The sequence below is a fragment of the Mucilaginibacter sp. A3364 genome, from assembly GCF_059690715.1.
Window position 1 is genome coordinate 1,152,027 of the sequence record NZ_JCAWED010000002.1, and the last position, 57,671, is coordinate 1,209,697.

Genomic DNA, 57,671 nt, shown 5'->3' on the forward strand with positions numbered 1-57,671 from the left:
TTTGGCTCCAGCATAAACTCGGCCATGGTTAGGCGCGATGTATCCAGCGGGATAGCCTTTAAAAATTTATTCCAATCGGGCGTGGCTTGCACACGTTTAATCACGTTTAACTGCTGTTTGCGTTGCGATGCCAGGTAGGCTTCATCTTCAGGCGTAGCCTTACCCACAAAGTCTATTAAACCGGCATTCAGTATGGTCGACGGCATTTTAATGCGATACATCAGCGACGAACTATCTATCCATGCCCTGCCGCCCGGCCAGCCGGCCACGTTTGGCGGGCGGAACAATACCTGCCCTAACGCCCTTTGAAACTGCATCAGCACATCCGGGTTTTGATAAGCGATATAAAACTGGCGATTCAATCCCACCAAAAACTCCACCGGCGATTTGATAAGGTTGCCAATGTTTTTTTCTTCGTAAAACCAATCGGCAGTAAACACATACTCCAACAGTGGTCCTATCTCGTAATTGGCTTTATAAAATACATCAGCCATGGCATTAACATGCGCTTCATCCGGCGTTTCGTTAACCAGGTAGCGATACAGCTTAGTGCTTATATATTTAGCGGTCTGTTTGTTGGCTATGATGATATCAATAATATCCTCCCCGCAAAAATTGGCTGTTTTACCCATAAAGGTTTTCGGGCCATTATCATGCACGCCGTTGTTAAATTTAAAGGTGCCGTCCTTTCCGTTATAGGCCCAGCCGGTAAACGCCCTGGCCGACTCTTTAATGTCCTGTTCGGTATAATTGCCCCTGCCCAGTGTAAACAATTCCATCAACTCCCGCGCAAAATTCTCGTTAGGGCGGGCTTTTTGGTTTTGTTGATTATTTAAAAACTGCAGCATAGCCGCTGTTTGCGACACCTGTATCAACATGGTTTTAAAATTGCCCAGCGCGTTTGTGCGCTGTACATTATTTAACTCTTGTTGATAGTAGGCGTTACCCACATTACAGGCAAAATGGTTATGCCAAAACAGGGTCATTTTTTCGCGCAGCTGAGCTTCGGTATTACTAAGCTGTTTAACCCATGCATCGTTTAAAGCACGTTCCTGCTGGTTTTTTTCCTGTTGCAGGGCACGCTTTTGCTCGTCGTTTAAGTCGGCGTAGCGTATTTTACGCAGATCAATATTTTCGGTAACGGCTGTAATGGGTTCGGGCTTTTCAGACGCCTTAAATAGCTTTTTCACACTCTTCCTGATCGACCAGTTTTCGCGGTCGCGCAAGTCCTCAAACCTGATACCAAATCCGGCCCGGGCATACAAGTGTTTTATTTGCTTTGAGTTGTTCATGATTTACGCTAATTGATATTCGGGCGATGATACCAGCTCAATAACCAGCGCTTTCGTATCGGTAGCGTGGCTAACAGTGCTTATCAGCGCCTTGCTTATATTAGGTTGTAACATAAACTGGGCCAGGCTTGTTTTACTCAGGCCCTTAGGTATGCTGGTTAAAAATTTATCCCAATCAGGCGTGGCCTGTACACGGGTTTTCACCAGGTCTTTTCGGGCCTGTTTACCCTTAGCTTTTTGATTTTGTGGCATCTGCGCCAAAAAGGCTTCATCTTCCGGGTCGGCTTTGCCTTCAAAATCTATCACACCACCGTTTAACAGGGTTGATGGTATTTTAATGCGATACATCATAGATGAGCTGTCAATCCAGTTGCGCCCACCCGGCCAGCCGGCCACGTTTGGCGGGTAGAACAGCACCTGCCCTAATATTTTTTGAAACTGCAGTAGTACCTCGGGCCGTTGGTAGTCGATATTGAACTGGCGGTTAAGGCCCACGATCAATTCTACCGGCGATTTAATGAGGCTGCCAATGTTCTTATCCTCATAAAACCAATCGGCTGTAAAAACATACTCCAACAAGGGTTTGATCTCGTAATTGGCTTTGTAAAATACATCGGCCATAGCGTTTACGTGCGTAGGGTCGGGCGTTTCGTTAACCAGGTATTTATATAATTTGGTACTTATAAAGCGTGCGGTTTCCTTTTTTTCGAAGATGATGTTAATCACATCATTACCGGTTAAATTGCCGGTTTTACCCAAAAACGTTTTGCGGCCATCATCGTGCACGGCGGGTCTTATCCTAAATTCACCATCGCGCTCATATCCCCAACCGGTAAATGCCCGTGCCGATTCTTTAACATCCTGCTCGGTATAGTTGCCACGGCCAAGGGTAAAAAGCTCCATCAACTCGCGCGCGAAATTCTCATTAGGATGCCCCTTTAAGTTTTGCTGATTATTTAAAAAGCCCAGCATAGCAGGCGATTGGGCAATAGCCAGCGTCATCTCCTTAAAATTACCTAAGGCATGGCTGCGTTGTATGTTGTTAATTTGCTGCACATAGGCGGCAGCCTTGGCACGGCAGGAAAAATGATTGTTCCAAAACAGTGTCATTTTTTCGCGTAACTGAGCATCGCTCATACTCATTTGGTTTATCCAGCCTATGTTTAGGCGTCGCTCCAGGTTGCGTTGTTCCTGGGCCAGCATTTTGCGCATATCTTTTTGGTCGGCATCCTTCTTTTTACCTTTACCGCGCATTGCGGCCATCGCCATGCGGTAATCACCATTACCTTTTACCAGGCTTATCGGCTCATCGTTAGCCGATTGTCTAAAGATATCTTTAACAATTTGCCTGATATCCTTGCCTTCGGTAGCCTTAATATCATTAAAGCTCATGCCAAAACCGGCGCGCGACATTAAATGTTTGATCTGTTTAAGCGTAGCCATAGGTAAAACGGTTTATCAAAGTATGACTATTTGCTTTGCAAATAGTTTAACGCTAACACGATTAATAATATTAAGGTAATAAATTTGCAGCAATGATATTCAGGCTAACAAAAAAATTACTGTTCCCCAACCCCGAACTGGCCGAAGAGGATGGACTGCTTGCCGTAGGCGGAGACCTCTCTGCAGAGCGATTAATGCTGGCCTACGAAAACGGGATTTTCCCCTGGTACAGTGATGATACGCCTATACTGTGGTACTCGCCGCACGAGCGTTTTGTGCTATACCCTGACGAATTGCGTATTACCAAGAGTATGCGCAGCGTATTAAATTCCAATCGCTTTAAAATAACCGTTGACCAAGCCTTTGCTGAAGTAATTAAAGCCTGCTCCGCTATGGAGCGTAAAGACCAGGACGGCACCTGGATAACCGATGATATGCAAAATGCCTATATCAACCTGCATAGAAAAGGCCATGCCCATTCGGTTGAAGTATGGCAGGATGATGAGCTGGTTGGTGGCCTTTATGGCGTACAGGTAGGCAATGTTTTTTGTGGCGAAAGTATGTTTAGTAAGGTAAGTAACGCCTCTAAAATGGCACTAATATACTTATGTCAAAGCGGTATGTATAGGCTGATAGATTGCCAGGTGCATACCGCTCACCTGGAATCTATGGGCGCTAAAATGATCAGCCGTAAAGAATATACCCACATGCTGCAAAATAGCGGGGCATGATGTTTACCTTTATACAATAAAAAACTAGTTGTCATCCAAGCATAGCGAAGGATCTTATACACTAAATAATCGCGCTTACAAGATCCTGCGCTATGCTCAGGATGACAATTGAAAAATATACATGCAGCAAGCACCTAACAATAAAGAACGCATCATATTAGGCATTGACCCCGGCACAGCCGTAATGGGTTACGGACTGGTGAAAGAAACCGGCTCTAAAATAGAACTGATAAGCTTGGGCGTGGTAAAAATGGATAAAATTGACGACCACATGCTGAAGCTGCAACGCATATTTGCCAAAACCGTTGCCCTTATAGATAACTACAAACCCGATTGCCTGGCTATTGAAGCACCCTTCTACGGTAAAAACATACAGGTGATGCTAAAGCTGGGCCGTGCACAAGGCGTAGCCATGGCCGCCGCGCTATCGCGGGATATTGAGGTTACCGAGTATTCACCACGAAAAATAAAGCAATCCATCACAGGTAATGGCAACGCCACCAAAGAACAGGTTGCCGCCATGATGCAGCGCCTGTTAAACTTTAAAGAAACGCCCGATTTTTTAGACGCCACCGACGGATTAGCCGTGGCGGTTTGCCATTCCTTCCAACGCATATCTACCGGTAAAGGCACTGCGGGAAGTAAGAAAAACTATTCCGGTTGGGATACTTTTGTGAAGGATAACGCAAAGCGGATAGTGTAGATGTGCAGATATGCAAATGTGCAGATGCCTGAAATTTATAAAATAATGATTTGATGATTAATAAAAAATCGATGAGGTCCTCATCGATTTTCATATTTGCATCTCCACATCTACAACTCCGCCTTGATCTTGTCAGCTGTAGCTTGAAACTGTTCAGGTGTAAACTTCAATTTAGGGCGGGTAAAGGTCATATCATGCACACCATTGATAGGGATCAAATGCACATGCGCGTGCGGCACTTCCAAACCAATAACCGTAACCCCAATGCGATTGCAGGGGATGGCCTTTTTCATAGCCGTAGCTACAATTTTTGCAAATATCATGAGGCCGGCATAGGTTTCATCATCCAGCTCAAACAACACATCAACTTCCTTTTTAGGGATAACCAACAGATGTCCCTCCGCCAATGGCGCAATATCCAAAAACGCCAGAAACTCGTTGCTTTCGGCCACTTTATAGGCGGGTATCTCGCCTGCTACTATTTTTGAAAAAATGCTTGACATGGGATGATGTTTTAGAGTTGTACGTTTGACGTAATACGTACTACGTCAAACGTACAACAAATGCTACCTGCTTACCTCCAGTATCTCAAATTCCATTTTGCCGGCGGGTACGGTAATTTCGGCTATTTCGCCTACTTTTTTACCTAACAGGCCCTTGGCAATTGGCGATGCTACTGATATTTTTCCGCTTTTCATATCGGCTTCAGTTTCGGCTACCAATTGGTAGGTCATGGTGGCGCCGTTTTTTACATTTTTTATTTTAACGATAGAAAGCGCCAATATTTTCGACGTATCTAATTTCGATTCGTCCAATAAACGGGCACTGGCCAGTGTTTCCTGCATTTGGGCAATTTTAGCTTCGTGCAGGCCTTGTGCTTCTTTGGCCGCGTCGTATTCGGCGTTCTCAGATAAGTCGCCTTTATCGCGGGCCTCGGCAATGGCGTTTGATATTTTAGCCCTGCCTGTGGTTTTTAATTCCTGTAATTCTTGTTTTAGTTTTTCTAAACCTTCTTTGGTAAAGTATGCTACATCTGCCATAACGCACGTATTAATTTCTCTCTTCTTTTTTGTCTTAACCTGAGCCAAAAAAAACCGCCCTCCCTTTTTAGAGAAAGGACGCAATGGCTATAAAAAACAAACAAGACTATACCGGCTTACCCGTATAGTCTTGTTTTGTATTAAACGAAGATAAACGATTTAAGTTTTAAAATGCAAATTTTTGTTGCGTGTATTTGAAGAATAGATGTTAAAGATTAAAGATTAGTTGAATTGATATGACTAATCTTTAATCTTCAATAACTAATCTTTTTTCAGCGAGCTTACCAGCCATCACTTCGCTAATTCTGCGGTACGAATCGAAGGTCCAGCCGGCAACGTGCGGGGTTAATAGTACTTTGCCCGAAGCTTTCAGATCGGCAAACCATTCCTGTTCGGCCAGTGATGGGAACTTTTCTACTTCAAGCACATCAAGGCCCGCCCCGCGGATCTTGCCATCACGAATGCCGTTAAGCACGGCGCGAACACTGGCTACCTTACCACGTGATGTATTGATAAAAAATATAGGCTTTTTAAAATGAAACAACAGTTCATCGCTTATCATGCCGTTGGTTTCTTTAGTGAGGGGTACGTGTACGCTCAGCACATCGCTATGCTTCACAATTTCTTCCATGCTTACCTCGCGGGCATAACGGTCGCTAAAGCCGGTTTTGTATTTATCGTAGGCTATTACCTCAACCTCAAAGCCCGATAGTTTCTTCGCGAAGCTTTTGCCCATAAAGCCATAGCCAATAATGCCCACGGTTTTGCCTTTTAGCTCAAAGCCACGATTCTCCTCGCGCTGCCATTCGCCATTACGTATCTGGGCGTTACCGAGGTTAAAATTGTTCATCAGGCTTAACAACATACCTACCGCGTGTTCGCCCACAGCATCCATATTACCCTCAGAAGCGTTGATCAGTACCAGGCCTTTTTCTTTGGCATAAGCTTCATCAATATTATCCATCCCCGCACCGGCACGACAAACAAAACGTAACTGCGTAGCCCGGTCGATCACCTCCTTATCCACATTAAATTTAGAGCGTATTACCAGGCCGGCATAATTGCCAATAATCTGTATGGCCTCGTCCTTCTTTATCAATGGCTGATAGTCGCCGGTATAGCCTAAAGCTTCAGCTTGTTCAATAAAAATAGGGTGAAGATCGTCTACGATGAGAATGGTGTTGTTGATGGTCATTGTAGTAATAAATTCGGTTTACTAGCGTAAAGTTATAATTCTACGGCCTTTAGTACAGCAGAATTGGCATAAAGTTCATATGGGTCCATTATTAAAACCAGGTACTTCTGATTTGATAACAAACCTGCCGTACAAACAATTGGTGCCAAATTCGTCTAATGAGGCAGTTTCAAGACCTGCCACATCTTTAATATCCATCATGGCAGATAGTTTCTTGAAATTGATGTCTGAAAAACCTGCGGTCGTTAAAAGAACAAGACTGATTATTTCTTTCTCTTTTATTCGGAGATATTGAGCAACAGGAGTTTTGAAAAGCTTTAACAAAGCTGCCATGATTATCTACTCGCCGCTACAACCTGCGTCAACTTCACAAAATCAGCAACAGTCAAACGCTCCGCACGTAATTCCAGCAAAGGCTCGTCGCCAATTTTTTCTTTGTTGATGAGGGACGATATGGCATTACGCAACGTTTTGCGGCGCTGGTTAAAACCGGCTTTAACTACCTGCCAAAACAGTTTCTCGTCGCAATCCAGTTGGGCCATCTCGTTACGGGTAAGGCGTATAACGGCCGATAGCACTTTGGGCGGTGGGTTAAACACGCCAGCCTTTACCGTAAACAAGTATTCAACTTTATAATAAGCCTGCAAAAACACGCTGAGGATGCCGTACTCTTTGCTACCCGCTTTGGCGGCACAACGTTCGGCCACCTCTTTTTGAAACATGCCTACCACCTCAACCACCTGCTGGCGGTTATCCAGCACTTTAAAAAGTATTTGGGATGATATGTTGTAAGGAAAGTTACCGATGATACCCAACGGACCCTCAAAATGCGCGGCGAAATCCATCTCCAAAAAATCGGCGTTGATGAGGCGGCTGCCCAGTTTGGGGTATTTTTTTTGGAGAAACTCGTAAGATTCGGTGTCGATATCAATTAAATGCGTTTGATACTGCTCGCGCTCCAGCAACACGTCAGACAGGATGCCCATGCCCGGGCCAACTTCCAGCACCTGGCTGTACTTACCTTCGGGGCGCAGGCTGTCAACAATCTTGGTGGCAATGTTTTTATCCGTCAAAAAGTGTTGCCCTAAATGTTTTTTTGCCCGTACCAGTGTCATTATTAATTAAATATTGAGCAAATTACGGCATATTTGTGCTTTAATCGACCATTTTTCCTTACAAATATCATTTATTTGTGCTTGTAAGCTAAAAGGTAAAAGCTGAAAGGTGAAAGGGTTTAATCATTAAATCCCTTGCCAATCGGTAAAATCAGATAATAATCCGTGTAATCTCAGTTACATTGGTGAAATCAAAAAATCATGAGTAAACTAAAAATAGGCATCAGCATAGGCGATATAAACGGTATAGGTTTAGAGATCATTATCAAAACCCTGGCCGATAGCATGATATTTAAATATTGTACTCCGATAGTTTATGGCCATACCAAGGTAGCATCGTTCTATCGCCGCATGACCGAAGTTGGTGAACTAAACTTTAACGTGATAGATCATCCTTCGAAAGCACAGGTGGGCCGCGCTAACATGGTAAACTGCTGGGAAGAGGACGTGAAAATTGAACCGGGCGTGCCGAGTAAAGAAGTAGGCAAGTATGCCTTTCTGTCCTTACAACGTGCTACTGCCGATTTGCAAGCCGGTGAACTGGATGCCCTGGTAACAGCCCCGATAAACAAAGACACTATACAAAGCGAAGACTTTAACTTCCCCGGCCATACCGAATATTTGCAGGACCGCGACGGCGCGGCCGAATCATTAATGTTTTTAGTGAGCGATACGCTGCGTGTTGGCGTGGTAACAGGCCATATCCCGGTTGCGACTGTATCTCAAAACCTGACCACAGAGAAAATCCTCAACAAAATAAAGCTGATGAACGCCAGCTTGCGTAAGGATTTTTGGATCCGTAAACCAAAAATTGCGGTACTGGGCCTTAACCCGCATGCCAGCGATAATGGTTTAATAGGTAACGAAGAACAGAATATCATCATTCCGGCTATCGACGAGGCTCGTGCTGCGGATATATTGGCTTTTGGCCCCTATGCCGCCGATGGCTTTTTTGCCAACAGCACTTATATGCAGTTTGATGCGGTGCTGGCCATGTATCACGACCAGGGTTTGATCCCGTTTAAACAGATCGCATTTGAATCGGGCGTTAATTTTACAGCGGGGCTGAACTTTGTACGCACCTCTCCGGATCATGGTACCGCGTTTGATATTGCGGGCAAAAACCAGGCATCTGAAATTTCTTTCCGCGAAGCGATATTTGCCGCCCTACGCATTGCTAAAAACCGTATCGAAGGCGAAGAGCTAGCCGAAAACCCATTGGCGTTTAGCAAGCTAAGTCGCGACAGGGACTAAGTGTTATAAACATCTATAATCCACAAATGTTAATATAAAGGCCTCGTAATGAGGCTTTTTTTATTTTGGGATGGTTATATTTGGGTAAATCACCCTAAAGCACCCACACCGTATGAGAAAAGTATCAGACATACTTGCCCGCAAAGGCAGCGAAGTTATTGCCATTGATGCCAGCACTACCGTATTAAACGCACTACGATTAATGGCCGACGAAAACATCGGCTCGGTAGTAATTACCGAAGGAGGCGAATATGCAGGCCTTATCACCGAACGTGATTACGCCCGTAAAGTTATTCTGCAGGGCCGCTCGTCTGATCATACCACCGTACTCGAGATCATGAGTGTTGATCTGCCGCAAATTTCGCCCGATGATACTATTGATACCTGCATGCACATTATGAGCGAAAGCAGCATACGTTATCTACCTGTTTTTAAAGGCGGACAGCTATCGGGCATCATCTCCATTACCGACGTGGTAACCGAAACCATCCTGGGCCATGAGGCTACTATTGAGCATTTGAAAAGTTATATACAGTCGTAGTTTTAGGAAGGCATCAACGGACGCTCTATCTAAGTTTATTAACACGCGGCTCCGCTGCAGCCGAATTGACTATCTTGCTTTTTCTATAAACACGTAGCTCCTACGGAGCTTTGGTCGTTACGATAACTGCTGGCTCCGTAGGAGCTACGTGTTTATAGCACAGCAAGTAAATAACGAAGGGCTCCGTAGGTGCCCCATATATTCCCCACGCTTGTACGCACTCTTTTCCTGATAGTAATTTCATCAAACACCACCCACTTCAAAATAAAAATACCGTCAATCAAAAATATCGTATTAGTTGTGCTTGTTTTAGCTAGCTAGCTTTGGTTTAGGCATATAGCTTAATAGTTATGGCCCAAGCCAAATGAAGATCACCAACGTTGAAACCGTTTTACTAACGGGGCCATGTACCAGCGACCCCTATCTTTCCGAAGCCCGCCAAGTGCGCAGCGCTGCCTTTATCGTAATTAAAACTGATGCCGGCATAACCGGTGTTGGCGAAACCTACGCCGGCTATTTCTTCCCCGAAGGGGTTCCCGAAATTGTAGAATTTTTTAAGCCGATACTGATTGGGCAAACTGTTGATGATATCCCGGCTTTGTGGGCACGTATGTACCACTGCGGTAACTTTTGGTGCCGTGTTGGTCTGGGTGCCATTGTGCTTTGCGGTATCGAGGCCGCACTGTGGGACTTGAAAGGCAAACAGGAAAACAAACCGGTTTGGCAGTTACTGCAAGACAAATGGGCCAATGAATTTGGCCAAACTATCAATCACGCCAAATTACCCGCCTACGCTACCGGCGGGCCGAGCAATTACCCTAAGGAACACCTGGCCGGCAAAGTTGAATTTTACATGTCGCTGGGCTTTAACGGCGTTAAAGTTGGCGCGGGCGAATTTTATAAAGACAAAGGTTTTATTATTCCTTCCGATCCGTCAGCCGCGGCTGATATGGAAGGCAGCAAAGCGGCGTTTATCCGCCAGCAGTTTGGTAACAATTTTTGGCTGATGTTTGACGCCCACATGGGTAACAGCGCCGTAACTACCTGGGGACTGGAAACCGCCACCGCCGTAGCTAAAGCTTTGGAGCCTTACGATCTTACTTTCTTCGAAGAACCTCTGCACTATACCCGCCCCGACCTGTACGCGCAACTGTGCCTTGAAACTAGCACGCCAATAGCCGGAGGCGAATGCCTAACTGCCGTTTGCGAGTGGCAGACCTTTATTGAAAAAAATAGCTTCCACATAGGCCAGCCCGATGCCTCGTTTACAGCCGGACTTGACCAATTTATGCAGGTAGCCGCAAGCCTGCACCAAAGCGGGCGGCAAATAGCGCCGCATGCCTGGGGGGCAGGCGCATCGCAAATGCAGAACATCCACGCGGGCTTTGCCTGCCCTAATACCAAAATACTGGAAGTTGCCCCGGCTTACGGTCCGCTGCATAGTGAATTGATAGGGGAAAGTTTGCAAATCAAAGACGGCTATATCCTTCCGCCCGAAAAGCCAGGTCTGGGCATTGAATTAACCGAGGCCACCATTAAGCGCTTTCCCTTTGAACGTGGTACCGGCGAGTTTAACAGTGTAACCGGCAAAGTTTTAACCCGATAGCTCATGGCCATGAATATATTGATAGATATGCCCGTTTACGCCCCGGCGCTTGAAAGATTGAAAGCCTTGCCCGGCGTAAATGTAAAACTGGTTGATCAGCCCGAAGAAAAAGTCCGGACTTTGGATGAAACCCTCATCAAAGATGCAGACGCGCTTTTCTGCACCTTTCCGCCAGAGAACTATCAGCAAATGGACGATTTGAAATTCATCCAGATCAGCTCGGCTGGGTTCACCCAATTAATTGGCAAGGGTTTTCCTAAACGTAAGGTGAGTTGCAGCAATTCCTTGGGCGTATTTGATGTGCCTATTGCCGAATGGAACGTGGCCATGATGGTAAACATTGCGCGGGATATGCGTGGTCTTTTTCATAACCAGGATAACGAAGTATGGGACAGGTCGGCTCGCTTTCAGCGCGAGATCCGTGGCAGCGTGGTGGGTATCTGGGGTTATGGCGGCATAGGCCGTGAAACCGCTCGTCTGGTAAAAAACATGGGCATGCAGGTGCATGTGTTAACGCGTAACGGAGTTAAAGCCCGTAAGGATATCTACAGCGTTGCCGGTACCGGCGATGCCGAGGGCTTATTGCCTGACAAGGTTTTCCTGATGGAGCAAAAGGAAGAATTTTTAAAGGGGCTTGATTTCCTGATCGTCGCCATGCCGCAAACGCCGGATAATGAAGGCATCATTGGCAAAGCCGAACTGGAAATGCTGAAACCATCGGCCTTTATTTTAAACCCGGCCCGCGGTCCGCTGATACAGGAGGATGCGTTGATTGACGCTTTAGAGAACAAACGCATTGCCGGTGCTGCTTTAGATACGCATTATTATTACCCCATGCCGCCTGGCCATCCGCTTTGGCAGTTGCCTAACGTCATCATGACACCGCACATATCCGGCTCAAGCCTGAGCCCGGCTTTTTTGGCGCGCTGCTGGGACATCTTCGTCCAAAACATAGAACGCTTGCTGAACCATCAGCCATTATTAAATCAACTATCACCCAAAGAACTAGCATAATCCCCCATATGAAAAAGAAACTTTTACTTATTGCCTTTATGGCCATCACCCTACAATCGCTGGCGCAGGAAACCCAGCGGGTGGAAGGTTACGATACCGTAGCATTTCACTATGGTGCCAATCGCTCTAACAACCTCAATAAAATACGCGATTATCGCGGTATGTCATACGGTTACATGACCGCGGGCTGGTGGGCAAAGGGCCAAATGGAAAAAAACGTATTGTCGTGGAAAACGGCTGCGGTGCCTGCTAAAAAAGCTACCACATTTGCCTTTGTTGCCGCTACGCCTGCTTTGCCGGCTGAAATTACGGTTGGTCCGCAGGTAAAGGTAAAGGTTAACGGGCAATATGCGCTTACGTTTACCATTGGTCGCATGCGCGATTATACCTGGAAGGAAGGCGAATACTCACTGAAATACATCGCCAAACGCGTGGAGTTTCCATACACCAGCGCACACCGCGAGTTTGATCTGAATGGTAATAATGGCATTTTTCAATTAAGCGTACCTGCTTCGGCGGTTGAAGCCGGTAAACCTGCTTTAATAGAGGTGGAGCTTATGCCTTTTGAACGCTGGCACAACGGCTGGTTTATGGTGAAAGATTATAAAGATGTTTGGCAGCCGTCAAGTGATGCCAGCATGCAGAACCAGATAGATGCCATGCGCCGGGACATTAATAACCTGAATGAGCAAACCAATATACTGGCCACCAAATTATACGGAAAAATGCTGGGCGGCGATAAGTTTGAGCATAACATTATTTACACCAACGGCTACCGCCACCTGCACCCCGCCGACCTGATCCGGCTGCAAAACGGCGAATTGCTGATCATGGCGCGCGAGGGCACCGAGCACTTTGCTAATGATGGCGATGTATTCGCGCTGCGCTCCAAAGACGGCGGCAAAACCTGGGGCGATAAAACCTGGATCACGGCCATTAAGGACCTGGACGAACGCGAAGGCTGCGGTATACAATTGAAAGACGGTACCATCATCGTAGGCGTTTTTTACAATGGCAATTATACGGTGGATGGCACCTATAACTGGACGGGTAAAGGTAAGCTGCCTGTTATTGAAGGTCATTCACGTTTAGGTGCACATATTGTACGCTCTACCGATAACGGTAAAACCTGGTCGAAGCCCGATTTTATTGACCTGGCGGGAATGCCTTTTAAAGGTTTAGAAGGCCCTACCGACGCGCCTATTGAAATGCCCGATGGTTCGGTAATTATGGGAGTGATAGGTTACGGTATTGACGGCGATGCTAAGAACCGTGGCTCGGTGCTGCTGCGTTCTACCGATAAGGGCCGCAGCTGGAAATACGTATCTACCATAGCTTCTGACCCGGGCGGCGTGCACGATGGCTTTATGGAGCCGGGGCTTGTTCGCACCAAAACCGGTAGATTAATTGCCGCCATGCGTAATCATGGTAACGAAAATTATATCTGGATGACGTATTCGGACGATAGCGGTAAAACCTGGGTTCCGGTATATCAGACAGATTTGGTTGGTCACCCGGTTGATTTGATGCAACTGGCGGATGGCCGCATACTGGCCACCTACAGCCTGCGCGAAGGCCCGGGCCGCCACACCGAGCCGGGTGGTATCCGCGCCTGTTTCAGCTATGATAACGGTAAAACCTTCGACGTGAAGAACGAGATCCAGCTACGCAGCGATTTTATAAACTGGGACGAAGGTTACCCCGAGTCTATCCAAATGAAAGATGGTAAGGTGCTTACAGTATATTATTTTAACCTGTTTGGTAAGTATTATCTGGCGAGTACGACATGGGATCCGGGACAGTTTAAGAAGGCGAAATAAGCAGGTAGCCATTATAAAAAGGATGTCATTTCGACCAACGGGAGAAATCTTATACAACTTGCTATGCGTGCATGGTGTATAGGATTTCTCAGTCGCGGCCGCGCACAGCCGATGCTTGCTCCTTCGAAATGATATCTTAATTATGTTGCTATAATCTCCCCCAACAAACTAATCCCCAAAAAACACTATCTTGCAACTCATATAAAAAAGATAAGTGACTTTTAAGGATTTTAATTTTAACGAACAACTTACCGAGGGGATAGATAGCATGGGCTATACTACGCCAACGCCGATACAAGGCATGGCTATTCCCCTGATTTTAGAAGGTAGGGATGTAATAGCCTGTGCCCAGACCGGTACAGGTAAAACCGCCGCCTTTTTATTGCCAACACTGGAAATATTGGGCCGCGAAGAGCAAAACCACACCAGCACCCTGATACTAACGCCAACCCGCGAACTTGCACAACAAATAGACCAGCAGGTGGAAGGCTTAGGCTACTTCACCGGCATCAGCTCCATAGCTGTATTTGGTGGTGGCGACGGGCACGTATACGAGCAGCAGCGCCGTGGTATTCAAAACAACGTGAACATCATTATAGCCACTCCGGGGCGCTTAATAGCGCACTTGCAGTCGGGGGTGTTAAAGCTGAATAAAGTAACGCATTTGATATTGGATGAGGCCGACCGTATGTTGGATATGGGTTTCTCTGACGATATTATGCGCATCATTAGCTACTTGCCTAAAGAGCGCCAAACTTTGCTGTTTTCGGCCACGATGCCGGGTAGAATACGTAACCTGGCTAAATCGGTGCTGAACAATCCAGAGCAGATCAATATCGCGATATCGCAGCCCGCTGTAGGTATCGATCAGCAGATCTATCGCGCACATGATGCGCAAAAAACGCCGTTGTTAATGCATTTACTTAAAGAGGGCAATTATTTAAGCACTATTGTTTTCGCGTCGCGGAAGGAAATTGTGAAATCGCTTTACAAAGAATTCAGAACCGCCAAGTTACATGCCGAGGCTTTCCACTCAGACCTGGAACAAAAAGAGCGCGAGGAAATTCTGCTGCGCTTTAAAAATAAACAGCTGCCCGTTATTATTGGTACTGATGCACTTTCGCGCGGTATCGATGTGGAAGGGATAGATTTGGTAGTGAACTATGACGTGCCCGGCGATGCCGAGGATTATATCCACAGGATCGGCCGTACTGCCCGCGCGGCCACTACCGGTACGGCAATTACCTTTGTTAACCATCGTGATGAACGCCGGCTAAAAAGCATCGAAGAGCTAATGGACCGCAAGATAACAGAGCACCCATTACCCGAGCACTTGCTGAGCATTGCCGAAGTAAGGTCGAGCCACGAAGGCAAACCAAACAGGAACCGAAATAATAACCGCGGTAAAAAACGCGTTTTCAATAAAAATAAACCTAATAAGCCTTCTGCCAGCTAGCAGGGCGTACAAAATTTAGATTATGAATATTAAATTAACCCTTAAACTAAGTGCTGCACTGGTTGTGGCATTTGCGGGCGTGTCTTTCGCGCAGGATGCCGCCAAAAAAACCTCAGGCAACCCGATAGCCCAGGGCTGGTACGCCGACCCGGAAGCACAGATCTTCGGTAAAGAATACTGGATATACCCAACCTATTCGGCCCCGTACAAGCAACAAATGCACATGGATGCCTTTTCATCAAAAGACCTGGTGAACTGGACCAAACACGAAAATGTGATTGACAGCACTGGTGTAAAATGGCTGAAAATGGCTTTATGGGCACCGGCTGTAGTTAAAAACGGTAAAAAATATTACCTGTTCTTTGGCGCTAATGATATCCAGAATAACGAGCAGTTAGGCGGCATAGGCGTAGCTGTTGCTGATAAACCCGAAGGCCCTTTCAAAGACCTGTTGGGTAAGCCATTGATCGATAAATTTGTTAACGGTGCGCAACCTATAGATCAGTTTGTTTACCAGGATACCGACGGCCAATGGTATATTATTTACGGCGGCTGGAGACATTGCAACATCGCGAAGTTGAAGAAAGATTTTACCGGTTTGGAAACTTTTGCCGATGGCGAAACCTTTAAATCAATTACTCCGGAAGGCTACGTAGAAGGCCCGGTAATGTTTAAACGCAAAGGCAAATACTACATGATGTGGAGCGAAGGTGGCTGGACCGGCCCCAACTATCGCGTAGCTTACGGCATTGCCGATAGCCCAATGGGGCCCTTTAAACGCCTTGACGTGGTATTAAAACAAGACCCAACCATCGCTACCGGTGCAGGTCACCACTCGATGATCAACATCCCGGGAACTGATGAGTGGTATATTGTTTACCACCGTCGCCCGCTTACCGAGAAAGATGGTAACCACCGTGTAACCTGTATTGATAAGATCTATTTTAACGAGGATGGCACTATACAGCCGGTGAAGATCACCAATGAAGGTGTTACTGCCAGGAAGATTAAATAAATGAGAAAGGGGCGATAAGCCCCTTTTTTGTTTTATGTCAAGTCCGTCATCACGAGGGAGGAACGACCGTAGTGATCCCCTTGCGACCGGTCTTGCGCTTACCTATCATTCGGGGATGGCCACGCTAACGCTCGCCATGACGTGCTGGGTGGATTACTTTCCCACCAACTTCGCTAATATCTCCGCCGCCGCCAATTTCTCCTGCGTGCCTGATGCCATATCTTTTACCGTCAGCAAACCACTTTGCATTTCGTCGCTGCCAATTAATACCGTGTATGGGATGTTTTTGTTATTGGCGTAATCCATTTGCTTTTTGATCTTGGCGCCTGCCGGATAAAGCTCGGTGTTGATGCCGCCTGCGCGGAGTTGTTGCAGCAGGGGGAGGGCGTAAAACTCGCCGTCTTTATCAAAGCAAATGATCAATACCTGTGTGGTTTGATTAGCGTTTTCGGGGAAAAGTTTAAGCTCTTCCATTACATCATAGATCCTATCGGCACCGAAAGAGATACCCGCGCCGGTCAAACCTTTCAAGCCAAACATGCCGGTCAGATCGTCATAACGACCGCCGCCGCCGATGCTGCCCATAGCTACCTCGTTGGTTTTTACTTCGAAGATGGCGCCGGTGTAGTAGTTCAGGCCGCGGGCCAGGGTAATATCCAGCTCAATAGTGGCGCGTTGCAGTTTAAAGTTGCTTACATAGCGCAGTACTTCTTCAATTTCTTCGCAACCTTTTAAACCGATGGCTGACGTGGCCAGGGCTTTGCGCAGGCTTTCCAGCTTGGCTGTGTTGCTGCCTTCCAGTAAGATAACGGGTTTCAGCTTTTCTATATCAACTCCGGTGAAGCCTTTTTCAAGCAGTTCTTTCTCTACGCCATCTAAACCGATCTTGTCCAGCTTATCAATGGCAACGGTTAGGTCGATAATATTATCGGCTTTGCCAATTACTTCGGCTATGCCGGATAGGATTTTGCGGTTGTTTATTTTAATAGTGAAATCAAGCAAACCAAGACTGCTTAGTGCTTCGTCGTAGATAGCGATAAACTCGGCCTCGTTCAATAACGAATCAGAACCTACCACATCTGCATCGCACTGAAAAAACTCGCGGTAACGGCCCTTTTGTGGCCTGTCGGCGCGCCATACCGGCTGCACCTGGAAGCGCTTAAATGGGAAAGTAATATCGTTTTGATGCTGCACTACATAACGCGCGAAAGGCACGGTTAGATCGTAGCGGAGGGCTTTTTCGGAGATCTCAGAAACTAATCTGTTAGAGTCTTTATTTGCTAATTTTTCAGCATCGGCTTTTAGCAGGTAGTCGCCGCTATTCAATATCTTAAACATCAGCTTATCGCCCTCATCGCCGTATTTGCCGGTTAGGGTTGATAAGTTTTCCATGGAAGGTGTTTCTATTTGCTGGTAGCCATATTTGCGGAAAACAGCTTTAATGGTATCGAAAATAAAGTTGCGTTTCACCATTTCGGCAGGCGAAAAATCGCGGGTTCCTTTGGGTACAGATGGTTTGATAGCGGCCATGCGGCAAATGTACAAAAATTAATGTCTCAGCAGGGTCTCCTGATAAGGGACCCTGCGTATGCTGTCATCGATCGCAGCGCCTCTATCGAGAGACCCTGCTCGGACGACTGGCTGCCTATTTGTATCAATATTGCCACAAATCCCTCCCAATTAGGATAATTAACAGAAAAACCTCAATTTCAATCTCACAAAACCAACACCGATGACCCTCTATAACTATATAAAACTAGCCGCCGCTTTATCGGCGCTTGCATTAGCATTATTATGCGGCACTGCCTCCGCCCAAAATAACCCTGTTATAAAAGGTGCCGACCCGGATGCCAATTACTTTAAAAAAGAATACTGGATATACCCCACCAATGGCGGCGATACCGGGATTTACCGTCGCGCCGACCGATTCCTGGCCTATTCGTCAAAAGACCTGAATACATGGACCATGCGCGGTACGCTGATCAATATGAACGATATAAAATGGATCCGCGATGACAGTGCCCGCAACCATAGTCTTTGGGCGCCCGATGTGCTGCCTTATAAAGGGAAATTTTATTTGTATTACTCGGTTGGGCCGCAAACGCCTACGCCAAGCAGGATAGGTGTTGCTGTAAGCGATTCGCCATATAGCGGGTTTGTGGATTCGGGCAAGCCATTGTTAACCGGCTACAAAGGTTTTGAGGCTATTGACCCGATGGTGTATGTAGACCCAAAATCGAAAAAAGCATATATGTATTGTGGTGGCAGCGCAGGCTCGGTGCTGCGTGTGTTTGAGCTGAAGCCTAATATGATAGAGATAGAGAAAGAAATACAGGTAGAACAACCGCCACAGTTTACCGAAGGGTCTTTCATGCACGAGCGCAATGGCATCTACTACTTTTCGTACAGCCATGGCCGTTATAATGATGCTACTTATTCTATTCATTATGCAACTTCCAAAACGCCTGTTGGTCCCTGGGATTACAAAGGTGCCTGGTTGGTGAGCGATGCTACCCACAAAGGCCCTGGCCACCATACGTTTGTTTATAATGAAAATACTAAACAATGGTACCTGTTTTATCACCGTTGGGATACTACGGCTGAAAAAGGTCCTTTCCGCGGATCACGAGTAACGGCTATTGAAAAGATAACCTACAATGCTGATGGCACTATCCAGCCGGTTGTAATGACCGATGGGCCACCTAAGAAGTAAGCGCCATGCCCTACAGCGAAGAACTGGCCAATCGCATCCGCGAACGCTTTGCCGACCTGGACAACGTGAAAGAAAAAGCCATGATGGGTGGTTGGGTGGTAATGTATAACGACAAGATGTGCGTTGGTATAGTGCGTAACGAGCTGATGTGCCGTATTGACCCTGCCCAAATGGATGAACTGGTTGAAAAGCCGGGATGTCGCCAGATGGATATGACCGGCAAACCTATGAAGGGCTACGTAATTATTGATGAAACAGGCATACAAAAACAAGCCGATTTTAATGAGTGGATAGATTTGGCGCTGGCGTATAACCCCAGCGCCAAATCATCTAGAAAGAAGAAATAAATCCTCTTATATTTTCCTGATCCTAAGCCAATCAAAATAGCCGGTGCCTTTACCCTGCGCTACCAGTGCTACGCGTACACCACGATCCCATGGCGGCAGAAAGGTGCCGTCCAAAGTTTCGCCAATGCTTTTCCAGTTACGGCCGTCGGTGCTGTAGGCATATTGCAGGTAGCGGCCCTGTTGTACGGTTACTTTAAACTGTAGCAGGCTTGCCGCAGGTGCCTTAATTTGGGTAAGGATGGTGCGCTTTTTACGCTGCACTTTCCATAACACTAAATTTCCTTTATCAATTGATAAGCCGATGGCATTATTAACATCGCCAAAAGTACTTAAGCCTGATGCTACGCCCGGGGTGGCTTTTACGCCTGCCACGGCTACGTAATTGTATGATAGCGTGCCTTGCGCCAATACAGCGCCGGTTGGGTTGGCTTCAGTTTGGGGCATAGCGGTTAGGGCAAGCATGCCGTTGGCAGCTTTATAACTCGGCTCAAACTCAACCGGCCAGCGCCAGCTGGTAGCCAGCGTAGTAAAATCGTCGGTAAAGTTTAGATTAGGTGTGCCGGGAGCGTGCAGGATGTCGGCATCCTCTTTAATTTCAGGCCAGCCGTCTTTGTTCCACTCTATCTGGCTTATCAAAGCCTGGCGACCAACATAAACACCGCTTTCGGTGCTGTAGGCATGGTACATAAAAAAGTCGTTGCCTTTGGTATCGCTTACCACGGTGCCGTGGCCCGGGCATTTCCATACATCGTTGCCTGCCAGTATGGGGTTTTTGCCAAATTTTTCCCACTTACCGGTTATTGATTTTGAACGAGCAACACCTACCGCGTAATCACAACCGGTGCCGCAGCATCCCGCGCCTGCATAGAAGCAATAAAAGTACTCGCCTTTTTTCATAATGAAGGGGCCTTCAACCAGATTGCGCTCCCATGGGGTGTCGTTACGGAAAAGTTCAAACTTATCGCCTATTGGTGTGATGCCGCTTTTTGATAGCTTTTGGCACCATATAGGTGTTGGTTTGCGTACGCTGTTACCGTCCTCTTTCCACACTAAATATTTGTCACCGTTATCATCCTGTATGCAGGTAGCATCAATAGATCCGGCGGTTTGGCACATTACGGGGCCGTGGTCTGTCCACGGGCCTTCGGCTTTATCGGCTGTGGCCACACTTAAACAAAGCGGACCGCCTTCAATACGGCCGGTGTAGTATATAAAGAACTTTTTACCGTCGTGATATAACTCGGGTGCCCAATAGTTTGATGTTGACCATTTGGGGCGGGTAGGCATAGCATATTTTACAATGCTCCAATCGGTAAGGTTGGTTGATTTTGCTAACGCGAATATCGGTCCCCACTCGGATGCCGAGGCGGTAGAGTAATAGGTATCGCCTACGCGTATGATTGACGGATCAGGAAAATCGCCGGCAATAACCAGGCGTTGTAGTTCGCTTGAAGGCGTTTTTTGTGCCGAAACCAAACCTGCAGCAAATACCGCAAGGCAAACGGTTAGTACTATACTTTTAATATTAAACATAGTGTTAAACAATTGGGAATGTTAATATGCTGTTATTGTTTGTGCAAAAATTTGTCACCTAATATCGGCATAAAATTGTTTGGCGCGTTCGGCATCGGGCATTAATTTTCCGTTAACCCATTTTACCGGTATTACGGCAGGCCTGGCGGTAACTTTATAGGCACGGCCCATCACGCCACGCGGATTAAAAAATGTTGTAGACCATAAACCGCCTTTAGCATCGGCAAATATATTATTATGGCCGCCTTCCATAATGGCGGGGTAGCGTTTGCCGAATGGGCCATAAGGGCTGTCCGCTTCAGATACCACTACATCATAGCTGTGCACCTTCTTATTGTCCACCGGTGGGTTGTGCATTACAAAGGTGTAGGTTCCGTCATCTTTTGGTAATGACCATACGGTTTGCAATAATTGATACTTGCCGTTGTGCTTGGTCATGTATACACCTTCTATATAAGGCTCCGGGTCGTAAGGCGTTTCCTGCAGACGTTTAAATGGTTCTTCCAATCCCGACAGGTCCTTTTTCATTTTGGCGATAAAGTGATTGTGGCCGACTATGTACACATCTTTATTGTCATCCTCGAACAAGCTGGCATCAATATTAGGGAAGATGGGGCCGGTGCTGTTGCCTTCAATGTTTTTGTACGGACCTTCGGGCTTGCCGCTGGTACTTTCTAACACAAACGAACCGCCACTACCGTTTAAGCAGGCAATGATCATCCATTTCTTTTGCGATTTAATGTAATGGATCTCGGGCGCCCACAAAGCGCGGTATAGCGAGTCTAAAGGGTCGCCGTTTACAGAGGTTGCGCCCGGTTTAACGGGTTTGCCCTTTTTTTGCCAGTCGGCAGCGTCCTTATCAAACGACCATATACGGCCCATCGGCTTCCAGTTTTTCATGTCTTTTGATCGCCACATATATATGCCGTCGTTATAATCCCAGCAATGCGGTTGTCCCTTCGGGAAATTGCGGCCCGGCGTAGCGGTAGTGCCGGTTAAGTAGTAATTGCCATCGGGGCCGTACATTACAAATGCATCACGGATCCACTCGTTAAGTATGGGTTTTACAGTTGAAGGCATCGTCAAATCCTTATTGCCCACTGGCGCTACAGGGTCGCTAAACCCGGTTGGGGTTTGCGCTTTTACGGTTAGGAGCAGGGCCGCGCAAAGCAATACGGCCGTTAATGTTTTCTTTAGCATTATCGCTTATTATTAGTTTAAATTCTTTTTGATGTTTTGGGCAGGTTCGTTCTCATAAGGCGTCCAGTAGTTAAGCGGATCGCGTTTTTTGCCATATTGGCGCTTGCCGTTGGCGCGTGGCATAGGCAAAGGGTCCTGCGTGCGCAGATCCCAGGTTAGCAGGTCGCGTAATAGCTCATCCTGTTTAGCCAGGTATTTAGCGTTGCCGAAAAGGTTGGTCAACTCCTCGGGATCGGTTGATAAATTATAAAGCTGGCCCGCGCCCTGCATATCATAGATCAATTTCCAGTTTGATTTGCGCAGCATGCGCATGCTGCCGCTTTGGGTCCAGGTGTTTAGCTCGTCGGCCTCGGTGCGCCCCTTGGTAAGGGTGCCGTCCTGGGTGTAAGGGTCGTATTCTTCCAAATTAGTAAAGTGCAGGCCGCCGTAGCCATGCTGTACTACCATACTTTCAAATTCCCTGGCGGGATAAGGTTTGCCGGTTAACAACGGCCACATGCTGCGGCCCTGTACCCCATCGGGTATGGGTGCACCAATCATGGTGCATATAGTTGGCATAATATCTACATTACTTACGTGGGCGCTGTGCGGCAGTTTGTTTTTAACAATGCCGGGGCCATGCCATATCATCGGGATGCGCGAAAGGCATTCCGGTGTTTCTACACCTTTTTTAATTAAACCATACTGGCCTACATAGTCGCCATGGTCGGCCACGAAAATGAATACCGTGTTATCATAAAGGTCATTACGTTTAAGGTACGATATGAATTCCTTCATCTGATCATCTATCAAACGCATCATGCCATAATAATTACTACGTATGCGGGCCACCTGTTTATCATAATCGCCATAGCCAAGCTTTAATATTTTACGCTCTACCAGCCATTTATTGCCTTTGCCGACTAACGATTCTTTGTTGGCTTTATAAGGGGGCAGGCTGTTGGCCGGGAACATAGAGTAATAAGGCTCTGATACCTGGTAAGGGTTATGCGGTTCGGGTATAGACATATATAAGAAGAACGGTTTGGTATTACCATCATTCTTCAATTTGGTTAACCACTGCTCCCCTGTTTTAACAATACGTACAGGCTGTTGCATACTGGCTGGGAAAGGGGCCGGCTTGGCATCCATGTAAAAGTTTGTGGTTTTCAGGTAGTCATTCATGGCCTTTTCTTCGGCAGTTTTAGCATCGGGTTCGCCCAGGTGATCAAAGCCATGCCAGTAGTCAAACATTTTTGGTGTTAGGTAAGTGTGGTTTTTGCCGATAAGAGCCGTGGTATAGTTTTTTGATTTTAATACATCAAGCAGGTCTTTATCATAATAAGTATCAGCTATATTAAAATTAGTACGTGCATGCGTAGCGCTCGGGAACCTGCCTGTCATCATAGATGTGCGGCTGGGTACGCAGGCAGGTGATGCACAATAAGCTTTGTTAAACCAGGTGCCGGTTTGGGCCAGGCTATCTAAAAACGGCGAGGTGTTTAGTTTAAACCCGTTAAGCTTAGTAGCGTCGGCACGATATTGATCAACAATAACCAATACAATATTCAATGGTTTTGACTGGGCGCTTTTTGCTTTGGATTTACCAGGGGTGTCTGTTTTTACAAATCCAAACATACCGGCCGAAATAATGAGCATGCATGCCAATGCAATGCGTACATGTGCTTTTAACATAGTTTATAATGGTTGGTTATAATGACAAATAGCTTGATTTTACCCGCCTACATTGCATCAAAACGCAATTATTTGCTACCAAAATCAAAGCAAACCAAATATACGTTACGCTAAATATTTTTTTTGCCATTTGGGCCTAAAATGGGCTTTTAAGCCTATAAAAGGGCAAAATTGATATAAATTGTTATGTTATTGATACATTTCGTCAACAACCAAAAGGGCATTACCCCCTTACTTTGTAATTAACCAACTTAATAAACCATATATGAAAAAAAGTTTACTTCCCGACAGGGAGAAGTACGCCTGCATGGATATGCGGCTATCTCCCCAAAAGCAAACAAAAAAAATCATTTCAATGCTTTTTGCTCTTTGCTTTTTATTTTCTTCTACTGTGTTTGCACAAAGCCGGGTAACCGGTGATGTTTACAGTTCCTCTGGCGAGGCGCTGATAGGCGTTAGTGTTTTGGTTAAAGGAACCAGCACAGGAACTCAAACAGATGTTAATGGTAAATTCACCATTAATGCTGCACCTAACAGTACTTTAGTATTTAGCTATGTAGGCTTCTTAACTAAAGAAGTAGCGGTTAAAAATCTAACCAACATTCGTGTCGACCTGGTATCATCAGGTGCTACCGATTTGAAAGAGGTTGTTGTAACCGGTTACGGTACTCAGAAGAAAGAATCAATTACCAGTGCGATTTCGTCAACCACCAGTAAAGAGCTTGACCGTGTACACGGTGCGGCTACTGCAAGTAGGGCTTTGGCGGGTAAATTACCTGGTATTACTTTTAAAGCTTCTGACGGTCGTCCGGGTTCAAGTGCTGCTATCCAGATTCGTGGTTTGGGCTCACCGCTATTCGTAATTGATGGTGTGCAAACAGATGAGGGTCAGTTTAACAACATCGCACCTAATGACATTGAGAGTATCTCTATCCTGAAAGACGGATCGGCAGCTATTTACGGTGTACGTGCATCAAACGGCGTTGTGGTGGTAACCACTAAAAAAGGTACAGGTGAAAGCCGTGTTACTGCCGATGCATACCTGGGCTGGCAAAACTTCTATCGTTTCCCTAAAGCAATTCAAACATCATTAGAGTATGTGAATTTCAGAAACGAAGCTGCTTTTAACGCAAACCCTACCGGCACATTGCCTTATTCTGCAGCAGAGGTAGAAAAGTTCAGAACTGTGGCTGACGCCGCTCACAGAAGCTTTGACTGGTATGACTTTATTGTTGAGCGTAACGCCAACCGCCCTCAAAACTTTGTTAACTTAAACATTCAGGGTGGTAATGACCGCGTTAACTACTACGTATCAGGAAGTAGTATTTACCAGGAATCAACCTTAGGTAAAGAGTACCAGTTCCAACGTCAAAACTTACAGTCAAATGTAACTACCAAACTGGCTACAGGCTTAAGCGTAGGTATCATCCTTAACGGTCGTATCGAAGCCAGAGATAACCCAGGTGTACCAAACGAGGATGACTATGACCAGGCCCGTTATGCATTGCTACGAAACTCGCCATTAGAAAGACCGTATGCTAATGATAACCCTGATTATCTGAACGACATTGGCCATAACAACTCTAACTATGCTTACCTGCAAAACAGATGGGCTGGTCACCGTAAAGATACCTGGCGTATAGTTACCCCTACTTTTAAAGTAGATTACAAAATACCGGGCATTAAAGGTTTAACCTTGAGTGGCTTGTATAACTATTACTTTGCCGATAACTTGATGGATAACTTTGAGTTTACGTTCAAAACGTATACTTACAACCCTACTACTGATACTTATACCTGGTTTGGTGGTAGCCAAAACCCATACAGACAACGTAAGCACAATAAAGTATTTAACACTACACAACAAATACAGTTAGCTTACGCCAACACTTTTGGTAAGCACTCAATTAACGCATTCTTAGTAAACGAGCGTTATACCATTAAAAACCTTAACGTTACCTTACACTCGGTTCCAATTTCAAACAACCTGCCATTGTTTTATTTCCCAACAATGGACCAGTATGATGATGCCGAGTCAAACCAGGCACGTATAGGTTATGCTTTACGTTTCCAATATAACTTCGCTAACAAATATTATGCAGAGTTTTTAGGCAGACGTGACCAGTCTTACTTATATGCTCCGGGTTACCGTACAGGTTACTTCCCAGGTGGATCAGTAGGTTGGAGAATTACCGAAGAGCCTTGGATGAAAAATCTGTTAGGCGACAAATCTGTCCTTAACGATTTGAAACTGAGAGCATCTTACGGTATAACCGGCCAGGATAACGGTGCTGCATTCCTTTACTTACCGGGTTACAACTACGGTACAGGTCAGGGTATAGCCGTTCTTGATGGTTCGGCCATTATCGTAGCCAGAGATAAAGGTTTGGCATCACCACTTATATCATGGTCAAAAAGCTTACAAAGCGATATCGGTATCGACTTCACTATGTTTGATAGCCACTTAAGCGGTGTTGTTGACTACTTCTACAGAAAACGTACCGGCCTATTGGCAAACCGTACAGACGTTGCTATTCCTAACGAGTTAGGTTACACCGCATCTCAGGAAAACTTAAACAGCGATGCACGTTTTGGTGGTGAGTTTTCATTAAACTACAACAACCGTATAGGCGAAGTAAGCTACAATGTTGGTGGTAACATCAGCTACACACGTGGTCAAACACTATATAACTTTAACCCACGTTTTGCTAACTCATTGGATGAGTACCGTAACTCAACTACCAACAGGTATCAAAATATCCAGTTTGGTTATTTAGTTGATGGTCAGTTTACATCACAGGATCAGATCAACAACTGGCCGGTTAATATCGACGGCAGAGGTAACACTACTATGTTGCCAGGTGATTTGATGTACAAAGACGTTAACAACGACGGTAGGATTGACGCCAATGACCAACGCCCTATTGGTTTTACCAATGGTACCCCAATGGTTAACTTTGGCTTCACCTTCGGCGCATCTTACAAAAACTTCACGTTCAATGCTGACTTCTCTGGCGGTTCAGGTTATGGTTACTACCAAACAAACGAAGCCCAGGTTCCGTTTACCAACAATGGTAACTTAAACGTAATTTTCAGAGACAGATGGCACCGTGAGAACCCAACTGATATAAACAGCCCATGGGTTCCGGGTAAATACCCTGCTTTAAGGTTTAACACAGCTGCAAACTTAAGTGGCGATAGCAACTTTAAGTTTAACAATAACTCATTCTACGGCCATGATGTATTTTATATCAGAGCACGTACTATCGAGTTATCTTATACCTTACCACAATCAGTTTTATCGTTTGCTAAGATCAGAAAAGCAAGATTTTATGTTAACGGTTATAACTTAGTATCGTTTGACAACCTTAAATCATTAAACATAGACCCTGAGGCAACAGATTCAAACGGCCAGCAAGTGCCGCAAACCAAAGTTGTTAACATAGGTGTGAATTTGGTTTTTTAATTAGTTAAGGCATAAATTATCAAAAAATGAAAAAGAAAATATTATTTACAACACTCGCTGCATGCTTATTAGGTGCCGGCTCTTGTAAAAAAGACAGCGAGTTTTTGGATGCAGTAGTACCAATTGGTATTATTGACTCACAGATAGAATTTAATGACCCGGCGCTAACATTAGCGGCTATAGGCAGACTTTATAACGCACAGGTTGATTTTTCTGGTCTTGACAATAACTGGGAAAGCTTTACCGATTTCGGCGAGTCGTTTGCATCTCAGAATGGCCACATTACACAAGGCCGTACCACCTGGCCTTATGACCAATGGAACAACTGGGATTATACCTACATCCGCGAGCTGAATTTATTCCTGGAGCGTATTGCCGGATCAACTGGTTTAACAGCAGCCGAGAAGGCTCGTTTTCAAGGCGAAGCTCGTTTTTTACGTGCAGCACAATACTTTGAGCTGGCCAAAAGAATGGGCGGTGTACCAATTATTACCAAATCAATTGTGTACGAAAGTGGCTCTGTTTCGGCAGTACAGTTTCCGCGTAATAAAGAGTCGGAAGTATATGATTTTGTGATCAGCGAGTGCGATGCGCTTAAAGACATACTGCCAAAACTTCCAACTACAAAAAGCCGCGCAACTGCAGGTGCCGCCCTTGCAATGGGTACAAGAGCAGCTTTATACGCAGGCTCTATAGCCAAATACGGTGTAAATACACCAACAGTAACATTGCCTGGCGATGTGGTTGGTATCCCTTCAGGTATGGCAAATGGTTATTTTACCAAAGCTTTAGCAAGTGCCCAGTTGTTAATTGGAGGTACCTATGGTACATATAAGCTGTATCAATTATCGCCAAACCTGTCTGATAACTATGCCGGTGTATTTACCGACAAAAGTTCAACCAATAACGAGGTGATCTACATGGAGGACTTTAAAGCGTTTGCTGGTAAAGTACACGGCTTTACAACCAACGATCAGCCTTACTCAAATGGTGAGGAGATTGATGACGCAGGCCGTTTAAACCCTACGTTAAACCTTGTACAGTCTTTTGAGAAACTGGACAATACTTTAGCTCCGTTTGTTACCAGGGATCTTACAGGCGCTCCAGCGTACTATGACACTCCGGCAGATATATTTGCGGGCAGAGACGCACGTTTACAAGGCACTGTATTAATACCGGGCGCGGTATGGAAAACTGCACCAAATGATATATGGGCAGGTTATTGGACACCTAATGCCAGCCCCGCAAACTTTACATTTGAGCAAGGTACCATCACTACCAGTGATATATCCGGAAATACTAAACCTTTGCCAGGTACTACTACGCCACTTGTACAGGTGGTAGGCAGAGATGGACCGATCAACGGCTTACAATACCGTACTCAAACAGGCTTTTATATCCGCAAGTGGTTAGATCCAAGCGTAGGTACAGGTCGTCGTGGTCAGGGTAGTGATATTCCATTTATTCGTTACCGCTACTCGGAAGTGTTGTTAAACGCTGCTGAAGCTGCTGCCGAACTTGGTCAATATCCATTAGCTTCTGGCTATATTAACCAGGTACGTGCCCGTGCAGGTCTGAATATTCCATTGGTTTTAAGTGCAGCCAACTATTTTGACCGCATTGTGCATGAGCGCCGTGTTGAGCTTTGCTTTGAAGGTTTGAACCTGTTTGATTACAAACGTTGGAGAATTGCTACCCAGGTTTGGGATGGTCAAAACGAAACGCTTGCTGATTTAACAACTAACTTGCTTAGCGCTACTCACCGTAATACTAAACAATGGGGTTTATGGCCTTATAAAGTATATAGCCCGGCTAATCCTGCAACAAACGGTAAATGGATATTTAAGGAAGTTGTACCTTCTCCGGCTGTCGGTGTACTACAGTTTCGTTTAGGAAATTATTATTCGCAAATTAGCGATGCCATACTTGGTAATAACCCTAAACTTTTAAGACAACCAAACCAATAAGGGAAATATTTAAAAAATTAACATCATGAATATAAAATTTAATTATCTGATATTATTGGCGATTGTAATTGCTGCAGTATCATGTAAAAAAGATAATTACAAGGCACCGGGCTCTACCCTAAAAGGCAGGCTTATTTACAACGGCGACTCGGTTGGCGTTGAATACAACCAGGTGCCTTTTCAATTATACCAGCCTGGCTATGCGTTCACAACTCCAATTGGGGGTACTTTTAACGACGATGGAAATTACTCTGTAGTAACCTTTGATGGTAATTATAAATTTACCATACAGGCTAACCAGGGACCATTCAGATGGAAAGAACTGGCCGTAGGAAGAGATACCGTAAGGATCAATTTAGCAGGCGACCAAACCGTAAATATTGAGGTTCAACCTTACTACATGGTTAGGCAGCTTAAAACATCTGTAAATGGTACCACTCGTGTAGTAACAGCCAATTTCGATATCGAAAAGGTTATTACAGATCCGGCTTTGGCTAAGAACATCCAAACCGTTGCTTTGTTTATCAACAAAACCAACCACGTATCTAACGGTGCGGGCGAAAGTGTTGCTAACCAACAGATAGCGGGCGGTGCGTTACCTGTTAGTTTAACAGGCATTACAATGACTGCTACTATGCCTGCTTTTGTACCTTCACAAAACTACGTGTTTGCACGTATTGGCGTAAGGATATCAGGTGTTGAAGACTGGTATTATTCACCAGTTAGAAAGCTAACTTTCTAACAGAAACACAAGCTAGTTTTTAAAGTAAAAGAAAGGCCACCGTAAAAAGTGGCCTTTCTTTTCTGTTATATGATCCATTTTTAAATCCCGTGTATATATGAAAACAACAACTAAACTAACCTTGGGTTGTTTGGCCTTATTAAGCACACTTACCGTGCAGGCGCAAAACAGCCAATGGAAATTATTAACCGACAAGATTACCACCCCCTGGGCCGAAAAGGTAAACCCTAACGGGCCGCTGCAGGAATACCCGCGACCGCAGTTAACACGCACCAACAACTGGCAAAACTTAAATGGCCTTTGGAACTACGCAATCACCCCGAAAGATCAGGCCGAGCCTAAAGCATGGCAGGGTAAGATCCTGGTGCCATTTGCTGTAGAGTCAGCCATATCAGGCGTAGGCAAAACTGTTGGTAAAGACAGTGTGCTTTGGTATAAAAATACCATTGCGGTAAACAAAGCCGTAAAAGGCAAGCGTACCCTGCTGCACTTTGGCGCTGTTGACTGGCGTACCGAAGTGTGGGTGAATGGCCAAAGCGTAGGTACACATGAGGGCGGGTTTGATCCGTTTTCGTTTGATATAACCTCGGCCTTAAAAGATGCTAACAAGGCTGATATTAAAATACGCGTTTGGGACCCAACCGATGATGGCCCGCAGCCACGCGGCAAACAGGTTAAAAGGCCTAACGGTATTTGGTATACCCCCGTTACCGGGATATGGCAAACCGTTTGGCTTGAGGGTGTAAACAGTACCTACATTGCATCAACCAAACAAACACCTGATATTGATACCAAAACCATCAGCGTATCGGCAAACGTTATTGGCGCGCAGGCCGGCGATCAGGTAAAAATTACCGCATGGGATGGCACAACCAAAGTTGCCGAAAAAACTATCGGTGCCGGCGAAACCGCTGCATTGACCATTGACAATCAAAAACTATGGTCGCCTGATAGCCCATTCCTGTATGATCTGCAGGTTGCCGTTTTACGTAATGGTAAACAGATTGATGCGGTGAAAAGCTATTTCGCTATGCGCAAAATATCATTAGGCCCTGATGCTAACGGCATACAACGCATGTTATTAAACAACAAGTTTGTGTTTCAATACGGCCCGCTTGATCAGGGCTGGTGGCCGGATGGTTTATACACCCCGCCAACCGAAGAAGCAATGCTATTTGATATCGACGAGCTTAAAAAAATGGGCTTTAACATGATACGTAAGCACATTAAGGTTGAACCAGCGCGCTACTACACTTATTGCGATAAAGTGGGTATGCTGCTATGGCAGGATATGCCTAGCGGCGACTTGGGTAACCGTTGGGAGAACCGTCCGGGCGTATTAGATAAAGCTACTGATAAAGATCGTACGCCCCAATCAGAAGGCTACTACCGCAAAGAGTGGAATGCCATTATGGATCACCTACATAACTACCCATGCATCGTAATCTGGACACCATTTAACGAAGCCTGGGGCCAGTTTAAAACGGTTGAGATAACCGAGTGGACCAAAAAGAAAGATCCGTCACGCCTGGTAAACAGCGCCAGCGGTGGCAACTTTTTTGACACCGGCGATATGGTCGATCTGCATAACTATCCGCAACCGGCAATGCCTCGCCCCGAAATTTTTGGCAAAACCAAAGCCGTTGTATTGGGCGAGTTTGGTGGCTTAGGCTGGCCAATTAAGGATCATACCTGGGAGAGTAAACGTGTTTGGGGTTATCAAACCTTCCAAAACGGCGATGAGATGTTTGCACGTTACAACACGTTTGTAAACAGATTAGAAGAGCTGATCAAGGTAGGTTTATCAGCCGCGGTTTATACTCAAACAACCGATGTTGAAGGTGAAGTAAACGGCTTTTTAACTTACGATCGTAAAGTATTTAAAATGCCGGTTGAAGGTTTAAAAAAGGCCCACATGAAACTTTATAATCCATCTTTGGTGAAGTAATAACTTCCCGTAAATAAAAAAGCCTGTCGTATTTAATTGCGACAGGCTTTTTTGTTTTATGCTGATGGTTGCTTTGAAACTTTATTCGCGTTAGCATACTCAGACGGTGGCATACCAAATTGTTTATGGAAGGCCCGTGTAAATACGGATGATTGACTAAAGCCAACGATCTCGGCCACCTCGTAAATTTTATGGTTACCCTCGGCAATAAGTTCTGCCGCTTTTTTAAGGCGCGTAACGTTGATCAGATCATTAGGGCTAAGGTTAGCAATGGCCTTAATTTTTCTGAACAGTGTCGGGCGGCTGATGTTCATGTAATTAGCCATGTCGTCCAAATCAAAATCGGTATTGGCCAGGTTTAAATTTATCAGGTCGTTTAGCTTTTGCAGGAAGCTTTCATCAGCCTTAGAGTGCGCCACACTTTTTAAGTGTATCAAAGGCGAGTTGGCATAATAGTTTTTAACCAGGTCGCGGTTACGCAATAGGTTAAATATTTCAAGGCCCAGGTGCTCTGGCGAGAAGGGTTTGGCGATGTAAGCGTCGGCGCCCAGTTCAAGGCCCTCAAGCTTTGCTTTAACCGAGTTTTTAGCCGTTAGCAAAATAACAGGTATATGGCTATAATTAATGTCGCCTTTTACAGTTTTGCATAGCTCAAAGCCATCCATCACGGGCATCATTACATCGCTTACAATAAGGTGCACTATGCTTTTGCCCAATATTTTTAAAGCTTCTTTGCCATTTGATGCTTTAAGTATGGTGTATTTGTCGGTTAGGTCAACGGCAATAAAATCCAATATGTCTTTATGGTCCTCAACCAATAACACCGTAAGCTTAGTATCCTCAACTGTATTAGCGGCCTGGTTTTCCTGTTCCTCCTCTTCTTTAGCGCGCTCGGCAAAATCAAGGTCAAATTCCATTTCCTGGTGTATTGGTATAACTAACCTAAAGGTATTAAGCATGCTATTGGCGGTATCCAATTCTAAAACACCGTTATGCAGCTCGGCCAGCGAACGGGCCAGCGGCAGGCCAATACCCGTGCCCGATTTGTTGTTGTTTTCTTCCAGGCGATAAAATGCTTCAAATATTTTATCCCGGCGATTTGGTGGTATAATGTGCCCGTCGTTAACAATCTCAAAAACAAAATCACGGCCGGACGCATCTATGAAAAACTTCATAGCTATTTTGCTATCGGCATATTTTAGTGCGTTGCTTAGCAGGTTGCTCAATATTTTGTTTAGTGCTTCGGCATCAACGTAAGCAAAAACATCATCATCGGGCACTTCAAGCCGGTAGCTTAGTTGTTTATGCTCAGCGGTGTCTTTAAACAATAAGTAAATATTGTTAACGGCAGCCGATACGTTTGTTTTGCTGAAATTTAAACTAAAGCCGTTAACCTCGGTACGCCTAAAGTCAAGCAACTGGTCAACCAGGTCAAGCAGTCGGGTGGTGTTTTTTGATACCAGGTTAAGGTTGTTGTGTACGTAGGTCAGATCGGCCGAACCTTTAGCTTTTTCAAGCGGGCCTTGTATAAGTGTTAACGGCGTGCGTATTTCATGCGTTATGTGGGTGAAAAATTCAATCTTAGCCTCATATATCTCCTTTTCTTTTTCTGATTGCAGGAGCGACATTTTCCTGCGCGTTTTCTTTTGCAGAAAATTATGGTAATACTGCACAAAGAAGAACACCGCTAAAGCGATAAGCAGAGTGTAAATAATATAGGCCCCCACGCTTGCATACAGCGGCGGCAAAACCGTTATCGTTAATTGAGCATCCTGCGCGCTTGCCTCGCCTGTGCCGTAGCCGGCCTTAACTTTAAAAGTATAAGTACCCGGGGGCAATTTAGTGAAATAAATACGACGCTTAACCGGTAGGTAATTCCACTCTTTATCCAGCTCTTCCAGTTTGTAGGCGTATGATAGCATTTTGGGCGCATCATAACTTAAAGCGGCATAATCAACACTAAACGATGATTGATTAGGCTGTAAAGTTATTTGCTTGGCATTAATGATAGAGTTATTTAGCGGGCCATCTTCTCCGCCAATTTCAACATCCTTATTATCAACCTGGAAACTGGTTATATATACCGGGGGCAATAAATTGTTATTATCAAGCTTAGATGGGTCAAAACGTATAAAACCTTTAACCGAACCAAAATACAGGTGGCCCGAGCTATCTTTAAATGATGACGAATAATTAAACTGATCACTCAGCAAACCATTTGCACGGGTATAAACCGAAGTTTCGTTAGTCATTCGGTTAAAGCATACCAGCCCTTTTGATGTTGTTATCCAAAAGTTTTTTTGCTGGTCCTCCAGTATGCGGTACAGGTACTTATCCTTCAATCCGCTTTGCGTAAACTTTTTAAATGTTGACGATGCACGCTGAAACTGCAGCATACCCCCGTTTTCGGTAGTGAACCAAAGGTTTCTGTCGCTATCCTCAAAGGTGCTGGTAATGGTATTGCTGCTTAGCCCGTTAACGTTGGCTTCCTTGTGCAGGTAATGGCCTTTTTCTTTTGTTTTGGTGTTGTAATAATACAGGCCATCGTTAAGGGTGCCTACCCACATTACACCGTACGAATCTTGCGTAATATCATTAATAAAAGTATACCATGCGGTGATGCCTGTGTCCTCAAAATTATCTGTAGCAGGCAGGTATTTGAACAGGCCACGCGCGGTACCCACAAATAAATTGCCATTGGGGTCTTGATATAACGCATTAACAAAATTATCTTTCAGATCGCCGGGTTTGTTACCCTTTCCGTAATGCCGTATTACCTTGCCTGTGTTAATGTCCATCACATCAATACCGTGCTGAAAGGTACCCATCCATAACTCATTGCCACGTGTTACCAGGCCATGTATATTACTGTAGGCCATGCTGCCTTTGGTGCCATCGGGCGTGTAGCTGTAAAATAAGCCCGTTTTAGGGTCAAACTTGTTTACGCCGGCATCTTCAGTACCTATCCAGATATTGCCGTTTTTATCCGGGCAAAAGTTGGAGATCACGTTCCCTTTTACCGAGTTAGGCGAACAGCCCGGGAAAAACTTTTCGAAAATTGAGTTTTGTGATGAATAAAAATTTACCCCGCCAAAGTAAGTGCCTGCCCATATGCCATCCTGTTTATCTTTATAAAGCGTATAAACAGCATTGTCGGATATCGAGTAAAAATTATTGTACTGTTTTTGAATATGGGTTATCTTTTTTGTAGCGGTATTATAAATAAATATGCCCGACTCGGTAGCTATCCAATACTCGTTGCCTATGGTTAAAAAGTCCCGCGCAAAGATCTCGGTTTTATCAGTATTGTAGGCAATAATATCGGTATAGGTACGGGTTTTAATATCAAAAAGCTTTACGCCCTGGTAGGTTGTGCCTATTAATAATTTATCATCACCGGCGTAGTATATACGCTCGATATGTTTTGAGGTAGCCCTCGGCGATTTTGCAAATACGTCAAAACTGCTGTAAGTATTGTTTTCGGAATGAAACTTGCGGATGGTGCCATCATCAGTAGATACCCAGATACCATCATCAGGGGTAGTGGTTAGGTTGGTAATCTCTAAATTGTTATCAATATTAAAAGTGGTGAACTTGTGTGTAATGGTGTTGTAGCGGTTTAACAGGCGGTTAATGCAAAACCAAAGGTTGCCTTTACTGTCTTTATTTAAAAAACGTACATCCTTACCAGCAGTAGCTTTAACCAGGGTAAACCGCTCGCTGTTCAGGTCGTAACTGTATAAACCCCTGTCTGCGCCAACCCAGATACGGCCCTTAGTATCCTCGCAAAGCGAAGAAATAAAATTACTGCCGATAGAATAGGGGTTATTTCGCTCGTTTTTAAATACCTTAAAATTGGAGCCATCAAAACGGTTAAGGCCATCGCGTGTGCCAAACCACATAAAGCCCTTGCTATCCTGCAAACTGCAAAATACTGTGTTGTATGACAAGCCATCCTCCACCTGGTAGTGCTTAAAATAGTACGGCTGCGCCAGGGCACAATTGCACATAAAAAGCACCAATATCGGTATCACGTATAGGTTTTTCAAGAAAAGTATTATTTGGTTTACAAAGCAATGTACTAAAAAAGAAATAGCTTCTACAAGCTATAACCCCAAAAAAGTGTTAAATCGCCGTTCTTTTCAATCTCAATCGATTTCGTAAATGTGGTACTATTTTACAGGCTCTGCGTTGTTTAAACGATTAAGTTAAACTTAAAAACGATTTATTAGATAATAAACCACCTTGCCGGGCAATAAAAAAGTATTGGTTGTAATTGCAGGTGAAAATGTGTTAAATAGCGTCGGTTTATATGATACAGGTTATAAAATTAGGGTAAAACGGAGGTTGATCAGATCTGATCAACCCGTATCCATGCCATGCCTGCTGCTTTGGCTGCTGCCACGCCGGGGGCGCCATCTTCAAACACTAAACAATCACCGGGGGCTATGCCTAATTTTTCTGCCGCAGCCAAAAATGGGTCGGGGTAAGGTTTGCCTTTTGGAGTGTCGCCGGCGCAAACCAGTACTTCAACCAAGTGGGCAATGCCTAATATTTCCAGCGTTTGCGATATTGCTTCGCGGCTTCCGCCGGATACCACACCTATTTTTACTTTACCGGCATGGTCTATCAAATGCTTAACCACAAACTCAACCGGTTTAATGTGTTTAATATATTCGGTATGATATAGTTTTGCTTTAAGGTCGTTAAACTCATCAGGGTCAAAATCACTGCCGAAGCGCTTGTTGATCTCCACCACCACATCCCGTATGGGCCAGCCTGCCAGTTCATCAATAATTTCGCCGGTTATTACAACGCCTTTGTCGGCTGCTACTTTTATATAGGTATCGGTATGCGCCTGCATATTATCGGCAAGCGTGCCGTCGCAATCATATAAAAAAGCCTCGTAAGGGCCTTCACTCAGTTTAACCAGTTGCTTGTATTTAAGGGTTTGATTTGCCGACATAAGGGTGGTAAAATTATAAATTGCTTGATATATAAAAGCAATTAGCCAATATTAGCACTTTGTACCAATTTAAATAACATGCGCGCGCCATATTTGAGCCTGTTAGCCCTATTCGCAATTTTTATTTGTGCCGATAAAGCAATGGCGCAAACCAATGCCATAGGAATATATGACCTGGACTATACGCTTAAAACCGATGCCAACACGTCGCAAGGTGTAAAAACAGCCTGGGATGACGTGCATCTTATATCATCCCTGCAAGGTATAGTTAACCGTAAAAAGCCATGCCTGTACACCTTTTTTGTACAGAACGGCAATGTGGATGTTGACCGTTACTGGTGGAACAAATACCGTGCGCCGGGTAAATGGTTAAGCAAGCGCGATACCATTGTTTACAAAAGCGTAGCCGAAGTGGTAAACGCCTACCGCAAGCAAATTAAAGGTGCTGTGGTTTACGATCCTAAAGTGGCGGCGACAAGCAATGTGGCCTCGTCTGTAGCCGGGGTTGATGATCTGATCGCCGTTAGGTATGACCCATCCCCGCAAAGTCTCTACTCGCAAATTATAAACGGCGGACCCAAAATACCCGTTAAAGTAAGTTTGATCAATGGTGATGGTTCTTCAATATTTACTGGTGTAGGCACCATCCCCGGCACCAACCGCGCATCCACCGGATCGCCAAAAAATGATGCTTATTTGTGGTTTTTAGAACGATACCTGAAGACCGGTAGATGCAATACCAAATACGGCGCTTACTACATCGACCAGGAATGGATGGCTAACCCTACGCGCACGGTTCGCAATCATCATACCTTAAGTAACCACGATTTTTTCATCAGTAAACGAGGATTTTTCTTTGACCTGAGCCCCTGGAGCGATGAGCCGGCAACGGATGATCCCGGTCAGCAGAAAGGTACCGATCTGAATACGTTGAAAGAGATCCTGCTAACCGCCTATAATCGAAATAAAGGGAAGGACTTTTGTTACCTAGGCGGCTTCCCGCCCTGGGCTTTTAAATACACCAAACATGCCAAAGGCAAACACGAGGACGTGGAAACCGAGTGGGAATACTCGCGCACCATAAGTGCCTATAACGCTTTTAAAGATGCTGATGCTATTGGATATGGTGCCTTGGCTAATGCATCCTTCTGGCAGCATTATCCACTTAAAAAAACCTATAAGCAGGATTGGATAACGCATGAGCAGCTACAACAGCAAGGCTACCTGAAGCCCGATGGGCAGATAGATTACAAAGGCCGCAATTTTATTGTTTTATATGTGGGCGATTATGATGCCTCATCATGGGTGGCGCAAACCACGCCTACCCTTTGGGATAGTCCCGACCGCGGGAAAGTGCCCATGATGTGGAGCATAAGCCCGGTGCTGGCGCAACGCGTGCCTATGGCTTTGGAGTATCAGCGTGCATCTGCAACCGCCAATGATTATTTTGCTGCCGCGGATAATGGCGCCGGCTATTTAATGCCCGGCATGTTGCAGGCCCCACGCCCTATATCAAACCTGCCCGACGCGGTGAATGCCTGGGCGGCGCATAACAAACCCTACTACAAACAATGGGGACTAAGCATTACCGGTTTTATTATTGACGGACAAGCCCCCGGGCTTAACGCCAAAGGCCTGGATGCTTACGCAAGCTTTAGCCCCAACGGCATCATCCCACAAAAAGCACCTTTGACAGCCCTGCACGGCAATATGCCCGTTTTACGTGCCGACGCGGATATAAACCAGGGCAACCCTGCCGAAGCCGCCCGTGCTATTTATGCCCGTGTACAGCAGCGCAAAATACCATTTCACTGGTTTCGTAATATTTTAAAAAGCCCGAGTTGGTATGTACAGGTAGTGGCCGAATTGAAAAAGATAGACCCGAACATAGAACTGCTTACCGCTCCACAATTTTTTGAGCTTTACCGTATTTATTTAAAAAACAATAATGCGCAAGCAGCGCGTTGATTAACTAATTTTGCCACCAAATTATAACTACACCCATATGAAACGTTTTTTACTGGCCGCATTTTTAATAACGGCTACACTGGCCTCAAACGCCCAAAACATTGCCACGCCGCAACCATCGCCAACACAAACTATTAAGCAAAACTTTAGTGTTGGCAGTATTGAGTTAAGTTACAGTCGCCCGGGCCTTAAAGGCCGTAAACTGGGTGCTGATCTTGCTCCTTATGGTAAAGTATGGCGCACCGGTGCCAACCAGGCTACCACACTGCAGTTTAGCGATGATGTAACTATCGGCGGCGCCTTAATTAAAGCCGGTAAATACGGTTTGCTAAGCATCCCCGGCGCTACCGAGTGGACGCTTATCATCACTAAAGATGTTAACGTAAACGACCCGAACCTATACAAACAGGCTAATGACGCGGTACGCGTACAAGCCCCTGTAACCAAACTGGCTAACAAGGTTGAAAGCTTTACCATCAACTTTGCCAACTTTACCAACAACAGCTGCGATGTGCAACTGGCTTGGGAAAACAGCATGGTGACCCTGCCTATCACCATTAACACCGATGCTATTGTGATGAAGCAGATAAACGATGTGTTTAATAAAGACACCCGCCCGTACTATCCTGCCGCGCAATACTATTTTGAAAATGGTAAGGACCTGGCCAAAGCCAAAGAATGGATAGACAAAGCCACTGCCGACCCTGCCAATGCCAAAGCGTTTTATATGTTTTTACTGAAAGCCCGCATCTATCAAAAAGCAGGTGATAAAGCCGGCGCCAAAGCTAACGCCGAAAAAACCATCGCGCTAGCAACCGAAGCGAAGAATGATGATTATGTGAAAATGGCAACAGGGTTGCTGAACGGGTTGAAGTAATTTCGTTAACGATACATATTACCGTATTACCAGGGTCTCTCGTAGAGGACCCTGCGTTGGGCAGATTACGTTCACCTGGCGCAGGGCCCTCTCCGAGAGACCCTGCTGTGACTGTATGGGTAAAAAATTCCAAGCTTCATTAAAGCTGAATAGCCCGCTCGATATTTATTTCCTCCAAAAACACCTCATCATGCGATACCACCACCAGTGCCCCGGCATAATCATTCACAGCTGCGGTTAGTATTTCGGTGTTTTGAACATCTAGGTTGTTAGTTGGTTCATCTAATATGATCATATCCGGCGCATGGGTGCCAATGGTAAGCGCGCAAAGTGTAAGGCGCATTTTTTCGCCGCCGCTCAGGGCGTGGCAGGGTTTGTCCCAATCGTTCTTATCAAATAAAAAGCGGTTAAGGCGTATTTTGATGTCATGCTCTTGCAAAGCGCCAGTATTAAAGGCCTGCGCCTGTTCATATACGCACAGTTTATCGTCAATCAGTGAGTAATCCTGATCAATATAAATTGTCCTGCCATCGGCGCGATAAATGCTGCCTGCGGTAGGGTCAAACCTGCCCAGCAGCAACCTGATCAGGGTGGTTTTGCCGGAGCCATTACTGCCTGTGATGGCTAAGCGCTCACCTACGCTTATGGATAAATTAAACGGTTCTTCCCATAGGGGCATGTTGCCATAGTTAAATGTTATATCATTTGCTTTTATTAATAGTTTCCCTCTACGTGTGTTTGAGTTGTCAAACCCCATCTTCATTTTATCAATATCGGGTTGCTGTTTGCGCAGTTGACTAAGCTCGCCTGCAATGCCGTTTATTTTATCGGTGTGCATGCCTTTAACCCGGGCAGTGCTTCGCTCGGCATTGTTGCGCAAGGTGTTTAGCATAATGGTTGGTATGCCGGCTTTCTCCTGTTTCTTTTTGCCGCGGGCATCCAGGCGCTGTTGGCGTTCCATGGTTTCGCGCTCAACTTCTTTGGCTTTGCGCAGTGCTTTTTCCTTATTGTTCGTATCGCGCAGTAAAGCATCTGCGGCTATTTGTTTTTGTTCGGTGTAAAAGTTGTAATTACCGCCATAAACGGTAATGCCGTGCGGGCTTAACTCGTAAACCATATTTAAACGGTTTAATAAAGCGCGGTCATGGCTCACCACCAACAGCGTGTGGTTGCTTTGGGCTATGTAGTTGTACAGCTTCTCCCGGCCTTCAGTATCGAGGTGATTACTGGGTTCGTCCATCAGCACCAATTGCGCGCGGTGAATGGCAGTTCCCGCCAGGAAAACTTTGGTTTTCTGCCCGCCGCTTAGCCGGTCCATTTGCTGATGCAGGCCAATGTTTTGCAGGCCCCACTGGGAAAAGGCTTCTGCGCAGCGTTCTTCAATGGTCCAGTCGTCATCCAGTGTAGCCATGTTGGTTTCGGTAACGTCGCCCGCTAAAATCTGCGTAAGGGCCAGCAGTTTATCGGCTACGCCCAAAGCTTTGGCTACCGTTTGTCGGTTAAACTGGCCGAAGTGCTGTGGCACATAGTATGGTTTTTCGGCCGTTTTGATCTGTCCCGCGGCAGGCTGTAAAATACCCGCGACTAGTTTAAGCAGGGTTGATTTGCCCGTGCCATTATTGCCAATTAAAGCTGTTTTATCGTTTTTGTTTATACTGAAGTTTAGATCAGCAAAAAGCATATCCCGGTTGGGATGTATGTAAGTAACATCGTGCAGTGTAAGCATAATTTCTTTTTTTGAAAATGAATAATTGCAATAGCCCTAAGGCCTGCGTTTATTGTTCCTGAAAGAAATTATTGATCACATACAACGGTGTTTTGATGACGGAGCAAAGATAACAAATGTTTTTAATGCCACCGTCACACGGTTTTTACCCGTTTGCGCATGGTTTTGAGGTGAATAAGCACTATATTCACACACCCATAAATACCTAAATACTACAGTATGAAATTTACCCTGCCAAAACTATCCGGCAAAGCCTTGCTGGCCCCCATAGCATTATTAAGCATTACCTGTTTGCAAGTGGCAAACGCGCAAACCCAAACGGTCATAACTACCATTCAACGCGCTAAGGTTGGTCCCGGTGGTACCATGGTGGTAGAGCGGAAGGCCAATGACCCCGGCACACCTGTAGGCGTAAGCACGCTAAGCGGACCAAGTACCCAACCTCCTAACGTGGAGCAAAGGGGAGCGGGGGGCTCACGCGCAACGGCCACAACCACAACCAAACCGGAACAAAAACGCGAGCCCGAGGTATGGCTGTTAACGTATTTCCGCCAGCGTTACCCAACACGTATCGAGATAAACGAAAAAGGCGAAACCGTAGAAGTGCAACTGCCCGACCCAATGCTGGTGGCCCAGCTACACATTGCCCTATCAACCGATGGCCGCCACTGGACGTCGTTAAATGATAATAAACCCATCTGGAGCCAGCGCATGCGCGATCCTTTCCTGCACCGTGGTGTTGATGGTACCTGGCGTTTGGTGGGTACCGGCGGCCGTGCTGTTAACCCTGACGACCGTAAAAATGGCCCGACCATGTTATACTGTACCTCAAACGACCTGCTTACCTGGCGCACCGAAGCATCGCCGCAACCTATGCGCGATGTAAAAGATGAGAACGGTAACCTGGTACGCAATATTTGGGCGCCCGAGTTTTTTTATGACGATGCTACCAAAGAGTATACCGTATTTTGGTCGTCGACATTTGAGGATGCGGGCTGGAAAAAAAGCCGCCTATGGTACAGCAAAACTACCGACTGGAAAACTTTTACGCCTGCTAAAGTCATGTTTGCGCCGCCATACTCGGTTATTGATGGTACCATGACCAAGCACAACGGCACCTATTACCTGGTACATAAAGAAGAAATGTTTGGCGCACAGTACGGCGAACGCCGTGGCATCCGCGTAGCGACAGCAAAAAATATTGAAGGACCTTATACCATTTACGAAGGCCCGCTAAACAAAGGCCAGATAGCCCCAACCATAACCGAAGGTCCCAGCGTAATGCCCGACCCAACTAAAAACGGCTGGTTGTTATTGTATGATTACCCGATGGTTGATAAATACGGCATCTCCTCATCGCCCGACTTGTTGAACTGGAAGATAGAGACCGACATCAGCATGCCGCCCGATGCGCGCCACGGCAGCGTATCAAAACTAACGCAGGCCGAGGCTAAAGCTTTGCTGGCCGCGTATCCGAATACCAAGTAACAGTAAACGTTCACAGTAAATCATCTACCAATGAAAAACTGTAAAAAATTAGTAGTTGCGCTTTGCCTGTTTAGTACAACGGCGTTTGCGCAAACCGATAACAGCCTTAAAGCTACCATAGCCGCCTTTAACCAAATGCGCGACAGGCTGCCCATTGAAAAGGTTTATGTGCATACCGATAAGCCCTACTATACCCTGGGCGATACGCTGCATTTTAAAGCCTACGTGTTGAATGCCGATTACTTTACCCCATCCACCCGCAGCGGTTTGTTGTATGTGGAACTGGATAATGAATATGGCCGGGCAATAAAACGCATTATGGTGCCCGTTTATGCGGGCCTTGCCGCAGGCGATATTTCCTTTGCCGAAGATGAGATATCTGAAGGGGGCTACACCCTGCGCGCTTACACCAACTGGATGCGCAATTTTGGCGAGGATTATGTTTTTAAGCAAAACCTGTATGTATCTGCCTTAGAGAATTCGACACTGGTACAGGCTGCCTTTAAGCTGGATAGTGTGAAGGGTAAAAACATAGTGCAGGGCAAGCTAAAGTTTACGGCGATGGATAATAATGATCTGCGCCTGAAAGATATGCAGCTGCGCATCATGAACGGCCGCCGAACCATCGACCGCCAGAAGGTGATGACTGCCATGGATGGCACGGTAAGTTTAAGCTTTGACCTGGCAGATAAAGTGGCCGTTAGTAACCTGGCTATACAGGTGGCACAAAAAGGCAAGGGCGCCGATACTACCAAACTCATCGTGCCCGTAAATATAAACCGGCCTGAGAACACCGACCTACAATTTATGCCCGAAGGCGGAAACCTGCTGGCCGGTATTAAAACCCGCGTAGGCTTTAAAGCTATTGGCGAAGATGGTAAAGCCGTTAACATAAGCGGTAAAATATACAACAAAGGGCAGGAGGTTGCTGCTTTTAAATCTATACATAAAGGCATGGGCAGCTTTGAGTTTACCCCGCAGGCCGGCGCCGTTTATACCGCGCAGGCTTTGTTGCCCGGTGGCCAGGTTAAAGGTTATGCCTTGCCTGCGGTTAGCGCGGCGGGTACGGCCTTGCGCATAAGCCCCAAAGGTGCCGATTCGGTTACCATTACGATAAGTATGGTTGGCGGGCAACTGCCTGCAGCGCTGTATTATTTGATCAGCCAGTCGCGCGAGGTGGTGTGTTATGCACAAAGCGTGAGTATGATAAGCGGGCGGTCATTTAGCAACACCATCGCAACATCATTATTTCCTACCGGGATAACGCGTTTCACTTTGTTTAATACAGCAGGGACCGCCTTAAACGAGCGCCAGGTTTTTGTCAACCATAATGATAACCTGCAGGTAAATGTTAACGCGGCTAAACCTGTTTACGCTATGCGCGATAGCGTGGCCCTGACGCTTGATGTAAAAGATAAAGATGGCAAACCCGTACAGGGCACGTTTTCTGTAGCGGTTACCGATGACGACCAGGTTAAAACCGATACCCTGGGCAGTAATATGGTGAGCAACTTACTGTTTACATCGGCCCTAAAGGGTGATGTTGACGAGCCTGGCTATTACTTTACATCGCCCGCTAAAACTACCGAACTGGATAACCTGATGCTTACCCAGGGCTGGGTTGGCTATGATGTTAAAAAGCTTTTTGACCCTAAGCCCGCCCCCATCAAATTTATTGCCGAACCCGAGTTTATGGTACAGGGAAAAGTAACAGGCCTGTTTGGTAAACCGGTTGAAAACTCAAACGTGGTACTGTTTTCAAAAAAACCGTCGATGATATTGGATACCCTGACGGGGAAGGACGGCATATTTACCTTTAAAGGTTTTATGCCGGTAGATACGGCCGCGTTTAAACTTACATCGCACAACAAAAAAAATAAAACCAGCTACACCATTGAGATGCTGAACGAGTTTAAATCGCCTGTATTTATGCTGCCTAAAGCGGTGCCTACGCCATGGTATGTTAACAGCGATACTTTATTGTTGAACAACAGTGCTACCAAACTAAGCCAGCAAAACGCCGAATCCAGTTTCCGCGGCGAAGGTAACCGTTTGAAGGAAGTGGTGATTAAAGAGAGAAAGGTTGTTAAAGACTCTAAACACCTGGTTGAGCCGGGCGCCGGTGACCAGGTTATTGACGAAGCCGAAATACTAAAAGCCGGTAAAATGACGCTGACCGAACTGTTGCAAAAAAAGGTGAAAAGCTTTCAGTTGCAGGGGCTGGGGGCGCTTAGTCCGTTTGCCAAGCCTTTCTTTTCGAGCTTTATTGTTGACAGAAGGTTGGTGTATTTTGTAATAGATGGCATGCCGCTTAACAGTTTGTTTGATGGCAACGGCATTGGCCCCACGCGTGATCCCGACAGGTATTCCTTCCTGAAAAGCAATACCGACTATTTTACTGCCGAAGACATTAAAGGTATCGAGGTGTTAACCAACCTTGGGGCAGCCTCGCGCTATGGGAGCTATTATGTAACTACCGATAGTACGGGCCAGCCTATTACGTTTCCGCCACAGTTTACGTTTATTGAAATTACCACCCGCTCGGGTGCCGGCCCCTACATGAGGCGATCGGCGGGTACTTATTTATATAAGCCGATACCCATTACCCTGCCTAAACAGTTTTACAGCCCAAAATACACGGTAAAAAACAGGAACCTGGCTATGGGCACCGATCTGCGATCGACCGTATACTGGCAGCCGCATGTGGTTACCGATACCATGGGTAAGGCAACTATTAGCTTTTACACGGCTGATAAACCGGCCAATTATACAGTGCTTGTGGAGGGCACCGACCTGAACGGAAACATAGGCCACCGCCGAAGTAAAATAGCGGTTAAGCCCTTGGCTAATTAATACATTATGAATTTAACAGCATTTAAAGCATCATTAAATAACGACCATCCCGATAGTACCCTGTCTGTACAGCTTAAAAGCCTTTGGTACGATGGTAAAGGCAACTGGAACCGCGCCCATGCCGAAGTTGACCAGCTAAATGATCAGCCCTCCGCCTGGATACATGCCTACCTGCACCGCAAAGAAGGCGACATCTGGAACGCCGACTACTGGTACAATCGCGCCCGCAAAAAACGCCCCGATGTGTCGTTGGATGAAGAGTGGGAAGCTTTGGTGATAGAGTTTTTACGGTAGTGTAGCTATAAGGTCATCAATGAAAAAGTTGCCCATTTATATATTGCTTACCGTGCTATGGGCATGTAATTTACACGACAAGGACGAGCGACTTATTAAAACGTTGCGTATGGGCGATAAGACTGTTAAATTTTATTATGTGGGGGTTGGGGCTACAGCTAACGAAGTTATACAGGTTAGAAAAGTGCATAGTGATAATAGCGAAACAACTATAAAAGCTTATGAGCATAATTATTTAAATGAGGTGAGATCTTTTACAAAAGATTCACTTATAATGATCTTATCAGATACAACTATGTACGGACCGGGCATTAAAGCTGATACTGTTAAACTACTGATTAAATAAATGGAAAGCTGTGTTTAGAAAGTTATTAAAAAAAAGGGTTGAAAGCCCGATTGAAACTACCTATCCGGGTGAGAACTTTAGTATCCTTAAATTGGAGGTTGAGGGCGGCCTGGCGTTTGCCAGTATAAATAAGGCGTATGACGATTATCTCCATAAAAAAAAGTTTCCCTGGTGCGCACAGATCTTACTTGAAGTAAGAGATAAAAACGAAAACGGGCATCCCACATCAGAAGAGGCTGAAGTATTAAATGACCTTGAAGATCAAATAACCCAATTCCTGAAAAAAGACCATGTTGTCCATTTTGTGGGCAGAGTAATAAGGCCAGGTTTCCGCGATATATTTTATTACCTCAATCATCCCAACTTTGATCAAAATTCAACTAAAGCTTTTTTTGATGAGATAAATGCTAAAAGGCCGCTTGACCTGTATGTGAACAGGGACGATAATTGGGAGTCGGTATCTGCATTTATCGAATAGATCGATTTAACACAGTTCGATATTTGTCTTACCCTTTGTTGGTCTTATCAATAGCAAAGGCGTGGCATTAATTTACAGCGGAACGGTTAATAACTAAGCCGGGGTGGAAAACTTTATTCAGCTAAGGCACAGCCTTTGTATAGTATTCATTATGAGTGAATAATACAAATGAGCCTATGAACTCCGATCAATTTAATACGCTAAGCCATACCCAGAAAACTGACCTGGTTTTAGCTGCCACCTTCCTGGCCGACCGAGTAGACGGTCACCACTACATCAGGCTATATAACGTGAATAATTTTTATGTTGAAGCCTTCTTCGATGAGCGTTATCATCAGCTTACCCATTTCCGCGCGTTTGAGCATACCATGTTTGTAGTGCCCTATCTGGATGATTTGAGTATTGCTGTGTGAAGAGCGCATTTGTAGAGAAGCAATATTTTGCGTCTCCCATATGGTCCGCTGCCTAATCTGTTGCCTGAATACGGCGACACAAAATTCTGACGAATAGGTCAGCGACATATTCGTTTAGCGTATTTATTATTGTGTATTAAAACAACCTGATCTTATTAAACTCATGAACCTAAACCGAGGTCTTTATTTAAAAGACTTATTCCCCTAACCCTATTGTGCCTTGTTGCAGTTTACAACGCCTGTAAAAAGCACGATATTAACGAACCGCTTGCTGTAAATGACCCTGTAATTAATGAGGCTAAGCAATGGTACGAAGCCACTTATCCAAAAAACGCCATTAACAAACCGTTACAGGTTAACAGCAACGGTGTGGCTGTCAATCCTGATTTGAGTCAAAGTGTGAAACCTGATTGGGCGCAAAACAGAACTTATGAACGCCTGGGGCAGGATGTTATGGAAATGCCTGTGCATGCGTCAGCCAATCTAAAATCTGCCTTTGTTAACGGTACAACTAAAAAAACTTATGGTAGTTATGATAACAGTAGAAGTTCCTACTTATTATCCGAAACAGATGAATGGAAAGATATGGTGAGAGATGACCCAGATAGAGCAAATGAAATTTTAAGAATCAATGAAAGATATAAAAAGCCAAATGGAAACAAAGGTGAACGTTGTAAATAGAACACTCTACTATTTACTATTTCTATTTTTTATCAGTTTGCCGATTAAAAAGGCGCTGGCACAAAGTGAATATTCGGCCTTTCAAAAGCATTTTTCGAGAACACTTTGGTATCCCAAAGCACTCAAAGAGGCATGTGTACCCACTTATGCCAATTTAGTTATTGAAGTGACTAAAACTGGTGGCTTAGGGAATATTATGGTTTCTGATAGTGCGCCCGCACTCTTCAAAGCGCAATTTACAGAGATTAAGGACAAACTCGACTTATCGCTATTAGCGCAAGTTGTAAACCAACACAACCTAAAGGACTGCGGAATAATTATTCCCCTATTTTATATTTATTTCAAAGATGAGTGTGCAAACTCTTTTGAAGAACCTTCTGAACTAGCAGAGAACTATATGAAATTTAATGGTCAAATGTTTTCAAAACTGACCTTTAACTTAAAGCCAATAATTATGCCTCTGTATAAAACCAGATATTAATTACGCTGTCCGAAGTCTGTGACTTCGGACGACTATGCCTGTAGTCTGCGACTACAGCGCTGGCACCATAAACAACAAAGCCCCTTTCGGGGCTTTTATAATTTTAGTTAAGCATTATAGGCGTTTTACCATCGGTAATAATTATCCGGTTTTGGCTGGTTTTTATGGCGTCTATCCATTTTTCGGCCAAAATCTCCTTGGTAAAACCGCGCGATTTGATCTCGTTGGTTTTGGCGTCTATCAGGGCTTTTTCCTGCAGCATTTTGGCGGTTGCCAGTTCGTTTTTAACGGTTTGGGTCTCTACCTTGGCGTTGTTCATCTTCTCAATGTTCTCGCTCATGCTGGCCGGTGGTTTAAGGCCCGAAGTAAGCGCCGTAATGTCAAAATATTTGGCGGCAAACTGGCGTTTAAGGCGTTCCTCTACGTTGTTTTCAAACAGGTTAATGCTGGTTAGCAGGCTGTCGGTAGCAAAGTTGCGGGCCTCTTCGCGGTAGGCGTTAAGCACCAGCGGGTTTAGTACGCTGCTTTCAATATTGTTCAGGTCGTCATCATCCAGCATACCTTTTAAGCCCAGGTATTTATAGTTGAAGATGATGTTGATACCGCTGTCGCGCTTGGCCTGGTAGGTGTATTGCGGGTCTACGGTGAATACACCGCCATCGCGGGCGGTTACGGTAATAGCGTCAGGGTTGCCGTTAAGGGCATACATAGGCACCTGGTACAATGACGTACCAAACCATAAAGTGTTTTGGCTGCCGGTAACGCGGGTAAAATCGCTTTTACCGTTGCGGCCGTAGTTGGTCATTAAAACGCCTTCGTAATTGGGTTCAACCCGGTTACAGCTGGCAATGGTAAGTGCGCCAACAGCCAATAGGGCCACGGCTACGCCAATCAGTTTTTTCATTTGTTTTTGGTGATCTTGTTATAAGGTAAATAAATAAGCAAAAGTACGTAAGCCGCTATAATGCCCCAGGCCAAAGCCGGCGCCACAAAGGTAAACGAGTACCAGGCACCATAGGCGAAAGCCAGCGTACCTAACAGTAATGCAATGATAAAGCCGGGTTGTTTCATAAGCTTGTGTATGGCTACAGCCAATATAACATAAATATGCGATGAGCTATGTAAGCCTTTACAGGATTTAGATACGATGACCAAGTGATTGTTACAATGCCCCAGGTAACGCAACCGGGAATAATCCCGATATTGACAAAACACTGCCACCAAAAAACACAAACGCCTGGTAAATAGAGCTGTAGCGCCGCTACACCTGGTGTAGCGGTGTAGCGTGCTACGCATACAGCGCTACACTGCGCCCTATCTTTGCGTTATGGGGCAACGCCGCCCGTTGGCGTTACGTATGGGTTTATGAGATCAAAATTTTATGCCCAAAACCGCTAGGCGCAAAGCCCTCATCATTTTAACCCCCGGTTTCCCCGCCAACGAAGCCGACTCCACCTGCGTACCTCCCCGCCAGATATTTGTGAAAGTGCTGAAGGAAACCTATCCGGATGTGCATGTGGTGGTTATCGCGTTTCAATATCCCTTCACCCCCGCCATTTACGAATGGAAAGGTGTTGAAGTGCGGGCCATAGGCGGCAAAGGCTGGGGCAAGGGTTTCAGGGCGCTTACCTGGTTCAGGGTTTGGTGGCAGCTGAAGCAGTTGCACAAACAGTATGAGGTGATGGGTCTGCTCAGTTTCTGGCTCGGCGAATGCGCGCTGGTAGGCAGCCGTTTTGCCCGCAAGCATGCTCTCAAACATTACTGCTGGCTGCTGGGCCAGGATGCCAAACCCGGTAACCGTTACGTACCCCGCGTAAAGCCGCAGGCAGAGGAGCTGATAGCCCTGTCGGATTTTATCCGGAAAGAGTTTGAGCGGAATTATGGCATAAGCCCGCAGCAGGTAGTGCCGGGGGCGATAGATGTTTCCCTGTTTAAAAATGCCGACGGCCCAAGGGATATTGATATCATGGGGGCCGGGTCGCTGATCCCGTTGAAGCAGTATCATATCTTTATAGAAGTAGTAGGCCAGCTGGTAAAAGACCACCCCCAACTCAAAACCGTAATCTGCGGCGAGGGCGTTGAAATGCAAAATCTGCAGCGGCAGATCAATAGCCTTAACCTGCAAAATAACATTACCCTGCTAGGCGAAGTACCGCACGATGAAGTATTAGGATTGATGCAGCGCAGTAAAATTTTCCTGCACACCTCAAACTATGAGGGCTTCGGCCTGGTGTGTTTGGAGGCGCTATATGCCGGTGCCAAACTTATCAGCTTTGTAAAACCTATGGAGGCTGATATTATGAACTGGCATATTGCATCCGATGGGGATAAGATGTACCAACAGGCCGCCAGGCTTTTGAATGAGCAGGAAAATTATCAAAGCGTACTGCCATACACGGTAAGCGATAACGCGCATAAAATAATGCAGTTATTCGGTCAGCAAGTAGAAACGATGGTCTGAATTTTTTGGGCGATGGCCTGGAAGGAGAGGGTGGTATGAAAGTAGTTTAAAACCTTTTCCCGCGTCTTCGGCTGATCAAGATGTAAAGATTTTACCAGGGTAGCTAACAAAGCGTCCTCATCCCCCGGTGGATAAAGCAGCCCGCATCGCCCATCATCCGTTATCATCCTGAACGACTGTATATCCGTAACCACAGGCACACACCCGCATGACATCGCCTGGCAAACCGCCGACCCGCTCCCCTCGTAATGCGAGCCCGATAGCATGAAATCAGCACTGTTAAACCAAGAGAGCAGTTCGGGGTTGGGAAGTTGGCCTATCAGTATCACAGCGTGGCCACCGGGGCTGTTGTGCAATAGTTCCTGTATCTGTGGTAATAGTTCGGTAGTTTGATAGATCATGTATAATCGTGCGCCCGGTTCAATAGCAGCAAAACGCAGAAATGCCCTGACCACATTCAGCGGGTCCTTGTTATCATTTAACCTGCCAACCCATAAGTAAATAACATCCCCTGTAACGCCGGTAGCCTGCCTTGCCGCAGTCTTATCCACCGGGTAAAATACCGATGAAACCTCCATCACCTCGTGAACTTTTGAAGGGGTGGATAAATTACCTTTCGCCACCCAATCAAGCCCCATGGGTTTGGAAGCAAACAGGTAGGCATTGGTCAGTTTATCCGCCTGGCAAAGGGCCAGCCGCTTTAAACCGCTGAATGGTTTTTCCGCATGATTTTGGATGATGATCTTTACGTTCCAACCCAGCAGCAACCGTAACTGAATAACCTGCAAAGGGAAATGCAGGCTCTGCACAAAAACCACATCGGGCTTCAGGCTTTTAATAAAACGGTGCTGCCTTAACGGGAATTTGTTGTTATGCCCAAAGCGTTTAAAGTAGTAGGTAACACCGTTGTATTCGTAATCGCCCTGGTAATTTATCTGCTCAATGCTGATCACCTCGTGGTTTGTGCTGAGCGCTTCCAGTATGCCTTTATAGGCCCGTATGCGGGTTAACCATGCCTCGGGATTGTTAAAGGCCGGCGTTACAACATAACTGGTAAAAACAAATCGCATAGCTTAAAAAATATCAATATCGGCAAAAGTGAATTTCAGGTTTTGGGTGTCTATGTCATTACCCAGGGTATTGATGATAACCGGGAAAGACGGCTCGGCCCGGTAAAGTTGTTCGAACATTTTATAGGCGGTAGTGTCGGGGCTGGTTTGAAAATGGATCTGCCGTACCCCAAGCCTGCGGGTCAGCTGAACGAGCTCATCCATTACATTCTTGAAAGCGTCCGCGGGACAATCCATATCACCAATAAATAGATCCTGATTAATTTTTAGCCAGATAACAGCCCGGCCAATATTGATCACCATCGTATCTGAATACCGTTTATAATTCAAATAATCCTTATCCCGAAACACGCCATCGGCACCGTGTTTCAACGCAGGGTTAACGATTCCCAAAGCCGGGTTCAGGTAATTTTTGAGGATATACTTTTGGTAGCTTTTGTACAACAAATCCAGCACGAAAGACCTTCGCGCCAGCTTAGCCAAAAGCAAATTTCCGCCAAAATCAATAGTAAATCTTTGCAAAGCATGCAAAGCTTTCGAGCTTAACTTACCCACCGAAGCCGGGTGCGCGTTTTGGTTTGGGAAGCTAAAAATAAGTTTTATCCCCGCCTCCATACAAAGCTGTTGCGTAAGCAGGCCCAGCGCGGTATATAAACCGTACCTGCGGTATTGGGCATGCGTCATCACATCGCCGCATTGGGCCGCCAGTATTTTATCGCCCTGGTATTGCAGCCAGGTAGGCATAACGCCATAGTAGGCCACAGGTTTTTTGTTATGATAGGCAAAGTAACCGATATACTGCGCCCCGGTATAAGCGGTATCATGTTTGTCTAAAAAGTAATCGACCGACCGTGACCGACCGTAAACCTGACGATACAAAACAGCCATATCGTCAATGTTATCACTGCTTAGGCGCTGTATGGAAATACCGTTATTCATAGTGGCGGTTTATGGTGGCGTATAACTGGTTTACGGGCGATATGTAGGGGTTTACCGTAAAGCGTTCGCGCAGGGTTTGATCGTTGGAATCTTCCAACTTATAAAAATCCATAATGGGCAATTGGGTATAACCAGCTTGCTTAGTCAGTTGAACAACCGTTTTGTTATAACTGCCGTAGGGAAATGCAAAGCTGTTAATTGTTTTGCCGGTAATGCCCTCTAAATAGCTTTTACTTTGTTGGAGTTCATTAAAAGCATCGGCTTCGCTGAGGTTTACCAGGTCGTTGTGGTATAGGCCGTGGGCGCCTACGGTTGAGTAAGGTGATTCAGATAGACTTTTTATTTGCTGTGGTGTCATTTGCAGCCAGTAATCGCATAGCTGTTCGTCGGTTTTGAAGGGGGCTTGTTTTTCAAGCTTCGCCATCACTTCGGCTTTCTCAGCGAAGCCGGTGCGACGCAGTACCTGCTTCAACGCCTCACCATCTGCCGAACGGTATTGCCTGTGTTTATCTAAGGTGTAAATAATGTTTTTATGGCTGATCTGCTCCGGTCCGAAACTGCCCGCAATACTCATAAAATGGTTCCATAAAATATCGCCGCCAACCGAGGTAATGCCGGTAACAAAGAACGTAGCCGGCATTTTATATTTTTCCAGCAAGGGTAAAACGTAAGTGTAGTTATTAGCCAGCCCATCATCAAACGTAAGGCAAATATTAAACCTGTCGCCACTAAGCCTGCCAGCATACACATCGCCCAACGTTACCACATTGCAGTATTTTTTATAAAGTTTTAGGTGCGCTTCAAAAGTTTCTTCCAATAAATAAATCGGACTAAAGCGCGTATGCTCCCGCTTACAAATACCATGATATACCAGTATCCGGCACCCGCGGGCGCTTTTGAAAAATGAGTCGCTCAAGCCCAAAACATGCCCGGTGCTGCGGCGCATATGGGTAAATTCGCGGCGCGCTTTTGCCTGTATTTTGCCTGCCAAACTCATGCGCTAATACTAACCGGGAACACCGCCTGCGGGTAATAACTTTTTATTTGCTGCATTAACTGGGGCAGGTTACCCAGCACATATTTATCCGCTCCGTTTATGCTGATCCTGCTGTATTTGCTGAGGTTTAAATGGGTTACCTGTTTAAGCAGTTCCTCATCAAACAAAATAATTTTATGGTTATGGGCTATTAGCAAAATATCCGAGGGCTCGGTAGCAAAAAACGATTCTCCGGTGCTTTGCCAGGCGCGTTTACGAGTTACCACTGCCGAACCATTGTTGGCATGCTGCTGCAGGGATTGATACAGCTCCTCATCGGTAAGCATATTGGTTTTGCGGGCCAGGCGTATATGGTCCCAAATGTTCCAGTTGCCGGTAAGGGTGGAGTCGGTGCCGAACAGGATATTGGTGTACTTTTTAAGGTGATGTGCCGGCGCGGTTTTGTTCAGCAAAAAATAGTTCGATTCGGGGCACCAAACCAGGGCCTCAAAACGGCGGGCCTGGCTGGGTGTCATGGCAACGCCGTGTACACCTATCAGTTTTTTATTTAAAAAGTTCCAGTTTAGCAGCTCGTCAATTTCGCGGTGCGATTGTTCGTCGCTGCCCTCGCCCACGTGGATCACTATCGCCCCCGGCTTTTTAAAAGGATTGTTAAGTTTCATTTTCCAGCGCTTTTCAAATTGCACGGAATGGATGCTGCGCTCCTGCTCCACGTTGATAGGCGCGTTGCTAACCGGTAGGTATTCGCCATGGTTTACCACCGTGGTAACGCCGCAAAGCAGGTTTTTAAAAATGCCCCAGTTTACGCGCAGGGCCAATGGTACTTTTAATACTGCGGCAATTTCGGTTTTGTAATGTTCGTGAATGTAGTCGCCCCATTCGGTGTAGTTGTTATAGATCTTATCGCCCAGTTGGGGGAAAAGGTTAAAATCCAAATGATCATGCCAGTTAACCAGGCCGGGGAAGGCCAGGGCGTTGTTAAAATCAAGCTGTAAAGTATCGGCAACGGCGCCGGTTAGCGGTACCAGCCCGCCTTTGCCCACCCTCACATTAACCGGGCCGCTGCCGTGTATTGTTTGCACATTATTCAGTATCATAAGCCCGGCGTAAATGGATACCGTAAATAATGCGCGATCCTTTAAATTTTTCAAAAACAGGTAAGGCTTTTTTGGCTTCGTAATAATGTTTTACCGAATCGTCCACCTCGCGCTCTATGCTGTTAACCACCTTAAAGCCATAGTGCAGTAGTATCTCCTCAATATCATACACATAATGCACAAAGTTTTTAATGGCGATGGAATGCTTGTTATGTGTAAACGTACGCTTGCCGCCAAAGGCCAGCGCGTTGGGATGAAAATCAGTAATAATGATATCGCCTTGTGGCTTTAATATCCGGCTCCAAACCTGCAGGCTTTCGGCAATATTTTCAATGTGCGCCACGGTGAGGGTTGATACAATGGCATCATAAGTCGCGTCAGGTATATCCGCGAAGCGATCGTCAGTTATCCAGTACGTATGCGCGTCGGGAAACTTTTGTTTCAGGCGAGTCAGCATCCCGGCAGATACATCAAACCCGGTTAAACTTCCCGGGTCTCTGCGCAGCATTTTGGCCCAGTGCCTGCCCGTGCCGCAGCCAATATCAGCTACGCTTTTGCCCGTAATATCAAGGCCCGTAAGCAGCTTGGTAAACACAACTTCGTCCATGTCCAGCATCAGGTTGCCGGGCTGGGCATCGTAGTTGTCGGCCCACAGGTCGTAAGCCTCTACCGATCCTTTTTCGGCTACTGCCGGATGGAAAATATTTTTGCCGATGATGTTTTTTAAGGCGCTGAGCATGGTACAGGTTTTAAGGGTACATCTACATCAAAATACGACCTGTGAAACCCAAAGGTTGCCCGCCATTTTTATTTAGCCGGGTGGGCAACCTTTGCAAAAACGGGGGCGTAATGTTTTATGTAGGCCGATGCTATCAACCACTTAACCAATGAATAAAATTCTGCTCTTCAACCCCAAAAGTGCCATTGCCAAGCACCGTGTGCCCAATTCTATTTTAAGCATTGCCGCGTCTGTTGAAGGCAAGTATGATTGGGTAATTGTTGATGGCAATTGCGAGGAAGATCCGTTAGCAAAAATTGAAGAATACCTGGCTCAGGGCACTATCAAATACCTGGGCATTACGGTAATGCCGGGGCCGCAGTTAAGGCAGGCCATCCCGGTATCAAAAGCGGTTAAAGCGAAGTTCCCTGATGTATATATTGTTTGGGGCGGATATTTTCCGTCAACACAATCCAAAGTGGTGCTGGATTCGGGCTATGTTGACTTTATAATCAATGGTGCTGGCGATCATGCTTTCCCGGCATTGGTAAACGCGCTGGAAAACGATACGCCTTATGAGCTGATCAAAAACCTCATCTACAAAGCCAATGGCGATATCCTGAAAAACCCTAAAGAGGATCTGATGGAGCAGGATACCCTGCCGCCGCTACCGTATGATAAGCTGACCAATTTTTACCCTATGCAGAAATACCTGGGTAAAACTTATTTAGGCGAAAAAACGCTGGCCTATCATTCCAGCATTGGTTGCCCGTTCACCTGTTCGTTTTGCGCGGTGGTGCCCATTTTTGAGGCACGGTGGAAAGCCAAATCGGCCCTGACGGTTTATAACGATGTAAAATATATTAAGGATAAATGGGGTGCCGACGCGATAGAGTTTCACGATAATAATTTCTTCGTTTCCGAAAAACGTACCGTTGAATTCGCGAAGCTGATAGCACCCGAAAAAATGTCGTGGTGGGGAATGGCGCGTATTGATACCATGGATAAATTCAGCGATGAATCGCTGGCTGCTATCCGCGCGGGTGGTTGTAAGATCATTTTCTTCGGTGCCGAGAGTGGCAACAATTCCATACTGGAGCAACTGGACAAAGGCGGTACCCAAACCGGCGAGCAGATCATCCGCTTTGCGGAAAGACTAAAGAAATTTGACATTATACCCGAGTACTCTTTTGTGCTGGGTACCCCGGCCCCTACGCCGCAGCAGGTGCAGGCGCAGATAGATTTTGAGATAGATTTTATTAAGCAGATAAAACACGTAAACCCACGCACCGAAATTGTGCTGTACACCTATAGCCCGGTACCTACCGAAGGCTCTGAATTGTTTAAACAGGTAATGGACGCGGGCTTTAAATACCCGCAAAAACTGGAGGACTGGATTAGCCCCGCCTGGGAAAATTTCGACCTGCGCAAAAACCCGCTCACCCCATGGCTTACCGGCGAGATGATTGATAAGATCAGGAATTTTGAAACGGTGCTTAATGGCGTGTACCCAACAGTTACCGACATCAGGATGAACCAGATCAAGCGCGCGGCCATAAAAATGGTGGCCAATTTACGCTATAAAGTAAACGTATATCAATACCCGTACGAGATCAAACTGTTGCAAAAAGTTTGGAAATACCGCCAGCCCGAGATACAAGGTTTTTAAACAATAAGCCCATGGTGATAGCTGTAAAAGATACCCCGAAAAAATCGCCCAAAACCCTGCGACAAGGGTTTGAGGACTTGTACACCGCCGTGCGGCGCTACGAGCAAAAATTGTATACCGACGAGCAGCTGCAACAACTGCCCGATTTTGATATACACTCGGCCGAGTGGGAAGTGAGGCGACAATCGAGCAACCGTTTAATACACCGCCTGGAGCGCAAACACCGTCACCTGGATATTTTGGAAGTAGGTTGCGGCAACGGCTGGCTGGCCGCTAAACTGGCGGATGTGCCTTACACGCAGGTACTGGGTTTGGATATTAACGCCCAGGAAAT

General features: G+C 45.8%; 49 protein-coding genes (2 of these 49 cut by a window edge). 28 read left to right on the forward strand and 21 right to left on the reverse strand.

Features of this window, described 5'->3' with window-relative positions:
- Positions 1–1,292, reverse strand: partial view of a DUF1800 domain-containing protein gene (locus tag AC59JT_RS17430; protein WP_497401352.1) — the 5' portion only. The gene continues 97 nt to the left of window position 1, outside the view; 1,292 of the gene's 1,389 nt are visible here — the first part of the coding sequence; the start codon lies at positions 1,290–1,292; its stop codon lies off the left edge, out of view.
- 3 nt (positions 1,293–1,295) lie between these two features.
- Positions 1,296–2,735 carry a DUF1800 domain-containing protein gene (locus AC59JT_RS17435; protein WP_497401354.1) on the reverse strand — a complete coding sequence of 480 codons (1,440 nt, stop codon included), beginning with the start codon at positions 2,733–2,735 and terminating at the stop codon, positions 1,296–1,298.
- A gap of 92 nt (positions 2,736–2,827) precedes the next feature.
- Between AC59JT_RS17435 and aat the strand changes: the two genes are divergently transcribed.
- Together aat and ruvC are read left to right on the forward strand one after the other, a co-directional pair.
- Positions 2,828–3,466, forward strand: coding sequence for a leucyl/phenylalanyl-tRNA--protein transferase (aat, locus tag AC59JT_RS17440; protein ID WP_497401356.1), 639 nt, complete (start codon positions 2,828–2,830; stop codon positions 3,464–3,466).
- Positions 3,467–3,587: 121 nt separating this feature from the next.
- On the forward strand, positions 3,588–4,169 hold the full coding sequence (ruvC, locus tag AC59JT_RS17445; RefSeq protein WP_497401358.1) for a crossover junction endodeoxyribonuclease RuvC: 582 nt from the start codon (positions 3,588–3,590) through the stop codon (positions 4,167–4,169).
- Positions 4,170–4,279: 110 nt separating this feature from the next.
- Here the strand turns inward: ruvC and AC59JT_RS17450 are convergent, their stop codons facing one another.
- From AC59JT_RS17450 to rsmA, 5 genes are all read right to left on the reverse strand, one after another.
- The gene (locus tag AC59JT_RS17450; RefSeq protein ID WP_497401360.1) at positions 4,280–4,672 is read right to left on the reverse strand and encodes an HIT family protein; all 393 of its coding nucleotides are present in this window, start codon (positions 4,670–4,672) and stop codon (positions 4,280–4,282) included.
- A 63-nt stretch (positions 4,673–4,735) separates the two neighbouring features.
- The gene (greA, locus tag AC59JT_RS17455; protein ID WP_497401362.1) at positions 4,736–5,209 is read right to left on the reverse strand and encodes a transcription elongation factor GreA; all 474 of its coding nucleotides are present in this window, start codon (positions 5,207–5,209) and stop codon (positions 4,736–4,738) included.
- Positions 5,210–5,456: 247 nt separating this feature from the next.
- Positions 5,457–6,404 carry an NAD(P)-dependent oxidoreductase gene (locus tag AC59JT_RS17460; protein ID WP_497401364.1) on the reverse strand — a complete coding sequence of 316 codons (948 nt, stop codon included), beginning with the start codon at positions 6,402–6,404 and terminating at the stop codon, positions 5,457–5,459.
- Between the two features lie 75 nt (positions 6,405–6,479).
- Positions 6,480–6,737 (reverse strand): hypothetical protein, encoded by a 258-nt coding sequence (locus AC59JT_RS17465; RefSeq protein WP_497401366.1) that lies wholly within the window; start codon positions 6,735–6,737, stop codon positions 6,480–6,482.
- 2 nt (positions 6,738–6,739) lie between these two features.
- Complete coding sequence (gene rsmA / locus AC59JT_RS17470; RefSeq protein ID WP_497401368.1) at positions 6,740–7,519, reverse strand: 16S rRNA (adenine(1518)-N(6)/adenine(1519)-N(6))-dimethyltransferase RsmA; 780 nt, start codon at positions 7,517–7,519, stop codon at positions 6,740–6,742.
- Positions 7,520–7,717: 198 nt separating this feature from the next.
- On the opposite strand from rsmA, the gene pdxA reads away from it, so the two are divergent.
- The 7 genes from pdxA to AC59JT_RS17505 all read left to right on the forward strand — a co-directional run bounded on the left by pdxA (position 7,718) and on the right by AC59JT_RS17505 (position 16,225).
- The gene (pdxA, locus tag AC59JT_RS17475; protein ID WP_497401678.1) at positions 7,718–8,773 is read left to right on the forward strand and encodes a 4-hydroxythreonine-4-phosphate dehydrogenase PdxA; all 1,056 of its coding nucleotides are present in this window, start codon (positions 7,718–7,720) and stop codon (positions 8,771–8,773) included.
- 112 nt (positions 8,774–8,885) lie between these two features.
- A complete protein-coding gene (locus AC59JT_RS17480) occupies positions 8,886–9,314 on the forward strand; it encodes a CBS domain-containing protein (RefSeq protein ID WP_497401370.1) in 429 nt (142 codons plus the stop codon).
- Positions 9,315–9,678: 364 nt separating this feature from the next.
- Positions 9,679–10,920 carry a mandelate racemase/muconate lactonizing enzyme family protein gene (locus tag AC59JT_RS17485; RefSeq protein WP_497401372.1) on the forward strand — a complete coding sequence of 414 codons (1,242 nt, stop codon included), beginning with the start codon at positions 9,679–9,681 and terminating at the stop codon, positions 10,918–10,920.
- Between the two features lie 3 nt (positions 10,921–10,923).
- On the forward strand, positions 10,924–11,934 hold the full coding sequence (locus AC59JT_RS17490) for a D-2-hydroxyacid dehydrogenase (RefSeq protein WP_497401374.1): 1,011 nt from the start codon (positions 10,924–10,926) through the stop codon (positions 11,932–11,934).
- 8 nt (positions 11,935–11,942) lie between these two features.
- Entirely contained in the window at positions 11,943–13,754 is a 1,812-nt protein-coding gene (locus AC59JT_RS17495) for a sialidase family protein (protein WP_497401376.1), read from the forward strand.
- A gap of 214 nt (positions 13,755–13,968) precedes the next feature.
- Entirely contained in the window at positions 13,969–15,210 is a 1,242-nt protein-coding gene (locus AC59JT_RS17500) for a DEAD/DEAH box helicase (RefSeq protein WP_497401380.1), read from the forward strand.
- Between the two features lie 22 nt (positions 15,211–15,232).
- The gene (locus AC59JT_RS17505) at positions 15,233–16,225 is read left to right on the forward strand and encodes a glycoside hydrolase family 43 protein (protein WP_497401384.1); all 993 of its coding nucleotides are present in this window, start codon (positions 15,233–15,235) and stop codon (positions 16,223–16,225) included.
- 153 nt (positions 16,226–16,378) lie between these two features.
- On the opposite strand, the gene hisS is transcribed toward AC59JT_RS17505, so the two are convergent.
- Positions 16,379–17,755, reverse strand: coding sequence for a histidine--tRNA ligase (hisS, locus tag AC59JT_RS17510; RefSeq protein WP_497401386.1), 1,377 nt, complete (start codon positions 17,753–17,755; stop codon positions 16,379–16,381).
- A gap of 202 nt (positions 17,756–17,957) precedes the next feature.
- On the opposite strand from hisS, the gene AC59JT_RS17515 reads away from it, so the two are divergent.
- Both AC59JT_RS17515 and AC59JT_RS17520 read left to right on the forward strand, forming a co-directional pair.
- The gene (locus AC59JT_RS17515; protein ID WP_497401388.1) at positions 17,958–18,938 is read left to right on the forward strand and encodes a family 43 glycosylhydrolase; all 981 of its coding nucleotides are present in this window, start codon (positions 17,958–17,960) and stop codon (positions 18,936–18,938) included.
- Positions 18,939–18,943: 5 nt separating this feature from the next.
- The gene (locus AC59JT_RS17520) at positions 18,944–19,285 is read left to right on the forward strand and encodes a TfoX/Sxy family protein (RefSeq protein WP_497401390.1); all 342 of its coding nucleotides are present in this window, start codon (positions 18,944–18,946) and stop codon (positions 19,283–19,285) included.
- Positions 19,286–19,291: 6 nt separating this feature from the next.
- Here AC59JT_RS17520 and AC59JT_RS17525 read toward each other — a convergent pair whose 3' ends face one another.
- From AC59JT_RS17525 to AC59JT_RS17535, 3 genes are read right to left on the reverse strand one after another with little or no spacing between them, the layout of a single operon-like run.
- Positions 19,292–20,818 (reverse strand): family 43 glycosylhydrolase, encoded by a 1,527-nt coding sequence (locus tag AC59JT_RS17525; protein WP_497401392.1) that lies wholly within the window; start codon positions 20,816–20,818, stop codon positions 19,292–19,294.
- 54 nt (positions 20,819–20,872) lie between these two features.
- Positions 20,873–22,018 carry a family 43 glycosylhydrolase gene (locus AC59JT_RS17530; RefSeq protein ID WP_497401394.1) on the reverse strand — a complete coding sequence of 382 codons (1,146 nt, stop codon included), beginning with the start codon at positions 22,016–22,018 and terminating at the stop codon, positions 20,873–20,875.
- Positions 22,019–22,030: 12 nt separating this feature from the next.
- On the reverse strand, positions 22,031–23,692 hold the full coding sequence (locus AC59JT_RS17535; RefSeq protein ID WP_497401396.1) for a sulfatase family protein: 1,662 nt from the start codon (positions 23,690–23,692) through the stop codon (positions 22,031–22,033).
- Between the two features lie 265 nt (positions 23,693–23,957).
- Here AC59JT_RS17535 and AC59JT_RS17540 point away from each other — a divergent pair, with 265 nt between their 5' ends.
- From AC59JT_RS17540 to AC59JT_RS17555, 4 genes are all read left to right on the forward strand, one after another.
- Entirely contained in the window at positions 23,958–27,158 is a 3,201-nt protein-coding gene (locus AC59JT_RS17540; protein ID WP_497401399.1) for a SusC/RagA family TonB-linked outer membrane protein, read from the forward strand.
- A gap of 26 nt (positions 27,159–27,184) precedes the next feature.
- Positions 27,185–29,125 carry a RagB/SusD family nutrient uptake outer membrane protein gene (locus tag AC59JT_RS17545; RefSeq protein ID WP_497401402.1) on the forward strand — a complete coding sequence of 647 codons (1,941 nt, stop codon included), beginning with the start codon at positions 27,185–27,187 and terminating at the stop codon, positions 29,123–29,125.
- A gap of 25 nt (positions 29,126–29,150) precedes the next feature.
- Entirely contained in the window at positions 29,151–29,867 is a 717-nt protein-coding gene (locus AC59JT_RS17550; RefSeq protein ID WP_497401404.1) for a DUF3823 domain-containing protein, read from the forward strand.
- A gap of 97 nt (positions 29,868–29,964) precedes the next feature.
- Positions 29,965–31,815 carry a glycoside hydrolase family 2 protein gene (locus AC59JT_RS17555; RefSeq protein ID WP_497401406.1) on the forward strand — a complete coding sequence of 617 codons (1,851 nt, stop codon included), beginning with the start codon at positions 29,965–29,967 and terminating at the stop codon, positions 31,813–31,815.
- 56 nt (positions 31,816–31,871) lie between these two features.
- Here the strand turns inward: AC59JT_RS17555 and AC59JT_RS17560 are convergent, their stop codons facing one another.
- The gene (locus AC59JT_RS17560) at positions 31,872–35,864 is read right to left on the reverse strand and encodes a hybrid sensor histidine kinase/response regulator transcription factor (RefSeq protein WP_497401408.1); all 3,993 of its coding nucleotides are present in this window, start codon (positions 35,862–35,864) and stop codon (positions 31,872–31,874) included.
- A gap of 302 nt (positions 35,865–36,166) precedes the next feature.
- Positions 36,167–36,781: an HAD family hydrolase gene (locus AC59JT_RS17565; RefSeq protein ID WP_497401411.1), complete on the reverse strand. Its 615-nt coding sequence runs from the start codon at positions 36,779–36,781 to the stop codon at positions 36,167–36,169.
- A 78-nt stretch (positions 36,782–36,859) separates the two neighbouring features.
- Here AC59JT_RS17565 and AC59JT_RS17570 point away from each other — a divergent pair, with 78 nt between their 5' ends.
- Complete coding sequence (locus tag AC59JT_RS17570) at positions 36,860–38,749, forward strand: hypothetical protein (RefSeq protein WP_497401413.1); 1,890 nt, start codon at positions 36,860–36,862, stop codon at positions 38,747–38,749.
- A 37-nt stretch (positions 38,750–38,786) separates the two neighbouring features.
- Positions 38,787–39,626, forward strand: coding sequence for a DUF2911 domain-containing protein (locus AC59JT_RS17575; protein WP_497401415.1), 840 nt, complete (start codon positions 38,787–38,789; stop codon positions 39,624–39,626).
- Between the two features lie 139 nt (positions 39,627–39,765).
- Here the strand turns inward: AC59JT_RS17575 and AC59JT_RS17580 are convergent, their stop codons facing one another.
- Entirely contained in the window at positions 39,766–41,352 is a 1,587-nt protein-coding gene (locus AC59JT_RS17580; RefSeq protein WP_497401417.1) for an ABC-F family ATP-binding cassette domain-containing protein, read from the reverse strand.
- A 219-nt stretch (positions 41,353–41,571) separates the two neighbouring features.
- Here AC59JT_RS17580 and AC59JT_RS17585 point away from each other — a divergent pair, with 219 nt between their 5' ends.
- From AC59JT_RS17585 to AC59JT_RS17620, 8 genes are all read left to right on the forward strand, one after another.
- Positions 41,572–42,840 (forward strand): glycoside hydrolase family 43 protein, encoded by a 1,269-nt coding sequence (locus AC59JT_RS17585; RefSeq protein ID WP_497401419.1) that lies wholly within the window; start codon positions 41,572–41,574, stop codon positions 42,838–42,840.
- Between the two features lie 30 nt (positions 42,841–42,870).
- Entirely contained in the window at positions 42,871–45,693 is a 2,823-nt protein-coding gene (locus tag AC59JT_RS17590) for a hypothetical protein (protein WP_497401421.1), read from the forward strand.
- Between the two features lie 6 nt (positions 45,694–45,699).
- Positions 45,700–45,987 (forward strand): hypothetical protein, encoded by a 288-nt coding sequence (locus AC59JT_RS17595; protein WP_497401423.1) that lies wholly within the window; start codon positions 45,700–45,702, stop codon positions 45,985–45,987.
- Between the two features lie 19 nt (positions 45,988–46,006).
- On the forward strand, positions 46,007–46,333 hold the full coding sequence (locus tag AC59JT_RS17600) for a hypothetical protein (RefSeq protein ID WP_497401425.1): 327 nt from the start codon (positions 46,007–46,009) through the stop codon (positions 46,331–46,333).
- A 10-nt stretch (positions 46,334–46,343) separates the two neighbouring features.
- A complete protein-coding gene (locus AC59JT_RS17605; protein WP_497401427.1) occupies positions 46,344–46,811 on the forward strand; it encodes a DUF695 domain-containing protein in 468 nt (155 codons plus the stop codon).
- Between the two features lie 176 nt (positions 46,812–46,987).
- The gene (locus AC59JT_RS17610; protein WP_497401429.1) at positions 46,988–47,224 is read left to right on the forward strand and encodes a hypothetical protein; all 237 of its coding nucleotides are present in this window, start codon (positions 46,988–46,990) and stop codon (positions 47,222–47,224) included.
- A gap of 213 nt (positions 47,225–47,437) precedes the next feature.
- Positions 47,438–47,905: a hypothetical protein gene (locus AC59JT_RS17615; protein ID WP_497401431.1), complete on the forward strand. Its 468-nt coding sequence runs from the start codon at positions 47,438–47,440 to the stop codon at positions 47,903–47,905.
- The gene (locus tag AC59JT_RS17620) at positions 47,856–48,386 is read left to right on the forward strand and encodes a hypothetical protein (protein ID WP_497401434.1); all 531 of its coding nucleotides are present in this window, start codon (positions 47,856–47,858) and stop codon (positions 48,384–48,386) included. The genes AC59JT_RS17615 and AC59JT_RS17620 overlap by 50 nt, the downstream gene beginning before the upstream one ends.
- A gap of 103 nt (positions 48,387–48,489) precedes the next feature.
- On the opposite strand, the gene AC59JT_RS17625 is transcribed toward AC59JT_RS17620, so the two are convergent.
- Together AC59JT_RS17625 and AC59JT_RS17630 are read right to left on the reverse strand one after the other, a co-directional pair.
- Positions 48,490–49,290: an SPFH domain-containing protein gene (locus AC59JT_RS17625; protein ID WP_497401436.1), complete on the reverse strand. Its 801-nt coding sequence runs from the start codon at positions 49,288–49,290 to the stop codon at positions 48,490–48,492.
- The gene (locus AC59JT_RS17630; RefSeq protein ID WP_497401438.1) at positions 49,287–49,457 is read right to left on the reverse strand and encodes a hypothetical protein; all 171 of its coding nucleotides are present in this window, start codon (positions 49,455–49,457) and stop codon (positions 49,287–49,289) included. Before AC59JT_RS17630 ends, AC59JT_RS17625 begins: the two co-directional genes overlap by 4 nt.
- A gap of 310 nt (positions 49,458–49,767) precedes the next feature.
- Here AC59JT_RS17630 and AC59JT_RS17635 point away from each other — a divergent pair, with 310 nt between their 5' ends.
- Complete coding sequence (locus AC59JT_RS17635) at positions 49,768–50,847, forward strand: glycosyltransferase (protein ID WP_497401440.1); 1,080 nt, start codon at positions 49,768–49,770, stop codon at positions 50,845–50,847.
- Here the strand turns inward: AC59JT_RS17635 and AC59JT_RS17640 are convergent.
- Genes AC59JT_RS17640 through AC59JT_RS17660 form a run of 5 tightly spaced genes read right to left on the reverse strand, consistent with a single transcriptional unit; the run spans position 50,823 to position 55,689 of the window.
- Entirely contained in the window at positions 50,823–51,917 is a 1,095-nt protein-coding gene (locus AC59JT_RS17640) for a glycosyltransferase (protein WP_497401442.1), read from the reverse strand. The genes AC59JT_RS17635 and AC59JT_RS17640 overlap by 25 nt on opposite strands.
- A gap of 3 nt (positions 51,918–51,920) precedes the next feature.
- Positions 51,921–52,856: a GNAT family N-acetyltransferase gene (locus AC59JT_RS17645; RefSeq protein WP_497401444.1), complete on the reverse strand. Its 936-nt coding sequence runs from the start codon at positions 52,854–52,856 to the stop codon at positions 51,921–51,923.
- Positions 52,849–53,853, reverse strand: coding sequence for a polysaccharide deacetylase family protein (locus AC59JT_RS17650; RefSeq protein WP_497401447.1), 1,005 nt, complete (start codon positions 53,851–53,853; stop codon positions 52,849–52,851). The genes AC59JT_RS17645 and AC59JT_RS17650 overlap by 8 nt, the downstream gene beginning before the upstream one ends.
- Positions 53,850–54,950, reverse strand: coding sequence for a hypothetical protein (locus AC59JT_RS17655; RefSeq protein ID WP_497401449.1), 1,101 nt, complete (start codon positions 54,948–54,950; stop codon positions 53,850–53,852). The genes AC59JT_RS17650 and AC59JT_RS17655 overlap by 4 nt, the downstream gene beginning before the upstream one ends.
- Positions 54,937–55,689, reverse strand: coding sequence for a class I SAM-dependent methyltransferase (locus tag AC59JT_RS17660; RefSeq protein ID WP_497401451.1), 753 nt, complete (start codon positions 55,687–55,689; stop codon positions 54,937–54,939). Before AC59JT_RS17660 ends, AC59JT_RS17655 begins: the two co-directional genes overlap by 14 nt.
- Positions 55,690–55,837: 148 nt before the next feature.
- Between AC59JT_RS17660 and AC59JT_RS17665 the strand changes: the two genes are divergently transcribed.
- Complete coding sequence (locus AC59JT_RS17665; RefSeq protein WP_497401453.1) at positions 55,838–57,337, forward strand: B12-binding domain-containing radical SAM protein; 1,500 nt, start codon at positions 55,838–55,840, stop codon at positions 57,335–57,337.
- An 11-nt stretch (positions 57,338–57,348) separates the two neighbouring features.
- Positions 57,349–57,671: the beginning of a class I SAM-dependent methyltransferase gene (locus AC59JT_RS17670; RefSeq protein WP_497401455.1), read on the forward strand. 412 nt of this gene lie beyond the right edge of the window; 323 of the gene's 735 nt are visible here — the first part of the coding sequence; its start codon is at positions 57,349–57,351; the stop codon falls past the right edge of the window.

Excerpts from the sequence above, each read along its gene's own strand:
- AC59JT_RS17525 (WP_497401392.1), bottom strand. The coding sequence starts at position 20,818 with ATGTTTAATATTAAAAGTATAGTACTAACCGTTTGCCTTGCGGTATTT.
- greA (WP_497401362.1), bottom strand. The coding sequence starts at position 5,209 with ATGGCAGATGTAGCATACTTTACCAAAGAAGGTTTAGAAAAACTAAAA.
- AC59JT_RS17595 (WP_497401423.1), top strand. The coding sequence starts at position 45,700 with ATGAATTTAACAGCATTTAAAGCATCATTAAATAACGACCATCCCGAT.
- AC59JT_RS17585 (WP_497401419.1), top strand. The coding sequence starts at position 41,572 with ATGAAATTTACCCTGCCAAAACTATCCGGCAAAGCCTTGCTGGCCCCC.
- AC59JT_RS17450 (WP_497401360.1), bottom strand. The coding sequence starts at position 4,672 with ATGTCAAGCATTTTTTCAAAAATAGTAGCAGGCGAGATACCCGCCTAT.
- AC59JT_RS17640 (WP_497401442.1), bottom strand. The coding sequence starts at position 51,917 with ATGCGATTTGTTTTTACCAGTTATGTTGTAACGCCGGCCTTTAACAAT.
- AC59JT_RS17520 (WP_497401390.1), top strand. The coding sequence starts at position 18,944 with ATGCCCTACAGCGAAGAACTGGCCAATCGCATCCGCGAACGCTTTGCC.
- AC59JT_RS17650 (WP_497401447.1), bottom strand. The coding sequence starts at position 53,853 with ATGAGTTTGGCAGGCAAAATACAGGCAAAAGCGCGCCGCGAATTTACC.
- AC59JT_RS17465 (WP_497401366.1), bottom strand. The coding sequence starts at position 6,737 with ATGGCAGCTTTGTTAAAGCTTTTCAAAACTCCTGTTGCTCAATATCTC.
- AC59JT_RS17600 (WP_497401425.1), top strand. The coding sequence starts at position 46,007 with ATGAAAAAGTTGCCCATTTATATATTGCTTACCGTGCTATGGGCATGT.
- AC59JT_RS17645 (WP_497401444.1), bottom strand. The coding sequence starts at position 52,856 with ATGAATAACGGTATTTCCATACAGCGCCTAAGCAGTGATAACATTGAC.
- AC59JT_RS17535 (WP_497401396.1), bottom strand. The coding sequence starts at position 23,692 with ATGTTAAAAGCACATGTACGCATTGCATTGGCATGCATGCTCATTATT.
- AC59JT_RS17435 (WP_497401354.1), bottom strand. The coding sequence starts at position 2,735 with ATGGCTACGCTTAAACAGATCAAACATTTAATGTCGCGCGCCGGTTTT.
- hisS (WP_497401386.1), bottom strand. The coding sequence starts at position 17,755 with ATGGCCGCTATCAAACCATCTGTACCCAAAGGAACCCGCGATTTTTCG.
- AC59JT_RS17555 (WP_497401406.1), top strand. The coding sequence starts at position 29,965 with ATGAAAACAACAACTAAACTAACCTTGGGTTGTTTGGCCTTATTAAGC.
- aat (WP_497401356.1), top strand. The coding sequence starts at position 2,828 with ATGATATTCAGGCTAACAAAAAAATTACTGTTCCCCAACCCCGAACTG.
- AC59JT_RS17505 (WP_497401384.1), top strand. The coding sequence starts at position 15,233 with ATGAATATTAAATTAACCCTTAAACTAAGTGCTGCACTGGTTGTGGCA.
- AC59JT_RS17570 (WP_497401413.1), top strand. The coding sequence starts at position 36,860 with ATGCGCGCGCCATATTTGAGCCTGTTAGCCCTATTCGCAATTTTTATT.
- AC59JT_RS17630 (WP_497401438.1), bottom strand. The coding sequence starts at position 49,457 with ATGAAACAACCCGGCTTTATCATTGCATTACTGTTAGGTACGCTGGCT.
- ruvC (WP_497401358.1), top strand. The coding sequence starts at position 3,588 with ATGCAGCAAGCACCTAACAATAAAGAACGCATCATATTAGGCATTGAC.
- AC59JT_RS17620 (WP_497401434.1), top strand. The coding sequence starts at position 47,856 with ATGAAAGATATAAAAAGCCAAATGGAAACAAAGGTGAACGTTGTAAAT.
- AC59JT_RS17545 (WP_497401402.1), top strand. The coding sequence starts at position 27,185 with ATGAAAAAGAAAATATTATTTACAACACTCGCTGCATGCTTATTAGGT.
- AC59JT_RS17580 (WP_497401417.1), bottom strand. The coding sequence starts at position 41,352 with ATGCTTACACTGCACGATGTTACTTACATACATCCCAACCGGGATATG.
- AC59JT_RS17495 (WP_497401376.1), top strand. The coding sequence starts at position 11,943 with ATGAAAAAGAAACTTTTACTTATTGCCTTTATGGCCATCACCCTACAA.
- AC59JT_RS17610 (WP_497401429.1), top strand. The coding sequence starts at position 46,988 with ATGAACTCCGATCAATTTAATACGCTAAGCCATACCCAGAAAACTGAC.
- AC59JT_RS17575 (WP_497401415.1), top strand. The coding sequence starts at position 38,787 with ATGAAACGTTTTTTACTGGCCGCATTTTTAATAACGGCTACACTGGCC.
- AC59JT_RS17590 (WP_497401421.1), top strand. The coding sequence starts at position 42,871 with ATGAAAAACTGTAAAAAATTAGTAGTTGCGCTTTGCCTGTTTAGTACA.
- AC59JT_RS17635 (WP_497401440.1), top strand. The coding sequence starts at position 49,768 with ATGCCCAAAACCGCTAGGCGCAAAGCCCTCATCATTTTAACCCCCGGT.
- AC59JT_RS17530 (WP_497401394.1), bottom strand. The coding sequence starts at position 22,018 with ATGCTAAAGAAAACATTAACGGCCGTATTGCTTTGCGCGGCCCTGCTC.
- AC59JT_RS17665 (WP_497401453.1), top strand. The coding sequence starts at position 55,838 with ATGAATAAAATTCTGCTCTTCAACCCCAAAAGTGCCATTGCCAAGCAC.
- AC59JT_RS17655 (WP_497401449.1), bottom strand. The coding sequence starts at position 54,950 with ATGATACTGAATAATGTGCAAACAATACACGGCAGCGGCCCGGTTAAT.
- AC59JT_RS17550 (WP_497401404.1), top strand. The coding sequence starts at position 29,151 with ATGAATATAAAATTTAATTATCTGATATTATTGGCGATTGTAATTGCT.
- AC59JT_RS17565 (WP_497401411.1), bottom strand. The coding sequence starts at position 36,781 with ATGTCGGCAAATCAAACCCTTAAATACAAGCAACTGGTTAAACTGAGT.
- AC59JT_RS17480 (WP_497401370.1), top strand. The coding sequence starts at position 8,886 with ATGAGAAAAGTATCAGACATACTTGCCCGCAAAGGCAGCGAAGTTATT.
- AC59JT_RS17660 (WP_497401451.1), bottom strand. The coding sequence starts at position 55,689 with ATGCTCAGCGCCTTAAAAAACATCATCGGCAAAAATATTTTCCATCCG.
- AC59JT_RS17485 (WP_497401372.1), top strand. The coding sequence starts at position 9,679 with ATGAAGATCACCAACGTTGAAACCGTTTTACTAACGGGGCCATGTACC.
- AC59JT_RS17490 (WP_497401374.1), top strand. The coding sequence starts at position 10,924 with ATGGCCATGAATATATTGATAGATATGCCCGTTTACGCCCCGGCGCTT.
- AC59JT_RS17460 (WP_497401364.1), bottom strand. The coding sequence starts at position 6,404 with ATGACCATCAACAACACCATTCTCATCGTAGACGATCTTCACCCTATT.
- AC59JT_RS17515 (WP_497401388.1), top strand. The coding sequence starts at position 17,958 with ATGACCCTCTATAACTATATAAAACTAGCCGCCGCTTTATCGGCGCTT.
- AC59JT_RS17540 (WP_497401399.1), top strand. The coding sequence starts at position 23,958 with ATGAAAAAAAGTTTACTTCCCGACAGGGAGAAGTACGCCTGCATGGAT.
- rsmA (WP_497401368.1), bottom strand. The coding sequence starts at position 7,519 with ATGACACTGGTACGGGCAAAAAAACATTTAGGGCAACACTTTTTGACG.
- AC59JT_RS17625 (WP_497401436.1), bottom strand. The coding sequence starts at position 49,290 with ATGAAAAAACTGATTGGCGTAGCCGTGGCCCTATTGGCTGTTGGCGCA.